The following is a 57671-nucleotide window of genomic DNA, read 5'->3' as shown; positions in this document are numbered from 1 at the left end:
ACGATATCTTAACTCGCATCGGGTTCCCATGTATTATTCGTCCTTCGTTCACGATGGGCGGCACCGGTGGTGGTGTTGCGTATAACATGGAAGAGTTTGACGAGATCTGTACTCGTGGTCTTGACCTGTCACCAACAAATGAGCTGCTTATCGATGAAAGCCTATTAGGCTGGAAAGAATATGAGATGGAAGTGGTTCGTGACAAAAACGACAACTGTATCATCGTATGTTCAATCGAAAACTTCGATCCAATGGGCGTACACACTGGTGATTCAATCACAGTTGCACCAGCACAAACGCTAACTGATAAAGAATATCAAATCATGCGTAACGCCTCGATGGCGGTACTTCGTGAAATTGGTGTTGAAACTGGTGGTTCAAACGTTCAGTTTGGTGTCAATCCTGTTGATGGCCGTATGGTTATCATCGAGATGAACCCGCGTGTATCGCGCTCTTCTGCGCTTGCGTCAAAAGCAACGGGCTTCCCGATCGCTAAAATCGCAGCCAAGCTTGCCGTAGGTTATACGCTTGATGAGCTTCAAAACGACATCACAGGTGGTGCAACTCCAGCATCATTTGAGCCGTCAATCGACTACGTAGTGACTAAGATCCCTCGTTTTAACTTCGAAAAATTCGCAGGTTCAAACGACCGTCTAACTACGCAAATGAAGTCGGTTGGTGAGGTAATGGCAATTGGTCGTAACCAACAAGAGTCATTACAAAAAGCACTTCGAGGCCTGGAAGTGGGTGCTACGGGTCTGAACCCAATCGTTGCACTTGACGCGCCAAACGCAAAAGAAACGATCATCCGTGAATTACGCGAGCCAGGTGCTGAGCGTATTTGGTATATTGCTGATGCGATGCGTCACGGTATGTCTGTTGAAGAGGTATTTGAGCTCACTAAAGTTGACCCTTGGTATCTAGTGCAAATCGAAGACATCTTAAAAGATGAAGCGACAATCGCTGAAGTGGGCATGGCAGGTCTAAACAAAGACTTCCTGCGCCGCTTGAAGCGTAAAGGTTTCTCAGATGCTCGCATTGCCGAAATCGCAGGCGTATCAGAAAAAGAAATTCGCAAGAAGCGTCACCAGCTTGAAATTCTGCCTGTTTACAAGCGCGTAGACACATGTGCTGCAGAGTTTAGCTCAGACACTGCTTACATGTACTCAACGTATGATGAAGAATGCGAAGCGAATCCTTCTGACAAAGACAAAATCATGGTTATCGGTGGTGGTCCTAACCGTATCGGTCAAGGTATCGAATTCGATTACTGCTGTGTACACGCTGCCCTTGCGATGCGTGAAGATGGCTATGAAACTATCATGGTTAACTGCAACCCAGAGACGGTTTCAACAGACTACGATACGTCTGATCGCTTATTCTTCGAGCCAATTACACTTGAAGACGTGCTAGAAATTGTCCGTGTTGAAAAGCCAAAAGGCGTAATTGTTCAGTACGGTGGTCAAACTCCACTTAAACTGGCACGAGATCTTGAAGCGAATGGTGTGCCAGTGATTGGTACTTCTCCTGACGCTATCGACCGCGCAGAAGACCGTGAGCGCTTCCAACAGCTTGTAGAGCGTCTAAACCTACTACAACCAGAAAATGCAACGGTAACCTCACTAGAAGAAGCAGTTGCTAAATCACAAGAAATTGGCTTCCCACTGGTTGTTCGTCCATCATACGTACTTGGTGGTCGTGCAATGGAAATCGTGTACGATGAAGACGACTTACGTCGCTACATGACAGAAGCGGTGTCTGTTTCTAATGAAGCACCAGTACTACTTGACCGTTTCTTAGACGATGCAATTGAAGTAGACGTAGATGCTATCTGTGACGGTGAGAATGTTATCATCGGCGGTATTATGGAGCACATCGAGCAAGCAGGTGTTCACTCGGGTGACTCGGCTTGTTCATTGCCTGCACACACGTTGCCACAAGATATTCAAGACGTGATGCGTAAGCAAGTCCGTGATATGGCGCTGGAGCTGGGTGTTGTTGGTCTGATGAATACCCAGTTCGCGGTGAAAGACGGCCAAGTTTACTTGATTGAAGTTAACCCACGTGCTGCTCGTACAGTACCATTTGTTTCAAAAGCAACAGGCGTTGCACTTGCAAAGGTTGCTGCACGTTGTATGGTTGGCCAGTCTCTTGAAAGCCAAGGTGTAACGAAGGAAGTTATCCCTCCATATTACAGTGTAAAGGAAGTGGTATTGCCATTCGCTAAGTTCCCAGGTGTTGACCCAATGCGTGGTCCAGAGATGCGCTCGACGGGTGAAGTGATGGGTGTTGGTGAAAACTTCGCCGAAGCATTCGCAAAAGCCCAATTAGGTGCATCAAACACTTTACCACGTGGCGGCCGCGCGCTACTATCTGTGCGCAATGGTGATAAGGCACGCGTAGTTGAACTAGCTAAGACAATGAAAGCAATTGGTTTTGAGTTAGATGCAACGAATGGTACGGCGAAAGCGCTTGAAGAAGCGGGTATTGAAGTACGTCGCGTAAACAAAGTATTCGAAGGCCGTCCTCATATTCTTGACCGTATCAAGAATGGTGAGTACAGCTATATCGTTAATACTACCGAAGGTCGCCAAGCTATTGAGGACTCGAAGGTGTTACGTCGTGGTGCACTTCAGCATAAGACTAACTACACCACTACGCTAAATGCAGCGTTTGCAAACTGTACAGCGAATGAAGCTGACGACAGAAGTTCTGTAAACTCTGTTCAAGAACTACACCAGCGTTTGAACTAAAAAGAACAAGGCCAGAGCGTCAGCTCTGGCAATGAGTGAGATACTTATGCAATCAATTCCGATGACAGTACGAGGCGAAGAATTGCTTCGTGATGAACTGAATCATTTAAAAAAAGTTGTTCGCCCGAAAATCGTTGCAGATATTGCAGAAGCACGTGAACACGGTGACTTGAAAGAAAATGCTGAATACCATGCTGCACGTGAGCAGCAAGGTTTTTGTGAAGGCCGAATTCAAGAAATTGAAGCTAAGCTTTCGACAGCACAAATCATCGACGTGACTAAAATGCAGAACAACGGCAAGGTTATTTTTGGTAGTACTGTGACTATTGTGAATGTAGATACAGACAAAGAAGTAACTTATCGTATCGTTGGTGACGACGAGGCCGATCTTAAGAACAACTTGATTTCTGTTAATTCACCGATTGCGCGTGGATTAATCGGAAAAGAACTAGATGATACGGTGAATATTCAAACGCCAAATGGTGCTGTTGAATATGAAATCATTGAAGTTGAATACAAGTAATCCTTTCTTTTAAAGCCCGCATCCGCGGGCTTTTTACTATAATAATCATTTCTACTTTTGCTGCTGTAATGCCGTGTAATTGCCATTTCTCTATATTCTTATAGCTTTGTTTGATGCCTATGTATTTTTGGAACAAACATTTTTAGGAGAAATGGATGTCATTTGAAGTCGATCAATTCAAAACACAAGGGTTTGAATTGTTTATGTCGAGTTGGAAATCTAGCTTGGCAGGTGCTGGCGCGCGGGATCTCTCCCAGAATCAACATTGTTTTTGGCGTACCATGCGTAGTCGATGTGCGATCGACCTTAGTAAGCAGAGTGAGCTTTTGCAAGGTGTGAGTTTAGCAAGATACGATACCTATCTTATTCTTACTGCTTTGTTGTATACCAATAGCTTGTATGCAAGCTCTGATTTAATCATCGGTTATAATCTACCAGATCACTTCTTTACCAATAATAGTTCAGAAGCGCGACAAAGCTTCTCTCGTGAGTTACTTGATTCGCTTAAGCTCACTCAGCCCTTATTCTTAGTTGATGAATATTTTGAAAATTTCGAGTTCAATACGATTGCTTATGACAAGCTCAATGAGGCTAATCCCGTTTGGCACGATATAAGCAGCGAATTAGGTACTTTACCCAGCTTAGTAAATACCACTCGCTCAGAGCATCAGCTTTCCTTGAATCTATTACACTTTGTACCGAAGCTATTCTCCGGTAAGCAACTTGCTGAGCAAATAAATTATTTAACCTGAGCTTCGAATAATTAATGCCTTTCTAGCAGCTAGTTTCAGCGCTAACTGCGTTGAATTCACTGCCAATAGCCTGCTATTGGTGCGTAAATTAGCCTGGTTATCCCTAAAACTCTCTGGCTAGATTAGGAAATAATTTGATGTAGTTAAAAAACAATGAGTTGGCTCATTCCTTATCCAAACCTCAGGTTATTTAGCTGAGATAGCGTAGGGGTCATACACATCTGACATAGTTTGAAACGAATTTGCTTTAGACTTTTAGTGCGAGCTTGTTACACTCGGATTGTTCCCAAAACCAATTAGGCACCGGTTCATAAGTGATATGTTAGTATGAATCGGTATCTTTATCAGGAGAATAACCATGAGTTTATTAAAAAGCGCATTGTTTAAGACGTTGAAAAATAAGTCTACTCAGCAAGTCGCTTCAGTGGTTTTGGATAAGGCACTGAAGCAGGGAAAAGAATACCTAGATTCAAGAAACACCAGCAGTGGTAACGATACAGATGAGTTGCTGTTAGGGCTACAGCATTTATTAGCACAAAAACCAAATGACGGTGTTTATTCAATCACGCTATCCGCTTATCGAGTGAGAGTAAAAATCACTTCTGGCGCCATTTCCCATATTGATAAGATCTAATTTATTCCACTCACTATAAATTTTTATTCCTTCTTTTCGTCAATTGGTTGGACTTTTAATCATAAAGATCAACCAATTGGGTGAATTTATAACCAACGACTTTCCCCCTATGGATACCCGCTTTTAAGATTATGGTGGCTTTTCCGTCGAGCCACTATTCCATAAAGTTATATAAAATATATTGTATACATTGTAATTTTAGTGTTAAAAATCTATAACCCAATCGGGTTTGGATACACAACAGGAAAGGTAAATGATGAAAATTACAAAACTCACTTTGGCGCTATCTGCGCTTACAGCTATAAATTCAGCCAACGCACATCAAGAATCACAGCGACTCTTTAAGCCGCTCGATGCATCGGTTCAAGTGGAAACGAACATTTCCCATGGCCATGAGCACAAAAATTTGCATGATAGAGCACCCGTTGCACATACACCAACAAGGAGTATGCCGCTATTATCTGCTAAACACACGCCATTATTGCAAGCGATGGACGTAAGCCAAAGTGAAGCGATTGCTGCGTGTGATCTAAACAGCTTAGCAAGTGCGGGCGGCAGCCAAATTGTTACTGAAATAAAGCAACAGGGCACGAGCTGTATCAATGCTTTGTTTTCCGCTGACAGCAGCATCCAAACACAAGTATTCACTTCAGATAAAATGTATGCTGCGGCGCAAAATGCCAAGTCGCTTTCGCAAAGCTATTCAGGCAACGGCAGTGCCGACCTAGAAGCGCTTTATCTATTTATTCGCGCTGGCTTTTACGTTGAGTTTTACAATGACCAGGTGACTTTTGCTACTTGGGTTAAACCTGCTGTTAAAGATGCGTTGGATGCTTTTGTTAGCAATAGCCATTTCTACGACGACAATGATGCTCATGGTAAAGTACTCGGTGAGGCTATTACTACAATGGACTCATCAGAACTACAGGGGCACTATCTGCCAGTTGTAAAAGCATGGCTATCTAAATGGAATGAAAGCTACGCTCAAAAGTGGAATATGCGCAGTGCGGTAAACGGCATTTTCACTATCTTATATCGAGGTCAGTGGAATGATAACTTTGTCGCTTTGGTTAAAAACGATCAACAATTGGTGAGTTTACTAGGGAGCTTCACTGCACAAACTTGGATGGTCAATTCAGACTCTGAATATCTAATCATCAATGCTGCGAGCGAATTGGCTCGACTTAAATTATACAATGGTGCAGCTATTCAAGAGTCAGTCGACACGCAATTAACCGCTTTATTCTCGCGTTATAACAGTTATGGCTTTGGCGATGGTGTCTGGTTAGCTGCGGCTGATGTCGCGACCTATTATGCTGATTGTAGCCAGTTTGGCATTTGTAATTTTGATAAAGAACTTGAGACCAAAGTACTTTCTCAACAACATAGTTGTAGCGATACAATAAAGATTAGAGCACAAGCGCTCACCGCTCAGCAATTGACTTCAGCGTGTCAAACCATGGAAGCGGAAGAAGGGCGATTCCACACCATGCTGGAAACTGGCCGCTTACCGGTTGCCGATGATAACAATGATTTTCTGCAAGTGAATATCTTTAATAGCAGTGCAGACTATAAAAAATATGCCAAAGCCATTTTTAAAATCAGCACCGACAACGGTGGTATGTATTTAGAGGGTGATCCTAGCGATGTGAATAACGTTGCTAATTTTGTTGCATACGAGGCCAGTTATGCAAAGCCGGATCATTACATCTGGAACTTAGAGCATGAATACGTACATTATCTTGATGGGCGTTTTGACCTGTATGGTGACTTTAATGCTCCGACTAAGCCTATCGTCTGGTGGAGCGAAGGGGTGGCTGAGTACATTGCAAACCTCAATGATAATCAAGCCGCAATAGATACAATCAAAGATGGCTCAGTATATACGCTAGCCGAAATCTTCAGCACGACGTATGACGGTTTTGATCAAGATAGAATTTACCGTTGGGGTTATTTAGGGGTGAGATTCCTGTATGAAAAACACTTTGATGAAGTGCTCGCAATGCGACAAGAAACGAGACAAGCAAATTGGAATGCGTACCAAGCCCGTATGGACCGCCTCGCATCACAGTATCAATCAGAGTTTGTTCAATGGTGCAACGAGCTTGCTGCTGGTGGTCAGAATAACGCACCCACTTCAGAGGTTAATGGGCCATACTCTGGTGATGTTAATCAAGCGATACTATTTTCAAGCCAAGGTAGTGTCGACCCTGATGGTGATGCACTCACTTATCTGTGGCGTTTTGGTGATGGTAGCCAAAGTAATGAAGCCAATCCCACGCACAGTTATGTGCAAGCTGGCGAGTATCAAATTAGCTTAACAGTGAGCGACTCTAGCGGTTTGAATCACACTAGTAATACAGTGGCTACTGTAAACGCAACGACTTCAAACAAACTACAGTCTGGCGTACCTGTCACGGTTGCGGGCGAGCAAGATGAACAAGTTGCATTTTCAATCGATGTTACTGCTGGCACTGATAAATTAGTCATCAGCATGTCTGGAGGTACAGGTGATGCCGATCTTTACGTTAAGTTGGGCTCGGCGCCAACGTTCAGCGAGTATGATTGCAGACCATACCAATCCGGTAACGAAGAGGTATGTGAAATCACTACACCTGCCGCTGGCACCTATTACATTATGCTGCATGGTTATAATCGCTTTGAAAATGTGCAGTTGTTAGGAGAAATCGTAACAACTTCAACAATAGAGGACGTATGTCAGTCGCAGGGTAGTGTCTCTAATGGTAGATTAGCAGCGGATGAAACAATTTGCCTTGGAAGCCAAGATCCGATGTGGTTTAGCCTTGAGAACGTCAGTGGTCAACAATCGGTGGTGATAAAAACTGCCCATGGTAGTGGTGACCTTGGTCTTGAATACAGCAATGCAGGATGGCCAAATGGCACTAATGTGGATGCAAGCTCATTCAATCAAGGTAACCAAGAGTGCATTGAGATAAGTGCGCAATCTGAATATTGGGGATACTTGAAAGTGTCAGGCTCACCAACGGGTGCAGCGCTGAAGGTGTCTTATAATAAAGATGGTTGTCAGTAATAGCGCGTTACTAAGGCAGAAATAATGAAAGTAATTAAACGGGTGATACAGATCACAGTTATTACTTGTTCATAATTTGTTTTTGTTATATTTTTGTAAAGTAAGGGGCCTTTGGTCCCTTTGTTCATTTAAAAACATGCAAAAGGAATTAACGGATGTGCCGAGAAGGAGCTAGGCTGTATTTTTAAACTGTATTAAAAGTTTAGGTTAGACACGAGGCACTCAGTGTTAAAAAAGTACTTTATTGCCATTTCCATTTGGTTAATGGTGGCCTTTTCAGTGACAGCCGCTGAAACCCAAATTCTTTACGTATATCATCATAAGCCGCCCTATATTATTGATCTAGAAGCGCAAAAAGGTCTTTATTTTGATTTAGCAAAACTGATTAATGCCGTGCAAAAAGAGCTGCAGGTCGAAGTACGTTTCGTACCACGTAAACGCTTAGATAAGCAGCTCGAACAGCAAACGCTCAAAGGTTTTATTTTAGGAGTAAACCCGGCTTGGTTTGATGACCGCAAAAAACAAAAGTATTTGTGGAGCGGCCCGTTAATGTATGACACGGACGAATTCGTCTCGCATGTAGAGCAACCGTTTGAGTATTATCACCCTAGCTCATTGTACGGTAATCAAGTTGGCGCCATTGCAGGGTACTACTATCGCCACTTGGACCAAGGAGTGGAGCAAGCCAATATCCAGCGAGTGAACGTAAATTCCGAAGAAGCACTATTGGAGATGATCCTCAAAAGGCGGGTGAGTATTGCCATTGTCAGTCGGTCTACGACAGAATATCTTGTTGCTAAAAATGGTTGGAAGCGAGTGTTTCACTTTTCTCAAAATCCCCATGAAACCTATTTTAGAGCAATATTGGCGCCTAAAAATTCAGCATCGGATTTTGAGGCGCTACAACAGGTGTTAGATTCCAAGCCTTTCAAAAAGCAATTGGTGAAATTGCTTAAAAGCTACCATCTTGCTTATTAAAGTAAGGGGAAAGGAGCAGTAGCTATTCTTATTTCAGGTTAGATACATCGCTCCGGTGCTTTAGTGATTATCAGCAATTATTACCAACTACCCGTGTTTTCCATTGACTGCCAAGGCTCGGCTGGAGGCAATGCATCACCTTGTTGGAGTAATTCGATCGAAATGCCATCTGGAGATTTAACAAATGCCATGTGACCACAGCGCGGTGGTCGGTTGATAGCCACACCGGCATCTTGCAGCTTTTGGCAAAGTGCATAAATGTTTTCTACGGCAAAGGCCAAGTGGCCAAAATTACGACCACCGCTATATTCTTCCGGATCCCAGTTATAGGTAAGTTCGATAGTAGGAGAAAAGCTTTGCTGAGCCTGCTCAACTTGATCAGGGGCGGCGAGATAAATTAAACTAAAGCGGCCTTGTTCACTGTCATAACGTTTCACTTCAACGAGACCTAAGAGGTCGCAATAAAACTTCATTGATTCGTCAAGATCACGTACACGTACCATGGTATGTAAGTATTTCATTATGTATTCCGTTTAGACTCTAGTCAGCAAAGTTTAAAGTGTTACACATCAGATTGAAAGGTCAACAGACCTCAGGCACCTAGATGACCGTATAAAAAAGTAATTGATTTCTGGTAATTTTTAGTACTGCTAGTTAAGCTTTTGTGAGATTGAGAATTAATGTTTCAAAAGGGCGCTCAATGATGGCAGAACTTCCTGAAGTAATAGATAGCATGACAGATATCGTTTCGTGCTTAAACACCAGCGAATCTTTGGAGCATTTCTTGTTGAATGTGCACTGTATTGTGCAAAAAATTACTTACGCGGACAATTTCTATGTGGTTTTGCAAAGACAAGATGGCGAGTTTGAATTTCCCTATTTCCATGATGTCAAAGACAGTATTTCGCTCGAGGAATTAAATAGTCTAACTAGCACAGAAATAGATAAAACGCTTACTAGTTATGCGCTGCGCTCTGACAGTGTAAAGAACTATTCTGAGCATGCTTTGATGGCATTGACCGAGAAAGGGGTTATTGAAATGTTAGGCAGTTTCCCCAAGCAATGGTTGTGCTTTCCGCTAATCAATCGCGACAAGCATTTAGGCGCGTTTGTGATCCAATCTTACCGTCGTAGCGATGAATATTCAGAAGCCATGGTGGATTTGTTGTATACCGTTAGTCATGTTATTGCCTCTGCGATGGATGCATTTGCAAACCAGCAAGCACTCATTGACGCGAATACAGCACTTAGAACCCATGAGCTTGAATTGGAAGCAATGGTAGAAAAACGCACCCGTGAACTTAGTGTGAGTTTAGAAGAGTTAAGAACAGAAGTCGAAAAGCGCAAATCACTTCAAGAAAAGCTAGAGTTTGATGCCTACCACGATAATCTTACGCAATTGGCGAATCGAAAATACCTTTTTAACGAGCTGAATAAAATGTCTGCTCGCTCGATGCGACAGCCGGTAAATGTATATTTAGGGTATCTAGATTTAGATAACTTCAAGCCGATTAATGATAATCATGGCCATCATAGTGGTGACGAGGTTTTGGTACACGTAGCAAGACGTCTACAAGAAGCGTTACGAGAGTATGATTTTGTTTGTCGTATTGGTGGAGATGAGTTTGTCTTTGTGATTAATGAAAAAATTGCCAGAGACTTGCTTGAAAGCTTAGCAAATCGCCTTTTGAGTGTGATAAATGAAGATATCTTGCTTACCAATGGTGAGTTGGTCAATGTCGGGTGTAGCATCGGCATGGCGGTTTCTGAGGGCATGGAATTCAGTGCGGAATCGTTATTAAAAGTAGCGGATCAAGCGCTTTATGAGTCGAAAGGAAAGGGCAAGAATCAGGTTTCATTTAGCTTCAAATAACACTGAATATAAGATTAATATTTTGTTATTTATCATGTTTTTATAAAATTTCATGATATTGCTCGTTGCCCTTTGCTTTAAGCAGATGATTGATTTAGGATCAGGCTTTATAGTCAGAAAAACATGGACATTATGATCATCAGGCTGATCCTTATTGCACTGTTTTGTTTTGCTATGACGGCAAAAGCAGTAGAAGTTCAAAATTTATATGAAGCCTCGCTGAGTGTTAGCGACAAATCTCGCGCAACGCGAGCGCAAGCGAGCCAACAGGCATTATTAAAAGTGTTGCAAAAGCTCACAGGTAAAGCCGATGATTTTTCTCACCCTTCTATCCAAGCGAGCCTTAAGCGCATCTCAGATTACATGCTGAGATATGAATATTATGATCGACAAGGCGTAACCAAAATAAAGGTGGAGTTTGAGCCTGGTAAGGTCGAAGATCTAGTCAGAGAAGCTGGTCTACCGCTTTGGGGTAACCGCCGTCCTATGGTCGCGATTTGGATGGTGATTGAAGATAATTTCCGCCGAGAGTTTGTTACGCAAGAAAGCTACCCTCAACTCGAACGTCTGATTTATGACACCGCAGACGAATGGGGCGTGCCAGTGGTTGTTCCTTTGATGGATCTTGAAGATCGCAGCAATGTGAGTATCGCAGAGGTATGGGGAAACTTTTCTAACGAAGTAGAGGAAGCGTCATTGCGTTATGAGGCGGAGCGCGTTATCACCGCACGCTTGTTCCAGCCTCCCCATACAAATTCTTGGCAGCTAGATTGGCGCTACACTGATGCCGAATATTTTGAGCCTGAGCAATATGTCGGTGACAAGCAGCAAGTTATTATTGATATGGTGAACCAGCTATCTAGCACCTTAGCTCAGAAATATGTTATCGATCCTAATCTCACTTTAGAAGCCCATCGAACTGAAATCGTTGTTGAGCAATTACAGTCATTTACGGATGTAGAAATGGCGAAGCGTCGTTTGCTATCTATGAGTACTGTAGTGGATGTCGATGTGATCTACCGTGCGAAAACAGCTGTGAAGTTTGCGATTGAACATACCTCAAGCGTATCAGATTTGCGTAAAACCATTGCATTGGAGCAAAGTTTTAAGGCGTACGAAGACCCGAGAGCCTATTATCAAATCGCAGACGAAGACAACCTTAAATATAATTGGGTGGGCAAATAGGATGGAATCGCCACGTCAAATGGCGTTGCCAGTGACACTGCCTGATGACGAAACCTTTGCCTCTTATTTTGGCGGTGAAGCGTCATTAGAGGTAAGCCACTTAAAAAATGGTCTTGCCCGTCGTTTAGCCGGATTTCAGTACACTTACCTGTGTGGATTGGCAGACTCTGGCAAGTCGCACTTGCTTTATGCCACGTGCATTGAAGCGCAAGAGCTTGGACTCTCGACTATTTTATTGTCGATGCGAGAAGTCTTGGATTTTGGCCCCTTGGTATTAGATGGGCTCGATGCATTGGATGTAGTTTGTATAGACGATGTACATTTGGTTGCAGGAGATGAAGCGTGGGAAAAAGCCTTATTTAACTTTTTCAATCGTTTTAATGAAAAAGGCAAATGCCTAGTGGTTACTGCCGATCTGTTGCCCAACATGCTGAATTTGTCACTACCAGACTTAGAATCGCGTCTAACCTGGGGAACGACTTTTCAGATCCGCTCGATGAGTGATGATGATAAAGCCGAAGCCTTAGTAAAAAGAGCACACATGCGTGGCCTTGAGCTCTCCGATGAATGTGCGCGATTTTTGCTCACGAGATTGAGTCGTGATATGCGCGCTTTACTTGATGTGTTGGATAAACTCGATCACGCATCCATGGCTGCGCAAAGAAAGTTAACAATTCCTTTTATAAAAGCCACTTTAAAGCTGTAACAGGGCTAGAATATCGCCTTGCAATTCAGTTATCATAAGAGATTAAATAACAGCAAATTACCTCAGCAAAGATCAGGTAGACAATGAATTTAGAAAATATTTTAGCGCAAGCCCTTGAAGCCGTTGAGCAGGCAAGCGAAATTGCGCACCTTGAGGAAGTTAGAGTTAACTACCTTGGTAAAAAAGGTGAGATCACAGGTCTTCTTAAAACGCTAGGCAAACTAGCACCAGAAGAGCGTAAAGATGCAGGTCAAGTGATTAACCAAGCTAAGACCCAAGTACAAGATGCGATTACGGTAAAACGTGAAGCGTTAGCCAATGCAGCACTTGAGCAGAAGCTAGCAGCTGAGACGATTGATGTGACGTTGCCGGGTCGTACAATGCCAGCTGGTGGCCTTCACCCAGTTACTCGCACCATTGAACGTATTGAGCAGTTTTTTGGTGAGCTAGGATTTGCTGTTAAATCTGGCCCTGAGGTTGAAGATGACTTTCATAACTTTGACGCGCTAAATATTCCAGAGCACCACCCAGCGCGTGCCGATCATGATACTTTCTATTTCAATCCTAAACTGGTACTACGTACACAAACCAGTGGCGTTCAGATCCGTACTATGGAAGCTGAGCAGCCGCCTTTGCGAATTATCTCGCCAGGTCGTGTATACCGTAACGATTACGATCAAACACATACGCCAATGTTCCACCAAGTTGAAGGCTTGATGGTCGACACTAACGTGAGCTTTACAGAACTTAAAGGAATTTTGCACGATTTCCTACGCAACTTCTTTGAAGAAGATATGGAAATTCGCTTCCGTCCTTCATACTTCCCGTTTACAGAACCTTCAGCTGAGGTAGACGTAAAAGGTAAAAATGGTAAATGGCTTGAAGTACTAGGCTGCGGCATGGTGCACCCGAACGTATTACGCTCGGTAGGCATTGACCCTGAAAAATACACTGGTTTCGCCTTTGGTATGGGGGTTGAGCGTTTGACGATGTTACGTTATGGCGTAACTGACTTAAGAGCTTTCTTCGAAAACGACTTAAAATTCCTAAACCAATTCAGATAAGAGCGACAAAAGTATGAAATTCAGTGAAAAGTGGTTACGCGAGTGGGTCAATCCAGCAATTGATACTGATACGCTATCTGAGCAATTATCAATGGCGGGTTTAGAAGTTGATGGTGTAGACCCAGTTGCCGGTGACTTCCAAGGTGTGGTTATCGGTGAAGTGGTTGAATGTGGTCAACACCCAGACGCTGACAAACTTAGAGTAACAAAAGTAAATGTAGGCGAAGACGAACTACTAGATATTGTCTGTGGTGCCGCTAACTGCCGTGCCGGTTTAAAAGTGGCTGTTGCTAAAGTGGGCGCAACGCTTCCAGGCGATTTCAAAATTAAGAAAGCTAAACTTCGCGGTCAGCCGTCTCACGGTATGCTATGTGCGTTTGAAGAGCTTGGTATGGCGGAAAGTTCAGACGGTATTTTAGAACTCCCTATGGATGCGCCAATCGGTCAAGATATTCGTGAATACTTCGGCTTGAACGATGTAACGATTGATGTCGATTTAACGGCTAATCGTAGCGACTGTTTGGGGATCAAAGGTCTGGCTCGTGAAGTTGGGGTACTAAACAGCATCGACGTAACAGAAGTTGCTATCACGCCCGTTACGCCAACGATTGATGATAAAATCTCTATTGAACTGGTAAACAGCGAAGCATGTCCACGCTACTTAGGTCGTGTGATCAAGGGCGTTAATGTTAAAGCAGAGACCCCGTTTTGGATGGTAGAGAAATTGCGCCGCTGCGGTGTACGCTCAATTGATCCAGTTGTTGATGTTACGAACTACGTATTGCTTGAGCTAGGTCACCCGATGCACGCGTTCGATTTAAGCCAAATCGAAGGTGGAATTAAAGTACGTAATGCCTTTGAGAATGAAGAGCTAGTATTGTTAGACGGCAACACGGCGAAGCTTAATCCATCAACACTACTGATTGCTGATGATAATAAAGCACTTGCGATGGCAGGTATCTTCGGTGGTGAACAGTCGGGTGTTAGTGACGAGACAAAAGACATCTTGTTAGAAAGCGCGTTCTTTGCACCGCTTGCGATTGCAGGTCAGGCACGTAGCTACGGTTTGCATACCGATGCATCGCACCGTTATGAGCGTGGTGTAGACCCAGTACTGCAGCGCGATGCGATGGAAAGAGCAACAGGCTTGCTACTTGAAATCGTTGGCGGTGAAGCCGGACCGATTGTTGAAGCTGTGTCAGAAGCGGATTTACCAAAAGAGCGTCAAGTGACTTTACGCCGTGAGCGTTTAGACCGCGTGATTGGTTATCATATCGAAGATGCTAAAGTATCAGACATCTTAACGCGCCTGGGCTTAGCGGTAACATTTGCTGGCGGCCAGTGGCAAGCTCAAGTGCCAAGCTATCGCTTCGACATTAGTATCGAAGAAGACTTAATTGAAGAAGTTGCTCGCGTATTTGGCTACAACAATATTCCAAATGTGGCACCAACCGCTGCGTTAAAGATGACAGATCATCAAGAAGCACGTTTGCCAGTAGCGCGTTTTAGAGATGAGTTAGTAAGCCGTGGTTATCAAGAAGCCATCACATATAGCTTCGTTGATCCAAAAGCACAACAGCAGCTACATCCAAAAGCCGATGCATTAATTCTTCCACACCCAATTTCGGTTGAAATGTCTGCAATGCGTGTAAGCCTGATGACAGGACTTATCAATGCGGTTTCTTATAACCAAAATCGTCAACAGTCACGTATTCGTTTATTCGAAACGGGCCTTAAGTTTATCAAAGACGACAACGCGGAGAACGGTGTACGTCAAACCGCTGTGATCGGTGGCATCGCGTATGGTAATACGCACAATGAACATTGGTCAGTGCCTTCACGTAAAGTGGATTTCTTTGATGTGAAAGGCGATGTAGAAGCATTACTTGCGCTTTGTAACGATAAAGCGCGCTTTAGCTTTAAAGCAGAAGCGAGCGATGGTTTGCACCCTGGTCAATCAGCTGCAATTTATGCAGACGGTAAAAAGGTTGGTTTCATCGGTGCAGTTCACCCTCAGCTATTAAAGCCGTTAGAGCTTAAAGATACACCATATGTATTTGAAATCGACATGGCTGCTTTAGAAAATCGCTTGCTTCCAGAAGCAGTTAGTATCTCGAAATTCCCATCAAATAGAAGAGATATTGCTATTTTAGTTGCAGATGACGTAAAAATAGGCGATATTTTAGAGTGCATTGAGAAAGTTGGCGGAAATCAATTAGTTGACCTAAACTTATTCGATGTGTACAAAGGGCAAGGGGTTGAACCTGATCATAAGAGTTTAGCCATTGCTCTAACATTACAAGCGGTTGATAGAACGCTCGAAGAGAAAGACATCAACGCGGTTGTAGAAAACGTGGTGGCCGAACTGGCCAAACAATTCAATGCATCGTTGAGGGACTAGATATGGCGCTTACTAAAGCCGACATAGCTGAACACCTATTTGAAAAACTGGGGATCAATAAGAAAGATGCCAAAGACTTAGTTGAAGCGTTTTTTGAAGAAATCCGCTCAGCGCTAGAAAACGGCGAGCAAGTAAAGCTCTCGGGGTTTGGTAACTTTGACCTTCGCGACAAGAAGGAACGCCCAGGTAGGAACCCAAAAACTGGGGAAGATATTCCTATCTCTGCGCGACGCGTGGTAACTTTTAGGCCTGGCCAAAAGTTAAAAACCCGTGTTGAGGTCGGCACAAGCAAAAACTTGTAATATAAGAAAGCCTTGGTGGTGATACCAAGGCTTTTTTTATATTGAAATAGTTTTGTCACATATTCAAGCTACACTCTGCGCCTGTTTGCGTTCCGTGGAGTGAGGAGCTTATGCGAGGAGCACACTCCTTAAGCAAGTTGTTTAAGAATATCTTTATTGCTTGGTTGTCTTGCACCTTTGTATTTTCAATTGTGGCCGCCTTCACTTATGTGCATCAAAAAGAGACCGCTAAATCTAACCTTGTCACCGTAGCGAGTCGAATTGTATCTGACATCAACAAAGAGTTTGTCGTTGTAGACGATACCTTAAAACACGCCATCCACCTTTCTCCACATTGCGACCCTGACGGTCTACACTACATGCGTAGATTGGTTTTTGAAAACCCAGGCATGAGCGAAATAGGGATCGTAGATAGTAACGGGAAATTGGTCTGCAATTCTTTTGGGCAACTCACTCCACCTGTGAATACCAGTGCCCCAATAAAAAAGCCTGGACTTAGATACTATGGCCCAATCATTACCGACTATTTAGAACTTCCAGCCTTTGTTTTAGCGCGCACGAGAGACGATGGTTATGAGGTAAATGTGTTGATGCCGGATCATTGGCTAAAGAGTATGCTTGATATCTCGGCTCATCATAATACCGATTTTGCTGCCTTGGTGGACAATAGCACGGGTGTGCCGGTTTTTTTAAATGGTAAATATGCTTTGCCAATCCGCCAAAAACTATTTCCGACTGCTAATAGCCGCGCAGTAGAAGGACTCTTTGATGATGCAAAGGTAAAGTTTGCGTACGTTGCAGCTATTCCGAGTTTGCCGCAGATGAGCTTAATCATTGCAAAAAATGATGAGCAACTAGTGAGTCTAGGGTGGCTGTGGCTAGTACTTTGGAGTGTGTTGTATTGCGCCTCTTGGGTTGGCCTCACGTTGTTATTGATCAGTTATGACAAGCGCCAGCTAAGCAGTAAAACACAAATATTAAGAGCATTGGCAAATGATGAGTTATTTAATGTGTATCAACCTCTCGTTAATGCACAGATACCATCGATAGTGGGCGTGGAAGTACTCATTCGTTGGCGTCACCCACTTGAAGGAGTGCTCGGCCCCGCTTACTTTGTGCCTGAAGCTGAGCGTGATGGTACTATTTTAGATATCTCGATAGCACAAGTCGAAAACGCTGTGCGTGATTTGACGGACATCTTAGTCGCTCAGCCAGACTTTAAGGTGTCTTTTAACGTTAATGGTTTACTTTTGGGCTCTAAACGCTATATCGATGCCTTACTTGCTGCAAAAAACCAAATATCTTCATTAACTATTGAATTAACTGAACGTGATGTGCTGACGCAGGCTCAAACGAAAACGGTACTAACCGAGCTCAAACGTGCTGGAATAGAAATCGCGATTGATGATTTTGGTACGGGGTATAGTGGCTTACAGTACTTGCAAAGTTTTCCGATCGACCTGTTGAAAATAGATCAGAGCTTTGTAGCATCAATTGGCCTAGATACTTTGCAATCCCCGGTTTTATCGGCAGTGATTGATATGGCGGAAAAGCTGGATAAGAAACTGATTGCTGAAGGGGTAGAGACTCAAGCTCAAGCTAGTTATCTCAAAAGTAGAGGGGTGAATATTCATCAAGGTTGGCTTTATTTCAAAGCACTAGAGCTGCCGCAACTACAGCGTGAGATAGATAAAGTGTTAGATAACAAAAGAGCGGCTTAACCGCTCTTATTTAATTACAAGGCCTAACTATTATAAAACCTCAGCGAAGTAGCAACCAAATGCATCAAGTATTAGTGCATTTGCGCTCGCCGTGCCGCTTAGGTGCTTCAGGTCGCACTGCGTTAATGCAACTTCAGGAAGTGTCACGCTTTGTTGAGTAGCTGCTAAGTTGAATGCGCACAGTAATGTTTGGGTTTGGGTTCTACGGTAAAAAGCTAATACTGGCTCTGGAGTGTCAATAAACTCAATGTCACCTGTTTTTAGTGCAGGTTGCGCATTTCGCCACTGTAAAAATGCTTGATAGTAGCTGAGCGTTGAATTGCTATCTACTGCTTGTTTGTCTACAGCTCGTAGGGCATGCGCTTCAGAAACTGGTAACCAAGGCTTAGACTCTGAGAAGCCAGCATTAGTTTTTGCCTGTGTCCACGGGATCGGCGTTCTACAGCCATCACGGCCTTTAAAGTTTGGCCAAAAGGTAATGCCATATGGGTCCTGCAGCTCTTCGAAGGCAACGGCGGCTTCGCCAAGCCCTAGTTCTTCGCCTTGGTACATACAGACGCTACCCCGCAATGAACCGAGAAGGGCGGTGAGCATTTTGACCTGTGCATCGTTTACCTTGCCATCTATACTCCAGCGACTTGCTACCCGTTCTACATCGTGATTTGCAAACGCCCAACATGGCCAACCTTCGGTCATGACTGACTCTAGGCGAGAAACCGTTTCTCTGATGTACTTTGCACTATAGTCGTTAGTAAGGAGCTCAAAGCTATAACCCATATGAAGTTTATTACCATCGGCTGTGTACTCTGCCATTGTTTGCAAAGAGTCTTCTGAACTGATCTCACCTAAGCTAACGGTACCTGGATATCTATTTAATAAGGCACGGATCTCTTCCATAAACGCTAAGTTTTCTGGTTGCGTATTATTATAATAATGGTATTGGAAAGCGTAAGGGTTGTCTTCGCTAAAGCCACGACCTTGACGAAGCTCAATAGGCTTAGCTGGATTATCCCTAAGCTGCTTATCGTGAAAACAGAAGTTAATGGCATCTAGTCTAAATCCATCAACGCCTTTTTTGAGCCAAAATTCGACGTTGTCTAGTACGGCTTTACGTACTTCAGGGTGATGAAAGTTCAGATCCGGCTGCTCAGTGAGAAAGTTATGCAGATAATATTGGCAACGTCTAGGCTCCCACTGCCAGGCAACACCGCCAAAAATGGATAGCCAATTGTTTGGTGGACTGCCGTCTGGATTGGCATCGGCCCATACATACCAATCTGCTTTATCATTTGTGTTGTCTTCACGACTTTCGACAAACCACGGGTGTTGATTTGAGGTATGACTAAGTACCTGATCAATAATGATCTTAATATCACGTTTATGTGCTTCACCAATAAGCGTATCAAAATCGTCGAGCGTACCAAACATAGGATCGATATCGCGATAGTCGCTAATATCATAGCCAAAGTCTTTCATTGGCGATTTAAAAAATGGTGAAATCCATACTGCATCAACACCAAGCGATTTAATGTAGTCTAGTCGCTGAATAATACCCTGTAAGTCGCCAATACCGTCTGCATTACTGTCTTGAAAGCTACGCGGATATATTTGATAGATAACCGCGCCTTTCCACCATTCATTATTTGCCATGCACTTTCTCCAGGCTATGTGCGTGTTTATTCTGTGGCAGTGCTGAGTATCAAGTAAATACTATGCTGGGCACTTTCACCACTAATTTTGCCAAAGAATACGTCATGCTCGGTGGGGTGTAAAAAACCTGCATACGTATGCAGGTTTTGTGAGGTGAATTTATGATAACTCATTCACATAATTTTATTTTATAAAATAAATTTACCAATATTGACCTTTAAAAGGGAATAACCAGACAAATAAAGCTTTGTAAGAGTGAATTTTTGGTAAGACCAATTTAACTTTAGTATAGCTATAGATTACATGTTGAGGATATTTTGGTGTTCAGTCGACAATAATAGCCCGTGAAAGTTAAGATTTAGTGAAATTAAAGCTGGTAAATAAATGTGGTCGGCCTTTTGACCTTACCCAATAAAACTATATATATATCATTGAGTTGAGTTTTATTCCTGTAAAAAACCTGTAAATTTCGTTGAAATGCACTAGCTTTGAATACGTATGCATAAAGTTGTTTACAAATTTAATCAGCCGCTAGTATTTGACTGACAACAACTGTGCTCGTTTGTTTTTTCATCAGTTTGCACGCCAGATGAACAAATCGCACAATATAATATGGTTAATTGGGATAAAACATTATGTCTAAGTTCAAACCGAGTATGCTAACGCTTGCGCTGATTGCTGCAGGTGTGAGCCATGCTGCTCCTGTTGAAGATAACACTGCTAATAATGAAGAAAAAAACGTTGAGGTGATCGAAGTTCGAGGTATCTCGCGCAGTATCATCGCCTCAATCGATAAAAAAAGATTTAGCGACACCATTGCAGAAGTAGTTGATGCTGGAGACTTAGCTTCCTTACCTGACGTGTCAATCGCTGACTCGTTGAGCCGTCTACCTGGGATCACCGCGGTAAGAGCAAGTGGGCAATCTTCGCAACTTAATATTCGCGGGATGAACGGCGACTTTATTCAAACCACATTAAACGGACGTGAGCAGGCGAGTACCAGTGGATATACTGCAGGTAGTCGCTGGATTTCATTCGACCAATATCCGTCAGAATTAATTAATCAAGCCGCAGTGTATAAATCACCAAAAGCGTCGCTGATTGAAGGCGGTGTTGCGGCTACGGTTGAACTTAAAACGGCAAACCCTCTCGATGCTGAAAAAGAACATAATTTTAATTCTTCGGTAAGATATTCCTACAATGATGCTGCATCAGATGTGGGCGCGGATTCAACAGGCGAACGTATTAGTTTTTCATACCGAGGTAAATTCCTAAATGAGACACTTGGTTTTGCTATTGGTGGGGCGTATCTAAACCAACCAAATAACGCAATTGATATCTCAGCGCATGCTCCTACACGCTCTCAAGATTTTGATGGTGATGGTACAGAAGAGCGCTCGGTCAATGGCTTTCAATATCGTTCAGCCAAAGGCAGCGATGAAAGACTTGGCCTGTTAAGCACTTTGGTGTATCAGCCAACAGACGCATTCAAAGTCCAATTTGATTATTTCCATTCTAAGTTTGAATCGGAAGATAAAAAGAGCGGCTTAAATATTGAAGGATTCTCAAAAGATATTAACTCGTTGTATTCGGTTGATAATGCAGTTGTTAAAGACGGTTTTCTAGTTGCTGGGGATGTGACTATTACTGATCCCAATGGCCCATGGGTTGAGATGCGCTCTGAAGACCAATCAACGGATTCAACCACCGACAGCTTTGGCTTAAACTTGCAATACACGACAGATTCGTGGGAATTAAAGTTCGACTGGGCTCATAGTGAAGGGGAAAAAACGCGTAGAGATATGATTGCTTCAATGCATGCATATGAATACGGTACTTCTACACTGGAAGATGGAACGTTAGTTAACACTTGGCAAGAATTAAGAAATCAAACCTTTTCGTTCGAACAAAGAGAGAAAGACTCACCACTGTTAACACTTGGCAATGGGTATACCGACCTATCTAATATGCGACTGGGTGATTGGGAACAATTTCCTCACAAGTACACAGACGAGTTAGATAGCGTTAAGGTTGATTTTAAGTATTTTATTGAGAACAGCTTTATTTCTTCGATTGAAGTTGGTGCGCGTTGGTCTGACCGTGAATTTACGGATCAACGCTCGACATTTAGATGGGGCGCACGCGAAGGCCAAAATGGTTACCAGTTACCGGATGGCACCATCGTCACGAACAAAGGCTGTGAATTTAATGATCAGAACCACCCGTGTATTCCTCACGATTTGACGGGATATGTTTCGGTTAGAGATACTCGAGGTTTCCAATACTTGGAACTAGACCTTGAAGGTATCGCTAACGAAGTATTTGGTCCGGGCAATTATGAGGCACAACAAACTTGGGGTCACAATTGGACGCTCATTGAAAGTGGCGCTGTTAGAGAAGAAGTATTAGCCGGTTATATTATGGCAAATATAGATACCGAAATTGCCGACATACCAGTGACGGGTAATTTTGGCGTTCGAGTAGTAAGAACTGATACGAAATCAATAGGCATTCAACAGATCCAAGGCGATGAAGTTGGTGACTCAATCATCGATGACAATGGCGTTGAAAGAACCGATTATCGCCATGTTAATTACGGCCCTGAGTATACGGACACATTGCCTTCACTAAACCTCAATTTCAGAGTGAGTGACACGGACCAAATTAGGTTTGCAGCTGCAGAAGTTATTGGCCGTCCACCTGTCTACCAGCTTAGAGGTGGTGCAGGGTCTTGGGCTGACACCGCAAATGATGGTACTAGTCCTCGTTATAATGTGTGGTCAAAAGGTAACCCAAATTTAGACCCGTTTAGAGCGACTCAAATTGATTTATCTTATGAGCGTTACTTTGAAGATGGTGGTGCTTTTGTTGCCGCGATATTCTGGAAAGATATTGAATCTTTGATTGAAAGTATTACTTATCAAGAAGGTGAGGTTGACTGGGCTGATATTGGCCTAGAGGTACCAGATGGGTTTGTTGCAGGTCAATACCAAACGACTCAGAACAATGATCAAGGTGGATACATAAGAGGTATTGAGCTGGCTTATACCACGATGTTTGATAATTTACCGGGTGTCTTTTCGGGCTTAGGTTTTAACGCTAACTATTCATATACCGAGAGCGAAACAACGGTAGATGGCGGTGGTAACTTCCCTGATCAGCAACTGCCACTCCCTGGTCTATCAAAAAATGTATGGAGTGCTACGGTATTTTGGAACATAGATTCGTTCACAACGCACCTGAATATCCGTTACCGTGATGAGTATGTATATGAAGGGGCTTCACCAGGAGGCTCTTCTCTAGCTTGGGCTGATGAATATACTGTTGTTGATTGGCAGGCATCGTACAACTTTGAGAATGGTTTGGAAGCCGTCTTACAGGTTAATAACCTAACTGATGAGCCAAATACCACTAATTATGGTACTGCACTTGCCACTGGTGAGTACAAAGAGTTTGGCCGCCAGTATTATTTAGGGTTCAACTATAGCTTCTAATTATTAGCAAGCATTCATGGCCACCAAAGTAACACCTGCTTTGGTGGCTTTTTTATAGTCGCTCACTGTGTAATGAGTGGTTATCATCAATTATCTAAATTGATATGTTTGTTTCACTTTCAATACGTGGTTTTTAATAGGTTTAAGGTGCGAAGGCGATGAAAAATCAGAAAATAGTGATTTTAGGTGGTGGAACTGCAGGTTGGATGGCCGCGAATATGATGGCAAAAAGCTGGGCAGATAAAGCGATAGAAATCACTGTGGTTGAATCTTCTAGCATCGGAACTATTGGTGTTGGTGAAGGGTCTACTCCGCAGTTCAAAGGATTTATGGACTATTTAGGTATCTCGGAAGCCGAGTGGATGCCGGCTTGTAATGCGACCTATAAAAATGGCATTCGGTTTATAGATTGGTCGACAAAACCTGGGTTTTCTAGCTATTTTCACCCATTTCCTGCACAACCTGATGACTACAGTGCACCGGCTTTTTTTCATAACAGCTTTGTTCGGCGTAAGGCGATTGACGTAGAGGGCCATCCAGACCACTTTTTTTTAGCAACTCACTTGGCTGATTTAAATAAATCCCCAATTGCTGCAGAAAGCTTCCCATTCGAAATTAATTATGGTTATCACTTTGACTCAGCTTTGCTTGGCCAGTTGTTGGCTCGCAAAGCGGCTGAGTTTAATGTAAAACACATTGATGCCACAATTACCGACGTTCGAAAACACGTTGATGGTGATATTGCGGCACTGATAAGGTCGGATGGTACGGAAATCGCTGGTGATATTTTTATTGACTGCTCGGGCTTCAAAAGTTTACTGCTACAACACACTTTAGGCGTGGGTTTCGAGTCATTCGAGTCCAATTTATTTAACGACGCTGCGGTCGTTATACCTACCAAGCAACTTGACACTATTCGCTCCGAAACACAATCTGTTGCGCGTCAATTTGGGTGGTCTTGGCACATTCCATTAACGAATCGTATCGGTAACGGTTATGTTTATAGTCAACGTTACTGTAATGCGGATCAAGCCGAAACCGAGCTAAGGGCTGCTTTGGGTTTGTTGGACTCAGAAGTAGAAGCTCGACATATAAAAATGAAAGTCGGGCAAGTTAAAGCGCACTGGAGTAAAAACTGTATAGCGATTGGTTTATCTCAAGGATTCATAGAGCCTTTAGAAGCAACCGCTTTGCATATAGTCCAAGAAACCGTTCAGAGCTTTATTGAATGCTACCAAGATGCGGGCTTTACCGATGGTAACAGAGATAAACACAACCGCGCTTTGAGCGAACGGTATCAGGCTATTCGAGACTATATCGTCGCTCATTATCGTGTGAATAGTCGTACTGACACCAACTACTGGCTTGATAATGCCAACAATAACCACTTATCGCGGTCACTCTATCAAATTTTACAGACTTGGGTTTCTGGTAACAACTTATCAGATGAATTAGTTCGCCAAAACGTTGATCAATATTACCCTTCAGTCAGCTGGCATTGTTTATTGGCAGGTTATGGTATCTACCCAGAACAAGCTCAGCTTAAGTCAGGCAATGCCCTAGCAAACCAACATAGCATCGAAAAAGTGAATGACTTCATTAGACGATGTGGATTGAATTTTAAAGATCATCGAATGGAGCTAGAAAGCTTTGTGGCAAATGTTCACAAGTAACTTGGTATTAATCGTTATAAATAAAATCTAATCAAGGGTCTTTCTGAATACATATGTAATGGGTTCAGTACGTTCGTTTACGCAAGTAGACTCTTTTAAAACAGCATTATGACAACACTATGAAAAATAAATCTCTACTATTGGCTGTGTCAGCGCTTTTGGGTGGTGCAGTAAGTTTAAGTGGCTGTGGCCCCAAGCCAGTTGATAAAAAAACCGAACAAATGACATTGCAATCGGAAGTGGCGCCAGTGAGCAAACCCGTTGTTTATCAAGTATTCACAAGGCTCTTTGGCAATACTAAAACAGAGAACAAACCTTGGGGAACGCTAGAGGAAAACGGCGTAGGCAAGTTTTCTGATTTTACTCCTACGGCATTACAACAAATCAAGGCGATGGGGGTGACCCATGTTTGGTATACCGGCGTGCTCCATCACGCAGTAGTGACGGATTATAGCAAGTATGGGATCAGCCAAGATGATCCTGATGTTGTAAAAGGCAGAGCGGGTTCACCTTATGCAATAAAAGATTACTACAACGTTAACCCTGATCTTGCGAATGATCCTTCTGCACGACTGGCTGAATTTGAAGCCTTAATCAAACGCACACATGACGCCGGCTTAAAAGTGATCATTGATATTGTGCCAAACCATGTCGCTCGTAACTATGAGTCACTCGGTGCGCCTAAAGGAACTGTTGATTTTGGCACGAATGACGACACGCAAGTTGCATATGCTCGGGACAATAATTTTTATTATGTGGTTGGTGAGGAGTTTACCGTACCAACGAGTGAAAGCTATCAGGTGTTAGGTGGTGGATCTCATCCATTGGCGGATGGCAAATTTGCAGAAAATCCAGCAAAGTGGACCGGTAACGGTGCTCGTGCGGCAAAGCCTGATATTAATGATTGGTATGAAACCGTCAAAGTGAATTACGGTGTTAAGCCTGACGGTAGCTACGATTTCGAACGCCTCCCTGACGATTATGCTCAGCAGGATTACCGTGCACATTTTGAATTTTGGCAACACAAGCAATTGCCAGATAGTTGGTACAAATTTCAAGCCATTACTCACTTTTGGTTAGAAAAGGGCGTAGACGGTTTCCGTTACGATATGGCGGAAATGGTGCCAGTAGAGTTTTGGAGCTTCTTAAACTCGTCGATTAAAACAAAAAATCCTGAAGCTTTCTTGCTTGCAGAAGTCTATAACCCCACTTTATATCGCCCGTATATCAAGCAAGGGAAGATGGATTACCTCTACGACAAAGTGGGTTTCTACGACACCTTGAAGGCGTTAATGCAAGGCAAAGGTAGTGCTCAAGCCGTGTTGGATAGTCATCAATCGGTAGCCGATATTGCCCCCCATATGTTGCACTTTTTAGAAAACCATGATGAGCAGCGTATCGCAAGCCCTGAATTTGTAGGCGATCCGCTAAAAGGTAAACCCGCTATGGTGGTTAGTCACCTGATAAGCACAGCACCATCAATGATCTATTTTGGACAAACATTAGGGGAAGACGGCTCTGAGCAGGCGGGGTTCGGCAGTCCAAGCAGAACCAGTATCTTTGACTATATTGGTGTACCCGAACATCAAAAATGGATGAATGACGGGAAATTTGATGGCGCGCTACTTTCAAATGAGCAAAATGCACTTCGTAATTACTACGTCAAATTACTCAACCTTGCAAAACAGCCGGCAATTGCGGCTGGTGAATACCAGCAAGTCGCCCTGATTGCTGAGATGCCAAGCAATGCTGAAACAGTCATGGCATTTGGCCGTAAATTAGGTCAACAAAAGCTGTTGGTCGTGAGCAACTTTAATGCAGAACAAGAACAAATAGTCACCGTAAATCTGCCTAAAGAGTGGGATGGTGTTTATAACGATATTTTAGAGTCACACCCGACTTTACAATTACAACCAACAACTGATGGCGAGCACGCCAACGCAACGATTACGCTAGCACCGCTTGCCAGCGTGGTTTATCAATTAGAGAAGTAACCTATGCAACAAGAACAACAAAAACCACAACTCAGTTTTTGGCAGATATGGAATATGTGCTTTGGGTTTCTTGGGATCCAATTTGGTTTTGCACTGCAAAACGGCAATGTGAGTCGTATTTTTCAAACCCTCGGTGCTAAGGTCGATGACATCCCTATTTTGTGGGTTGCAGCGCCCTTAACAGGTTTAATCGTGCAGCCAATTATCGGCTACTGGAGTGATAGGACATGGGGAAAACTTGGCCGTAGAAGACCATTTTTCTTGTGGGGAGCTATCCTTACCACGCTATCGCTTTTCATCATGCCCAATTCTCCAACACTATGGATTGCGGCGGGCATGCTGTGGATAATGGATGCGTCTATCAACGTCACGATGGAGCCGTTTAGAGCATTAGTAGGTGATAATCTGAATGAAAAGCAACGTGCTACAGGGTATGCGATGCAAAGCTTTTTCATTGGTGTTGGTGCCGTGGTCGCGTCTGCGCTGCCTTGGATGATGACCAATTGGTTTGAGGTGAGTAACACAGCTCCTGCAGGACAAATCCCTGACTCGGTAAAATACGCATTTTACTGGGGGGGAGCTATCTTGTTCATCTCCGTATTGTGGACGATTCTAAAAACGAAAGAATATAGCCCTGAGCAACTCGCAGCCTTTGAACAAGCGCAAACGAATACGCAAAGCGCAACACTGTCAGACTTACCTGTGAACTTTTTAAAAGGCAGTGCGGTGAGCGGTTTCATTGGCGTTATTGTGTTGCTTGCCGTTGCACTTCTTGGCCTTGAAAAAGAGCTTTATTTGCTCAGTGGGCTGCTTATCGCTTTTGCAATTGTATTTGTCATTGCGCATGTGATGCAGCAAAAACAGCGTGTAAGTAATGGTTTTTATCATGTTATTTTTGACTTGTTTACGATGCCAAAGACCATGCAGCAGCTTGCTGTGGTGCAGTTTTTTAGCTGGTTTTCGCTATTTTCCATGTGGATCTATACCACCTCAGCGGTGACGAGCTATCACTATGGCACGTCAGATGTAACGAGCAAGCTTTATAACGACGGTGCTGATTGGGTCGGGGTGTTATTTGCAGCCTACAATGGCTTTGCTGCTATTGCTGCGATGCTGATCCCATTCATGGTTAAGCGCATTGGTCTCAAAGGGGCACATGCAGCTAACTTGTTTTTTGGCGCCGTGTCTTTAATTAGCTTCAAATTTATCGCTGCTCCCACATTACTTTGGTTGCCCATGGTGGGCATTGGCTTTGCTTGGGCATCTATTTTGTCATTACCTTACGCGATGTTAAGTAACGCTTTGCCAAGCAACAAAATGGGTGTATTTATGGGGATCTTTAACTTTTTTATCGTGATCCCACAATTACTCGCCGCCAGTATTCTAGGTCTAATTCTGCGTCATGGTTTTGATAACCAACCGATATTCGCACTCGTCATCGGAGGCGTGTCATTTTTACTCGCTGCATTAGCTGTTTCAAGAGTCACGATAAAGGCTCAATAAGGAGAACGAGATGATTAAACTATCAACAATCGCACTTGCCTTGGTAAGTGTTGGCCTCATGGGTTGCGGATCACAGCAATCTGGCAATGAAACCCTGACGGCACCAGGTACACCTGGCGTTAAACCTTATTGGTCATATTCTGGAAAAACGGGGATTGGTACGTCATACGAAGCTTACGAAGATGGCAAGTACAGCGATTCTACGGCTACTAAAGCAGTTTCAAAGGTATGGTTTTCTGTTGCAAAAGGGATGATCACAGAGACCATGTTTGGACTTATTCACCAAGCGCAGATCAAAGACATGCAATTTATCATCGTGGGTGACGGCTTTGCAGTGAAAGAATCTGATACTGACGCTCTAGATGTCACGATTGACTATCTTTATAAAGATGCCAGTGGAAGACCGTTATCGCTTGCTTACAAAATTTTAAGCAAGGACAAACAAGGTCGCTTTACTCTTGAAAAGCATATTTTCACCGACCCTGATGGACAAACCTTGTTTGTAAGAGCAAAAGTAGATACTGATCTCAAAGATGTACAGGCTTTTGTGAACGTTAACCCATACGTGAATAACAATGGTTTAAACGATTTTGCAAAAGTGACAGAGCAAGGTTTGCTAGCATGGGAAGGTAAGAACTATCTCTCATTGCAGAGCAAAACCGCCTTTGTAGAGGCATCTGTCGGTTTTACTGGCACCAGCGATAATTTAGCGTCACTTGAGTCTACAGGACATATAGCCCAAGCTTATGCGTCTACAGGCAAAGAGAGTGGCAACGTTAACTGGTTGGCAAACCTAGGACACGTCAAGGGCAGCAGCACCTTTGACCTTACCTTGAGTTTTGGTCACTCTCAGCAGCAAAGCTTTGCTGAAGGGGAAGCCACATTAGCCAAAGGTTACGATAAGGTACTGGCTGACTATAATGGTCAAGGTGAAGCGACAGGCTGGCAAGATTATCTCGAAAGTTTAGCGCCACTAAAGTCCATGACGGCAAATACCGCAGACAACGGCAAGTTACTTTACACCAGTGCGCTTGTGCTTAAGGCGCAAGAAGATAAAACCCATGCCGGTGCGTTGATAGCATCGTTGTCAAATCCATGGGGTGACACAGTGCCAGCAGAGCAAGGCCATACTGGTTATAAAGCAGTATGGGTGCGTGATTTTTATCAAGTAGCGATGGCATTTTTGGCGATGGGAGATAAACAAACAGCACTTACTGCTTTTGAGTATCTAGAAAAAGTGCAAGTTACGAATAAAACACCGGGTAACCATGGTGATACTGGCTGGTTCTTACAAAAAACGCACGTAGATGGCGAGCTTGAGTGGGTTGGAGTACAGCTTGACCAAACAGCAATGCCGATTATGCTGGCATGGAAACTGTGGCAAGCGGGTGTGCTAAGCGATGATAGATTGGTTTATTGGTACAACAAGATGTTAAAGCCTGCAGCTAACTTCTTAGTTGAAGGGGGACTGGCTAAAATATTGTGGAATGACACGCAAATCACACCGCCTGCGACGCAACAAGAGCGTTGGGAAGAGCAAAATGGCTATTCACCATCGACTACCGCGGCAATCATTGCAGGCCTTGTGACGGCGAGCGACATTGCTAAATTGGCCGGTGATAAAGCGGGACAAGAGAAATTCCTCGCGACGGCGCAGCAGTACAATCGTGATGTTGAGTCATTCATGTTCACAACCAAAGGGAATCTGCAAAGCAAACATAGTGACGGTCAATATTTCTTCCGTATTGGACAAGACGAAAACCCTAATTCCAGTACGACCTTAAATGCCAATAATGGCCGCAGCGGAATGGATAAGAAGCAGATCATCGACGGTGGCTTCTTGGAACTTGTGCGTTATGGGGTTAGAGGGGCTGATGCCCCGAGCATCGTGGCTACTATACCTGAATACGATGATGAATCGATAGCTGAAAACTTAAGAGTAAAATATAGCTTTAAATTTGACGGCGATGTTAATAGTTATCCAGGGTACCGCCGTTACGGTAACGACGGTTATGGTGAAGATGAGAAGCGCGGTATCAACTATGCCGAAAATGGTCAGAATACCGATGGCCAACGCGGTCGAGTGTGGCCTTTCTTTACCGGAGAGCGTGGTCACTATGATATTGCGCTGGCGCTGCTTGATGGTGAGTTAAGTGCGGATGAACAGAGCAAAATACAAAATACTTATGTGAAGGGGATGGAGCACTTTGCTAATGAAGGCATGATGTTACCTGAGCAAGTATGGGATGGTGTGGGTAAAAATACCTTTGGCTATCAACTTGGCGAAGGAACGAACTCGGCGACGCCTTTGGCCTGGACACATGCTGAATACGTAAAGTTAGTACGTTCTCTTAATGAAAAACAAGTGTGGGATCACTACCCAATCGTAGAAAGTAAACTGAAATAACAAACAGTAAGTAAACACATAAAAAATGCCGAAGATAGGTTCGGCATTTTTTATTCGATTCCGCTGAAGATCTAGCTATCGCGAAGATTGTCTAATAATAAGTTTGGGCGGTAAGAGGGTAGAGGCTACCGCTTCACCTCGGATAAGCGTAAGTAAGTTATCGACCAGCATTTGTCCTGCCAATGTGGTGTTTTGCTGCACAGTAGTTAAAGAGGGAGAAACATAACCCGCTGCGGCAATGTTATCGAAGCCAACGACATGGACATCATGAGGGACGCGAACACCTGCTTCTTGAAGCGCCTTAATCGCGCCAATAGCAATGAGATCGCTAGCTGCGAAAAGCGCGTTAAATTTAACATTGTTGGCGATTAAGGAGCGAGTTGCATGATACCCAGAGTCTTCTGTGGAAATCGCATTTGCCATCTTACGGTCGCTCACCTCAATACCTTTTGCTTTAAGGGTGTCTCTAAAGCCTTTAAAGCGCGCAAAAAATTCTGGGCTGTGATCCGAAGCATCGCCAATAAACGCACAATCTGTTCTGACCATGTCGATTAAATGCTTTGCAGCCAATACACCACCACCGTAATTGTCGCAGCTCACAGTTAGGTCTGGACGGTTATCAACCGTTGCCCCCCAACAAACAAACTTTGTGTGGTTGTCGAGTAGAGTTTGTAACTTTGACTGGTAATCGATGTAATCACCATAGCCTAGTAAAATTAACCCGTCAGCACGGTGACTATCCTCATAATCGGCATGCCAATCACTGCTCGTCGATTGGAACGATACTAAAAGGTCATAGCCTTCTTTTGCACACGCTCGGGTAATACTGCCAAGCATACTTAAAAAGAAAGGATTAATTTGCGACTCATCTTCTGTGGGATCTTCAAATAACAGCAAAGCTAATGTACTGCTTTGCTGAGTGCGCAGATTACTCGCGTTTTTATCGACCTTATAGTTAAGCTTTTTAGCAATCTCATGAACGCGACGACGAGTTTCTTCGTTAACCAAAGGGCTATTTCTTAGGGCGCGCGACACCGTAGATTGCGAAACGCCAGCATAATGGGCGATATCAAATGAAGTTGCTTTACCTTTCATGTTCTTCTCAACGCTTAAGACAGTGACATTGTCAGCCATTCAATTTTTTTTTCAACCAATTTCACCGAATTTGCAAATTTTTATTGATACAGTCTGACACCGGTGTCATAATGTCGATGTTTTATCATTTTGTTGTCAAAACGTATTTGGCTGCCCTATGCCAAGGGCAGCATTTTTTTACCAAATTAACAGAATAACAGGTAAGAACAAAAGCCAAGGCGTGCAAATTTTGGCGAGTTGAGACAATAAATTGCAGGACGTGTGCTGGCAGCCCTGATGTTAGCCCAAGCATAATCGCAGTGATAAAGAGATAATAATATGAGCCAGACAACAAGCCATTCATCCGTGCCGTTTGAGCCGATTGTCGTTGCCGACATCGGGGGAACAAACGCCAGATTTGCAATCGTGTCAGATTTCGATACGCGAACTAACCATTTTGTAATTACGCATCAAGCCACTTTTCCTAGTGCTGAATTCCAGTCCTTTGAATCCGCTATCCAAAAATATTTAACTGAGCTACCTGTAGCGCAGCCAAGCCGAGCCTGTCTCGCGGTTGCCGGTCCTATCAAATCTCAGCAAGTTCATTTAACTAATTTAGGTTGGCATTTTAATTCCGAAGACATCAAAGCCCAGTTCGATTTTACCGAGCTTGCCGTGATCAACGACTTTGCTGCTTTTGCCTATGCGGCGCCCTACTTAGCACTAGAGAAAAACCTAGTGATTAAGCAAGGTCAGCCTGAGCTAGGCGCAAATATCGGTGTAATGGGTCCTGGTACTGGATTTGGTGCGGCTTGTCTTGCTAGAGATATTAATGGCAGCGCGGTGATGAGCTGTGAAGCAGGACATATCTCACTTGCGCCGGTTACCGCCTTAGACAAAGAGCTGTTAACGGTACTGCGCGCGAGTATTCAACATGTCTCAGTCGAGACGGTGTTTTCGGGCCCAGGTATTGCGAGACTCTACAAAGCCATGGCAGAAGTGCGTGGTGAGCAAGCAAAAGATCTTAATGCGGCGCAGATCAGTGCGCTTGCGAAAGAATGTAAAGTGTGCGATGCAACATTGAGTCACTTCTGTGACTGGATGGGTAGTGTGGCTGGCGATTTAGCACTGACTTTTGGTGCCTTAGGTGGTGTTTATATAGGTGGTGGGATCTTGCCGCGGATGAAAGAGCGATTACAAGCAAGTAGCTTTGTTGAACGCTTTACCGAAAAAGGCATGATGTCACAGTACACGAGCCAAATTCCAGTTACTTTGGTGGTACAAGATAATATCCCACTGATTGGCGCAGCAGCATGTATTCATGAGCGACGCCGGGCTTAAGGGAAAATCGATGAAAAAAGTAACTATTAATAGCGTTGCCGAATATGCCGGAGTGTCTAAAAAGACAGTATCTCGGGTATTAAATAACGAGCCAAATGTTAGTCCAGCAACGCGGGAAAAAGTCCTGAAGGTCTTTGAAGAGCTGAATTATAAGCCTAATCCTATCGCACGCGGTTTGGCACAAAATCGTAGCTTTATCATCGGTTGTTTATACGACAACCCATCAAAAAGCTATATCACGCGAGTGCAAAGTGGTGCGCTGGAAGCGTGTCAGAAACATAGTTACAATTTATTGATACATCCTTGTGAACTGCGCGGCCAAGACCTTATCGACAATGTCGATCAGCTGCTTACCACATCGAGACTTGACGGTATTGTGCTTACTCCGCCGTTTTCAGACTCCAACGAGCTTATTGTTTTTTTAAAGCAGCGTAATATTCCTTATGCACGCGTTGCTTCAGCCATTGAAGGCGATGACTCGATTTCAATTCGCAGTAATGACGAGCAGGGCGCTTTTGAGTTAACTGAGCATCTGATCAATTTAGGTCATACCGAAATTGCCTTTATTAAAGGTCACCCTGATCACAGCGCCACGGAAAATCGGTTCTCTGGTTACCAAAAAGCACTAGCAAAGCATGGTATTGAATATCGAGAGCGGTTAGTTGCAGAAGGTAACTTTAGTTATCACTCAGGTGCAGACAGTGCAAAAGCCATATTGGACTTAGAGCCAAGACCAACGGCTGTATTTGCATCAAACGACTACATGGCTGCGGCCGTGTTAAAACTTGCTACGCAGCGAGAGATCAAAGTACCCGAGCAGCTATCTATTGCTGGGTTTGATAACGCACCTATCGCAAGGCATATTTGGCCGGGTCTGACGACGATAGCACAGCCTGTGGAAGAAATGACTCGGATAGCGGTAGAAGAGCTGATTAAGCATATATCTCAGCCGCAAGAAGCACCGTTTCAGCAAGTTTTAGAAGCTAAACTCATCACTCGAGAGTCGACGAAAGCACGCTCGAATTCATAACTTTTTCAATTTTTATACTTGCCCCAAAGCTCAACGCTTAGCCGTTGGGCTTTTTATTTTCGCAGCTACTAGGGAAACGTTGCGGACTAGATAAATGCGCAGATCTATGTCGCGATAATCAGGCTCGCTGACCCAGCGATTAAAGGCCATGTTACCAAGTTAAGGCTCATTGATAACTTTGCTATCAAATAATGATTTCGCTCAATCATTAATATTATTCTTTTTGTCATAATAATTACTAATAAAATCAGTTAGGTAATGATTTTAATGCCGCAGATATCGGCAAAGTTTTAAGTGGTTATAATTTGGTCATTTTAAAAAGTTAGACTAAATTTATAAGAAGGGTTGACACCGGTGTCAGCTTTATGCGTAAATATAGTGACACCGGTGTCAGGTTGGGGTGAGAGACAACCTGATAGCGTACCTTTGAACGGGTAAATCAAAGCAGCTCTGTACAAGGATTACCACGAATGCTGGTAATCGTGCAGAGCCTTTTTCCTCTAACACTAGAGAGTCAGTAATATGTTGCATCCACGAATTCAGGAAGTCACCGAACGCGTCATTGAGCGAAGCAAAGCAACACGTCAAGCCTATTTAGCTCGAATCCAACAAGCAAAAAAACAAACGCGCGTACGAGCAGGACTGGGCTGTGGAAACCTAGCACACGTAATGGCTGCTTGCTCAAGCAGTGACAAAGCACGTCTGAAAGAAGACGAGCAACCGAACCTAGCAATTATCAATTCGTACAATGACATGTTGTCTGCGCACGAACCTTATAAAGAATATCCAGATTTAATTAAAGCAGTGGCAAACAAGTTTGACGCGACTGCGCAAGTAGCGGGTGGTGTACCTGCTATGTGTGACGGGGTTACCCAAGGCCGAGATGGCATGGAACTGTCTTTGTTCTCTCGTGATGTCATTGCCATGTCAACAGCAGTGGCGTTATCACACGATGTCTTTGATGGGGTTTTCTGTCTTGGTGTCTGTGACAAAATCGTCCCAGGACTATTAATCGGTGCTTTGTCTTTTGGCCATTTGCCGATTTTCTTTTTACCAGCAGGTCCAATGCAATCAGGGATCCCGAACAAAGAAAAAGCACGTATTCGTCAAAAGTTTGCACAGGGCTTAGTCAGCCGCGAAGAGTTACTGGAAGCTGAAAGTGCTTCATACCACAGTGCAGGTACTTGTACTTTCTACGGTACGGCGAACTCGAACCAGATGCTAATGGAGATCATGGGTCTTCACTTACCTGGTAGCTCGTTTATCAATCCATACACAGAATTAAGAGATGGCTTAACGGCGAGTGCGGTTGAGACCATGCTAACTCAGCTACTTGATGGTAAAAGCGGCAATGCACTTGCGGATATCGTGAGTGAAAAAACCGTGATCAATGGTTTGGTCGGTTTGTTGTCTACTGGTGGTTCTACCAATCATGCCATTCACTTAGTCGCAATGGCAAAAGCGGCTGGCGTGCAAATCACGTGGAAAGACATGGCGGATTTGTCTGAAGTAGTGCCGTTATTAACGCGTATTTATCCAAATGGTCATGCCGATGTAAACCACTTCCAAGCGGCTGGTGGCATGGGCTTCTTAATGCGTGAATTAAGAGATGGCGGCTTCTTACACAATGACGTAAAAACGATTGTGGGTGAAGGGCTTGATGCTTATACGATGGAACCATTACTGGATATCAACAGCAATGTGATCATCAGCGATAACCAAGGTCCTGCCAAAGTGAAGTGGGTACCAGTACCTGAGAATTCACTGGATGAAGAAGTACTTCGCCCAGTAGCAAATCCATTTAACAAGCAAGGCGGCTTGCAACTACTTAATGGTAATTTGGGTAAAGCGGTGATTAAAGTGTCTGCGGTACAAGAGCAGCATCAAACGGTGACTGCACCGGCGAAAGTATTCAGCTCTCAAAGCGAATTACAAGAAGCCTTTAGTGCTGGCAAGCTTAACCAAGACTTTATTGCCGTGATCAAAGAGCAAGGCCCTAAAGCGAAAGGTATGCCTGAGTTACATAAACTGACACCTGTCATGGCTACATTACAAGACCAAGGTTTTAAAGTGGCGATTGTGACAGATGGTCGTATGTCTGGCGCTTCGGGTAAAGTACCAGCGGCGATCCACCTTGCGCCTGAAGCGGTTGAAGGTGGTGCAATTGCAAAAGTACACGAAGGTGATTTGATCACCTTAAATGCACCAAAAGGCGAATTAGTGTTACACGTTTCTGATGAAGAAATGGCACAGCGCGAATTACAGCTTTCACCGCAATCGCAAACATTTGGTACGGGTCGAGAGCTATTCTCAGGATTTAGACACGTAGTGAGCAGTGCAGATCAAGGCGCATGCTCATTTGGCATCGAAGAATAATAACAGTGGGAATGAGGGTGAGCATGAGTATTAAAGAGATATTGTCAGCAGCACCAGTGGTTCCGGTTATCGTTATTGATAACCTAGAAGACGCGGTGCCGCTTGCCACGGCATTGTTTAATGGTGGCTTAAAAGCACTTGAAGTTACACTTCGTACTCCGGTGGCAGCGCAAGCGGTAAAAGACATTAAAGCGGCTTTACCTGACGCCTATGTTGGTACTGGTACGGTAGTGGATAAGGCAACCTTTAATGCCTCTGTAGAAGCCGGCGCTGACTTCATGGTAAGTCCAGGTGTCAATGATGAATTATTGGAACTGGCTAAGTCGTCAAGTATTCCATTTCTTCCTGGTGCTGCAACGCCAAGCGAAGTGATGAAGCTTGCAAGTCACGGCTTTGAATTCTTAAAGTTTTTCCCTGCAGAAGCCGCAGGTGGTGCACCAATGCTTAAATCCATTGGCGGACCAATTCCACAAGTAAAATTCTGTCCAACGGGTGGTATTTCGTTGGCAACTGCACCTAAGTATCTTGCACTCGACAATGTGGTATGTGTGGGCGGTACTTGGATGCTTGATAAAGCACTTATCGCAAACAAAGACTGGCAAGCCATTGAAGCGCTTGCGAAACAAGCAAGTGAAGTAAAATAGATTAGGGGACAGTTATCATGATTAATATCGCAATTAATGGCTATGGACGTATCGGTCGTAACGTACTTCGTGCACTGTACGAGTCAGGTCAGAATAAAGACATCAAAGTCGTTGCCATCAACGATCTCGCACCTGCAAACGTAAACGCACATTTGACTCAATTTGACTCTGTACATGGTCGCTTTCAAGAGCAGGTTGTTCTTAACGACAACACACTCGTTATCGGTGGTGACGAAATCACGCTAACGCAAGAGCGTGATCCTGCAAATCTTCCTTGGAAAGCGCTAAACGTTGATATCGTGCTTGAATGTACTGGGTTGTTCACTTCTCGTGAAGCTGCGGCTAAACACATTGAAGCCGGTGCGAAAAAAGTGATTGTATCTGCGCCGGGCACAGATATGGATGCAACGGTTGTTCATGGCGTTAACAGCGAAGTACTAAATGCTGAATCAACCATTATCTCTAACGCATCTTGTACCACAAACTGTCTTGCGCCTATTGCAAAAGTATTGAATGATACGATTGGTATTGAGCAAGGTAGCATGACAACCATTCATGCCTACACCAACGATCAGAATCTATCAGACGTTTACCACCCGGATTTATATCGTGCGCGTAGTGCTACTCAGTCAATGATCCCGACGAAAACGGGTGCGGCAAAGGCGGTTGGCTTAGTGCTTCCTGAACTTGCTGGCAAACTAGACGGTATGGCGGTTCGTGTGCCAACCATCAACGTATCACTGGTTGATTTAACGTTTGTTGCCAAGCGTGACACTTCAAAAGAAGAAGTGAATGCAGCAATCAAAGCGGCCGCTGAGGGCGCGATGAGTGCAATCCTTGAGTACAATGAATTACCTTTGGTTTCTATCGATTTCAACCACAATCCAGCTTCTTCAGTGTTTGACTCAACACAAACCAAAGTAGATGGAAAGCTGGTAAAAGTGATGGCTTGGTATGATAACGAATGGGGCTTCTCTTGCCGCATGCTAGACCAAGTTAAAGCACTAGGTGCATTTTTATAATCAGGATTAATTTCTAACCAAAAGCTCTGCAGATCGCGGAGCTTTTTTGTTTTTGACGGAAAAATTGCCATTCTTCCTTATCAATTAGTATAAGTTCCTTGAGGATCGGCAGCGTATATGGAAAAATTCACCACACAAATACCAATAACTCCAAACGAGGATTCAATTATGCGCATCATCTTGCTAGGCGCGCCGGGTGCAGGTAAAGGTACTCAAGCTCAATTTCTAATGGACAAATATGGGATCCCTCAGATCTCGACAGGCGACATGTTACGTGCTGCTATCAAAGAAGGGACTCCGCTGGGTCTTGAAGCGAAAAAAGTCATGGATGCAGGTCAACTAGTATCTGATGAAATCATTATCGGCTTGGTAAAAGAGCGCATCGCAAAAGAAGATTGTGCAAATGGCTTCTTGCTTGATGGCTTCCCACGCACAATTCCACAAGCAGACGCAATGAAAGAAAATGGCATCAAAGTTGACCATGTTATCGAATTTGATGTGGCAGATGAGATCATCGTTGAGCGTATGAGCGGTCGTCGTGTACACCCAGGTTCTGGTCGTGTTTACCATATCGTTTACAATCCGCCTAAAGTAGAAGGCAAAGATGACGTAACGGGTGAAGACCTAATCATTCGTGATGACGACACTGAAGAGACAGTCCGTAAACGTCTAGCGATTTACCATGAGCAAACTAAACCACTAGTAGACTACTACAGTGCAGAAGCGGATGCTGGTAACACGCAATATCACAAACTAGATGGTACACAAGCTGTTGATGCGGTGAGCAAGCAGTTAGGTGAACTATTGGGTTAATAATTAAGCGTTCGCTTGGTTAACATGTAGGAGTCCAAAGAGACTCCTACATTATTTCTAAACTAGCTAAATCGTTTTAATAAGTGCTGTAGTGGAAAGTAATACTTTCTTTTCGACTTGGCTCTGCATAATGGAAGTTGCCTGTGGCTTCTACTCTATGAACGATAGAGGCTGAAATACCCGCTTTAAATGCCTCACCATTAAACGTAGTTGTATTCCCTGAATCGTTAGGATTAATTTCAATACACTTGAAAGGTGTCGTGCTGTATGCACGACTGAAACAAAGCTCCACCGTTTCATTGCCAGGATCGGCGTAACCCGCTGAAGTATAGCTAACTCCAGTGATAGTACCCGTTTTACTTCCATATGGGATATCACTTAAATCGATGTTTAATACAGAAAACTCTGTTGTTGAAAGACCGCCTGCTGAGCTTAATACTAGCATCCGACTAGGTTGTTTTTCTTTCGTGATCATAAAGTTGTCAGCAATTGCTTGACCACTAAGCGCGAGTGAAGAAATGAAGAGGGCGGTAAGAGACATCTTTTTCATTAACAATTCCTTATTGTATAGTCTAATTCAAGCTACGCAGTGCAACTGCATATTGGCGTGATTGTAATGAACGAAGAATGTTTGGGTCAACCTTAGAATTGTAAGTTAATGCAACTAAATCAGTGGGTTATGGTTTTGTTTTGATGAGTCTTATGAGTAAGGGGCTGATGCCCCTTACCAGTTTTACGCTTTTGCGATAAATATAGCACGGAGTGGAGCGGGGTAGCCTTCAATGGTTTTGCTAGTGTCATTTGGATCTAAGAAATCAGCAAGCGACTCTGTTTCCATCCAAGGGGTTTGGCGCTGCTCGTCTAACGATGTGACGTCTTTGTTTACCACTTTGATATCTTTAAAGCCCACACGCTCAAGCCATAATGTTAATGCGTCGCAGCTTGGAATAAACCATACATTGCGCATCTTGGCGTAGCGGTCGGTCGGCACCAATACTGTATTTACATTGCCCTCAATCACGAGTGTTTCTAGCACCAGTTCGCCACCTTTTCTTAGCTGAGACTTTAGCTGCGCTAAAAAGTCGATTGGTGAACGACGGTGATATAGCACGCCCATTGAAAACACAGTATCAAATGCTTTTAACTCAGGCAGTTGCTCTACACCTAGTGGTAGTAAATGCACGTTTGGATCGGGGTTAAAGTGTTTAATCGTTTGGAATTGACACAAAAACAGATCGGAGGGATCAATGCCAACAACAAGTTCTGCGCCTTCACCGCGCATACGCCACAAGTGATAACCTGAGCCACAGCCGATATCCAAAACATTACGGCCGTGAAGGTCGCTAATATGGGGGAGCAGTCGGTCCCATTTCCAGTCGCTGCGCCACTCAGTATCAATATGGACGCCATGTAAATGAAATGGTCCCTTACGCCAAGGCATCATGCGTTTTAGTAAATGCGTTAACTGCTTTTGATGACCTTCATTAACGTCTTCGCCAGTACCTATCTCAACCTTGGTTTTTATATCAACATGCGTGGTTGAGATCTCAGGTAGATTTTTAATGATTTTTTCCCATTTCGGCCAGTCACCATGTTGGGCTTCTTTTTGCCAATGGCTAAGCTGCGCAGGCAACGTTTCTAGCCAATGGCTCAAAGGGGTTTTCGCAATGGTTGCATAAAAGTCGGTAAACCAATGATTCATAATTGCCTCTATTTTATTGCTACCATTGAGCAGAAGTTAAAGCACTGATACCACACTTGAGTTTGATTAAAGCCAATATCCTCTAATCTTGTCATATGGGTACTTAACGAGTCCGTGCGCATCACATTTTCAATCGCGGTGCGTTTTTGGCTGATCTCTAATTCTGAGTAGCCATTGTGGCGTTTAAAGTCGTGGTGAAGGTCGATAAGTAAGTTGTCTTTAGTACCGTTTTCACCGCGGATTTTTTCACTTAATAGCAGTACGCCACCAGGTTTTAAACCCTGATATATTTTTTCGAGAACCGCTTTGCGGTTTTCTGGTGGGATAAACTGTAGGGTGAAGTTCATCGCAACGACAGATGCATTGCTAATCTCTATTTCATTGATATCACCCAAAGTGACCGAGACTGGGACGTCAGATTTAAAGCCTTTTAAATGCAGTTGGCAACGCTCTACCATAGGCTGTGAATTATCCACGGCAATGATATGACAGTTTTCTTTATCTATATTTCTACGCATGCTTAGCGTGACCGCGCCTAAAGAGCAGCCTAAGTCATATAAGTTTGAGTTACTTTGCGCGTAAGTACCCGCAAGTTTGCCCATTGTGCTTACTATTGTCGCGTAGCCCGGCACTGAGCGCTGGATCATATCTGGAAATACTTCGACGACATTGGCGTCGAAAGTGAAATCTTTTACTGCTTGCTCAGTGGCATAAATACTGTCTTTGCCCGTCACATTGAATCTCTCTTTGAAAATAATCTCGCTATTTTAGCATTTTATGCTGGATAGTCAGTGATAAATTCAGTAGCTTGGCTACTATTAATAATAAGAAGTAAATATGAGACCAAAAATGGCGAAAAGCAAAGTGATTAGCACAGAAGATATCCTCTCAACGCTATGCCACTCAGTAACAGAAGTTCTGTCGTCGGCAAGCGGCAACCAAATTAACTATTCCGCGATGGTACAAAAGATCACTCGTACCTGTATGAGGCCTGACATCGGCTGTTTCGTATTGTTTGATGGCGGCTTTACCGGTTTAGTCGTAACTAATTTTACCGCGCAAGCAGCAATGGAGGTGTATACCGATTACATGCGCAACATGGGCATGCCTGAAGAAGAAATTGCGCATAGTCATTTATCCGATGACGTTGCCAATGTATTGGGTGAGTTGATGAACCAGATTGTTGGTGATTTCACCAACAAAGTACGTGAGCAGCTACATACCTCTATCACGCAAAACCAACCGAAGATGATGGCTATCAACAAACAGGTGCAGATCTCGGTAGACACAACAATGGATCGCCCGCAGGCAAGACGCGTTACCTTTACCACTCAAGGCCAGAATATTTTCTATCTTGAATTGGCAATGGATAAAACTGAATTTATTAAGCTACATGACTTTGATATTGCAGAGTCGGTAGACCCAGATGACATTATTGCAAGTCAGGCTGAGAAGAAAAAGCCAGCGAAGCCGCAGGAAGAAGATGTTGTAGATGACGACTTTATGGATCAGTTAGGACTGTAAAACCGTATTTAGAGCACCTAACAGAAAGGCCACATCTGTGGCCTTTCTGTTAGGTAAAAATCTTCATTTCGCCCTCGGATAAAATATATAGTAATGGCACTAATGCAGTGCGCCTTTTCCTGCATTAAGCTCAGGTGCTTCTTCTACATGCTTAATGGATGTTAGCATCATAAAGGCTTCATTGAACTCAAAGCGGGCGATGGCAGTTTTTAATTTCTGCAGTTCTGGTTCCGTCAAATAGCTACTTACTGAAATTGAGTCTACTAGCTCTGTGGCTTGAGTATCATAATCTCTTAACGCACACGCAAGCTGGATGAGTTCCTCTAATTGACTATTGCCACCTTTTTCTTCGTTGTTTTTCGTTACATTTTTTACCTGCTGAGACGCTTCTTTTTTACGGCGCTTTTGGCATTGTTCTAATGCATATTTAACGTATTTAATCAGCTCGTCAATTTCGCTTGCATTAGGTGGGCGGACATTAAGAGAAGCCTCAATGTGCTTAAACTCTTCAGTCAGCCTAACAATCGAAAGGTTAGCGCTAGCGCCTTTTAATGCATGTAACATGCTATGTGCAAGTTCAAAATTCTCAATGGCTAACGCCTGTTTTAAATTGATCAGCTCTTCAATCTGCTGGGATAGGAACTTTTCTAAGATATCGAAGTAAACTTTTTGGTTGCCCGCGGCTCGAGCAATACCCTCGGCAATATCAATGCCTTCAAATTCAATGACCTCATCAACTTCCTCTACCTCTGCTGTGACTTCTGTTGGGTTTGCTACTGGCGTTGCTAAAAGGTTACTGGTCTCAGCGCTTGCATATTTCAAAATGCTTTTAACGAGTTGCTCTACGTCGATGGGTTTTGTGACATGGTCATTCATACCAGCATCGATGCAAGTCTGGATGTCTTCTTCCATGGCATTGGCGGTCATCGCGAGAATAGGAAGTGTATTTTTATCGAACTCTATACGAAGGTTTTGCGTCGCGGTAATGCCATCCATCACTGGCATTTGCATATCCATTAAAACAATATCTATATGTTTGCTATGAACTTGCTCAATGGCTTCTTGCCCATTATCAGCGACCGCCACTTGCGCTCCGAAGCTAGATAAGATCTCAACAGCGATTTCCTGGTTAACAGGTTGATCCTCCGCAACCAAAATCGATATGCCATTTAGTGCTTGTTTACTAATCGTTTGTTCTTTTTTGGTGATAGTGGTTCTTACCTCTGGTGAGTCAAATACGGCATTTTGAATAACGTCCACAAGGTTTGACGGATTAATCGGCTTTAAAAGTACACCATCGACTAAACTGGCTTGGCTGTCGCTCAGGTTTAACTCCCGACCATAAGCTGTGACTAAAATAAACTTACTTTGTGACACATCGACTTGCGATTGCAGCTTAGTGATCATCTCGATGCCATCTAATTTTGGCATATGCCAATCGACGAAAATAAGATCGGGTAAATCTTGTGTTAGGACGAATTGATTTAATGCTTTATGAGGGTCCAAATAAGAACAAACTTGCATACCAAAATTTGTTAGCATACCACTTAACACGTCCAATGCATGTTGGTTATCGTCAATAATTGTTGCTGATAGCTCTGATAAGTGGGTTGACGCCATTTTCGCCTGACTCAGCTCGTCACTGACTTCCATTTCTAATGTGAAATAAAACTCCGAACCGACGTTTTCCTCACTCTCAACATATATTTCTCCCCCCATAAGCTTGACCAGTTGTTGCGAAATCGTGAGGCCAAGCCCAGTACCGCCATATTTTCGGGTGATCGAATTGTCTGCTTGAGAAAAAGATTGAAATAGGTTTTTTTGCTGGCGTTTATTCATGCCAATACCAGAGTCTTTGACGCTAAACTTAATTTTCGCTAACCCTTTTTCGACATTGACGAGGGCAACACGAATAACAACCTCACCGGTTTCTGTGAATTTAACCGCGTTACCCGCTAAATTGATGAGTACTTGGCTTATTCTAAATTGATCGCCAATCACGCAGTAGGGCACTTGTGAGTCAATATCAAAGACTAACTCTAGTTGTTTTTCTTGGGCTTTTACACTGACGATGGTGGCGACATTGTCGAGTAGTTTTTCTGTTGAAAAGGCCTGATATTCTAACTCGATTTTGCCAGCTTCGATTTTTGAAAAATCGAGTATATCGTTGATCAATCTAAGTAATTGCTTTGCCGCAGTATCTATTTTTGATACGTAGTCGTGCTGTTTTGCATTTAATTCGGTCGCGAGTGCGAGATGAGACATACCAATAATGGCGTTCATTGGGGTTCTAATTTCATGGCTCATGTTGGCGAGGAATTCGCTTTTCGCTTTTGCCGAGTTTTGGGCCAAGTCTTTCGCTTCTATGAGCTCGCGTTGTAGTTGGTTCCTCTCCGACACGTCAAGGTACATACCAACAATCCCAGCTACAGCGCCATTTTCATTAAAAAATGGCGCTTCGTATACAATAAGTTCCCGAGCTTGCTCTTGGCCATCGAGTAATAGTACTTCGTAGGTTTGCTCTTGGGTTGTGGTGATAATTTCGTGGGCTTTGGACTCAAATAGACTGGCTATTCCTAAATCAAAAATCTCTTCTAGTTTGGCGCCAATCACGTCTACTTCAAATTGATCTAACAGTGCCAAGAAGGACTTGTTTACCCCCATAAATACCCCGTCAGTAGATCGATAGTATGTAGGATTTGGGATAGCATTGATAATGTGGTGGGTAAGTTCAAGTTGTTCGCTTAAGGCCGACTCTGTCTTTTGTTGTTTTTCGATATTCTCATTAATAGCAAGCGCGAGACTTAAGTCCTTACACAAGTACTCAAGCGCTTCAAATTGGCTGTCTATCAACGCCTGTGCACTACCGACTAGTAGCACATAAACTACATGATTACCGATGGCTAGTGGAAAGCAATAACGGCTTTGTAACTTCACTTCAACTTCTTGTTCTTTGAGCCACAACGGTTCTTGTTGTACTTGTGGTTCATTATTTGTTGCGCAAAGCGCTATCGTGGACGCAATAATTGATTGGCTTGGTGTCACTCCATGGCTTTTCACTAACGACAATGTGTCGTCTTCTGAATTGGCATAGAGGCACACACTCGGTGCATTGAACTCATTGGCAATAAACTCTAATGCGTGGCGCACGATAGGCTCGGAACCCGTGATGGATTTTAGTTCGCGATTATAGTTTTCGATAATTGCGGCTGACGCCAACTTTTGGCTTTGAGAGGTGGTGGCAGCATGGATAGCTTGTGTGAGGCGTTTTACATCTGCGTCACTGTTTGTGGGGGCTACTGAAAGAGGGGCGCCGTTTAACGCTTGTTCACGTAACGTATTGACGATGCGATAGAGTGGGGAGAAATGTTTAGTGCGCATAAACCAAACATAAAAGCTTAAAAATAGTGTTAACACCGCGAAAGCAAGGCCATTAATCAACAGAATTTTAAGTTGTTGATTAGTGTGTGTTTCGAGTTCAGCGTTTGCGATGAGAGGTAGTTGTGAGATGGCGTTTTGATAACTTTGAGGTAAATAGACCTGTTCAACCGTGTTTGCTAAAAATTGAGATTTTAATCTTGCTTGGGTTTCATAAATTTGTTGTAGCGGTAGTGGTAATGAGTGACTTGGTGCAGGTTTGATATCATTGAGCCATTGGGCGTTTTTATCTTTGCTATATATCTCAAGTGAGAGGTGGTTGTGATAAGCGGTATTAACGTCGGTCGCGAGTGTGCTATGAGTGGTTGTTGAGTAGTAGATAAGCGTTGCGCTTCCTAAGGCTGCCATCAAGGCGAAAAGTGCGATCCAACTTAGTAATGCTTTTGAGGACATAAGTTATTATTTACGCGTGAATTTATATATAAACATAGTCGCGATATACAATTTCTCAAGCTATGCTGTAAAAAGTGTCTACCTTAAGGACTTGAGTAACGTTACATGTCAGACATTTTAATTGTTGACGATATGCCGGAAAACCTCCAAGTATTGCAGCTCATACTAAGAAAGGAAGGATATAAAGTATTGGCAGCACGAGGCGGGGACATTGCATTAGGTATCGTTAAAAAGCATCAGCCTGAATTAATTATTACTGATATAAAAATGCCAAACATGTCGGGGATTGAACTATGTAAAGTGCTTAAGTCCGACAACTCGACTGCGGCCATTCCCGTTATTTTTGTGAGTGCTTATGAAGACAGCGAGAGCTTGGTACAAGCATTCGAGGTTGGTGGTGTTGATTACATTACCAAACCCTATAAACCCGCTGAAATCATAGCCAGAGTAAACACCCAATTTAAGTTAATTGAAGCGCAAAAGTTAGCGGTAAAACAGCAGCTATCTAAAGCCATAAACCAAATGGTGATGGGGATTGCACACGAAATCAATACCCCGCTTGGTACCAGTATTACATCAAACACCTTTTTAGAAGGCGTCATGCAAGAGCTTCAAAGTGCACTTACCGCAGGTACGCTTACGCAGGATGGGCTGGTTACGGGGTTTGAACAGATCAAAGACAGCAGTGCGCTGTGCAGCCGTAATCTAGAAAAAGTGGCTAAGTTTGTCAGCTTATTGAAATCGGTCTCTCAGTCTGAGCGAGATAGCAGCTGTGCTGACGTTAAATTACAAGAAATAGAAACAAGACTGAAAAAAGATTTTTCAAAGCAAGACGTACAAATTCAGTTTGTTGGTAACACAACAACAGAGATTTATGTGGATGGACAAGCTCTGGTTGAGGTATTGAGCAACTTAGTTGAAAATTCCATTGCGCATGCTTGGATTGACCATGATCATCTTGCCACTATCACCTTTACGCACTCGGGTAACAATTTACATGTGAATTATACTGACAATGGAATAGGGCTTAGAGGAATTAGTACACAAGAGTTATTAAAACCATTTGTTACAACAAAAAGAGGTAATGCAGGTCATGTTGGGCTGAGCGCAAATTTAACTGCCAACTTGGTTTCAGGGGCACTCAATGGAGAGTTTAGTGTGAAAAATACACCGCAAGGATTGGAGTGGGATATTCAAATACCGATAGATGCACCCGATAATGCTTGATCTGCATCAAAAGTCTCAGGTCCTATACATAAAAGCGGACATAAGTCCTTATATCATTTGTCCTAATTCAATAAGCTCGCTCGCTGTTAAAACGTAATCTTTAAAAAGTACTCTGCTAACCATGTAATTAGCTACACTTTTTTAAGAATTATCGACAACACGATCGTATAAGGGCTTTTTAGCCTTTGCTGTTGCTGTTTTGAGCGAGTCTTGTCAAATACAAGTTTACTGCTTAAAAACAACCCCCTAGGTTAACAGACCCGATAACATACGCCTTACCTTCTACTAGGTACGCAGTGTTGAGATGACACGGGAAGTGCGTTATTTACTCCAATGTGCAATTGAGTAAATAACCATGAATTACTAATAATTTTGGTGGAACCATTATGCAACAGTTACCTACCGTAGACTATCAATCGCCAAATGCTGCGAAAGAATTTGTAGAATCTTTAAGAAACACGGGTTTTGGTGTACTAAAAAATCACCCAATCCCACAAGAGTTGGTTGAATCAATCTACAAACATTGGCAAGAATTTTTTAATTCAGAAGAAAAACACGAATTCCTTTTCAATAAAGAAACCCAAGATGGTTACTTCCCACCAGAAGTCTCTGAAGTTGCGAAAGGTTTTACAGTAAAAGACATTAAAGAGTACTTTCACGTTTATCCAAAAGGTCGCGTACCGGCCCAATTAGAAGCAGAAATTCGTGAATATTACCGTTTAGCGAGCGAGTTTGCTCAAGAATTGCTAAGCTGGGTACAAGCTGAAGCGCCTGCAGATGTGAGAGCGAGATTTTCCATTGATCTTAAAGATATGATCAAAGAATCAGAGCAGACATTACTGCGTATTCTTCATTACCCACCAATGACAGGCGATGAAGAACCGGGTGCAATTCGCGCCGCAGCTCATGGTGATATCAATCTACTTACTGTATTGCCTGCGGCAAATGAGCCTGGCCTACAAGTGCAAAGACAAGATGGCAGCTGGTTAGACGTACCATGCGACTTTGGTTCGCTAATTATTAACATTGGTGACATGCTGCAAGAGGCGTCGGGTGATTACTTCCCATCGACAATTCACCGTGTGATTAATCCTACAGGCAAAGCGTCGACGAAATCTCGCATTTCATTGCCGCTATTCTTACATCCAAGACCGGATGTTGTGTTGTCAGAGCGTTACACTGCAGATAGCTATTTGCAAGAGCGTTTAAGAGAACTTGGGGTTAAGTAATCTGCGAATAACCTGAACGATAAGGTTAAATCGATAAAGCGACTTGATGTAATATTGAGTCGCTTTTTATTATGTGTCTAACAATCCCTAATCTCTGTTAGTCCTTGTAATTTGACGATTATTGCAATTTTTCACTGACAATCCTCATAATCTGTGCAATATTAGTTTTTTTCAAAATGAAGAAATTTCTTGAAAAATTTAATGACAACGCTGTCATTTGTTGTGTAACATCAATTCAACATGAATGAAAAACCGTGTCTAACGAAAATAATAACGCGGTCTAATCCAGAACAAGGTAGGGGTCTTTACATGATGGCTAAACAGGTTAACCAAGACCAACTATACATCGGCGTCGATGGTGGTGGAACAAAATGCCGCGCTACAATTTATTCTCTTCAACATGGCGTTTTGGGTACGGGTCTAGGCGGTCCTGCGAATCCCTTACATGGTTTAGAGCGTACGCTTGAATCCATCATGGTATCGACACAAATGGCGTTACAAGACGCGGGTCTTCGTGTTGAACAAGTACATGAGCTAAATGCTGGTCTTGGCCTTGCAGGTGTTAACTTACCCGCGCTCTATGACAAAATCATGCAATGGGAGCATCCCTTTAAACAAATGTTCCTTACCACAGACTTACACACCGCGTGTATTGGTGCTCATGAAGGTAGCGATGGTGCCGTGATTATTACGGGCACCGGCTCCTGTGGTTTTGCCTTGGTTGATGGTAAAACAGTGAACTATGGTGGTCATGGCTTTGCTCAAGGCGATATGGGCAGTGGCGCATGGATGGGATTAGAGGCGGTAAAAGCTGCATTGCTCGATCTCGATGGCCTTGGCGAAAAAACGTCATTGAGCCAAGTATTACTAGAGCACTTCAGTGCGAAAGGGGCAATGGGTATTGCAGAGCAAATGGCGGGACAACCGTCTAGTGGTTATGCAAAGCTGGCTCGTTATGTATTAGAGCAAGCCAAGCTAAATGATGAAATTGCCCTTTCTATCGTAAAGTCTGGTGCGGAATATATTAGTCGTTTAGCAAAGCGTTTACTTGAACTAAACCCGCCTAGACTCTCTATGATTGGCGGATTATCAGAGCCGCTACAACCTTGGCTCGACCCAGAAGTTGCAAAGCAAGTCCAATTACCGAAACAACCTCCTGAAATGGGGGCAATTTACTTTGCAATTCAAAGTGCAGGTCAAGAATTAAAAAAGGCGAACTAATGACGACTCAATGTTATTTTGCTCCAGAATATTTTGATGGTGAAAGTTTTAGAAAAGACGTTTACTTCGAAATAAACAACGGCCAAATTGGTTATATCAATGAGTCGCAAGCGACCAATGTATCTAAGTTATCGGGACTAGTTGCACCAGGTTTTATTGACGTACAAGTTAATGGTGGTGGCGGTGCATTTTTTAACGCCGAGCAATCGACGGCATGCTTGGCGACTATGGTTAATGCACATGGCCAATTTGGTTCCACGGGATTAATGCCAACCCTTATCACTGACAAAATTGAAGTAATGCAACAAGCGGCAGATGCAACAGCAGAAGCGATTGCTACTAATCAGCCCGGAGTGCTTGGGATCCATTTTGAGGGCCCACACTTATCTCATCCTAAAAAGGGTACGCATAGCGAAAAGTTCATCAGGCCAATCTCAGAGCAAGAGTTTGCGGTATACGCGCGTCAAGATTTAGGCATCAAAATGGTGACTTTAGCACCTGAAACTGTGCCGCTTAGCGATATAGAGCGTTTGATTTCATTGGGTGTTAAAGTGTGTATCGGTCATTCAAACGCGGACTATGACACCGCCAGCGCCGCACTAAACGTTGGCGTGGATGGCTTTACGCACCTATTTAATGCAATGTCTGCGTTTACTTCCCGTGAGCCGGGCGTTGTCGGCGCGGCGCTTTGGAATGACAATAGTTGGTGTGGTTTGATTGTTGATGGCCACCACGTTCATCCATTGTCGGCGCAGCTTGCGATTCGTACTAAGCAGCGCGGCAAAATGATGCTAGTGACGGATGCCATGCCTCCGGTTGGGACTGATGATACGGAGTTTGACTTTTTTGATGGCAGAAAAGTTATTCGTACCGGTGATCGGTTAAATTCAACGACTGGTGAGCTTGCTGGCAGTGTATTGGATATGGCAAGTGCGGTGCGGAACACCGTTAATACGCTTAACGTGAGTCTAGCGGAGAGTTTACGCATGGCTTCTTTGTACCCAGCGCAATATCTTGGCCTGTCTCAAAAGGGGCATCTAAGATCGGGGGCTGATGCTGATTTCGTGGTGCTCGATAGCGATTTGATTGTGAAGCAAACCTATATTGGTGGTCAGTTGTTATAACTGATTTGCAATTGAATAGTGGACGGAAACGGCCGCTTAAGTTTCCCTGATAAAACCCCGCAGCAGTACCGCGGGGCTTTGTTTTTTAAGCTTAGTTAGGGCCTGTTGACCTTTGCTGTTTGATTTTTGTTCTTCTGAGTGTGTTTTGGTCGCGACGCTCGACTTGCCGCCTAGTAATCTAGGCAAAAGTTGAGCAACAATGAACAAAGCGCACTCAGGTGAACCCGAAGGGCTGCGCTTGATTGGCATTTCTACTGTGTTGCCCCACAAGGATGTGGGGTAAGGTGACTTTGCAGGAGCACAAAGTCTTTATCGCCTGACTTACATAGAATAACTATGCTACGCAGGCTCTGCCTAGTATAAATGGCAATCAAACTGCTGCAAAAACAAACTTGAAAGGTCAACAGGTCCTAGTATTTGGTTAAGCATGGGTGGATCGAGAACTCAGGAAGTTAATGTCGTGTGCGTAATGATAGAGTCATGATTGCAACGCGCATCAAAACTAACCTTGAGGCAAATGGATTTGCTTGATTGAGCGATCCATAGTTAATGTTTTCACGCGGATAAATAACAATGACAACGAATAATAAGCCAAAGCGACTTGCGTCTTTAGATGCCTTACGCGGCATGGATATGTTCTGGATCTTAGGTGGCCAGTCTATTTTTGCGGCACTGTTTGTATTGACCGGATGGCAAGGGTGGAAGGCGTTCGAAGCGCACACGCTACACAGCCCTTGGCATGGCTTCACTTTTTATGATCTTATCTTTCCACTGTTTATCTTTTTATCGGGTGTGGCGATGGGCTTGTCACCTAAACGTATCGACCATCTGCCCTTTAATGAACGTAAACCGTTTTATCTCAAAGCACTGAAGCGCCTTTTGTTACTGTGTGCTTTTGGCGTGTTATACAACCATGGTTGGGGAACTGGGATCCCAATGGATCCTGACGGTGTTCGCTACGCCAGTGTATTAGGTCGCATTGCGTTTGCTTGGTTCTTTTGTGCTTTATTGGTTTGGCATACGAGCTTGCGAACCTTGGCTTATGTGGGTGTAGGCATATTGATATTTTATTGGTTACTGCTTTGCTTTATCCCGGTTCCTGGTGGGCAAGCGGGGGACTTAAGTGCAAATGGTGTTGGTAGTTGGAATGCGTTCATTGATACGTATTTACTACCAGGGATCAGTTATCAAAATCGTCCGGTTGACCCTGAAGGTGTGCTGTCAAGCTTACCTGCCATTGTAAATGCTATCGCAGGTGTATTTGCTGGTCGTGCTATTGCTAATGCACAAACGCAGGGAGAATGGAAAACCGTTGGTATTTTGGCAGGCTCAGGTGTACTCGTCTTAGCACTAGGTTGGCTTTGGGACATGCAATTTCCAGTTAATAAAGAATTGTGGACAAGCTCATTTGTGCTAGTAACCGTCGGCTGGAGTGCAATTCTACTTGCAGTATTTTACGCGATAGTAGATGTACTGAGTTTTCAACGTTGGGCGTATCCTTTTGTTATTATTGGGGCTAATTCCATTATTATTTATTTAGCGTCGAGCTTAGTGAATTGGACCTTTATTAGTAAAAGCGTATTCGGTGGCGTGATCGCCTCCGTGCCAATTGCGTGGCAACCATTAATTGCTGTTTTTGCGCTACTGGCGGTACAGCTTTTAGTGCTGCATTGGATGTATAAACGCCGTATTTTTGTAAGTGTATAATAATTACAAGCCTTCTTTCAAAAAGCCCACCGTTGTGGGCTTTTTAACATCTTTCGATTGCATAGAGTAAAAAATATCCATATTTTTTTTCACTTTTGCTTTACAAGCGAATTATTTCTGATAATAATGACAGCGTTGTCATAATGGTAATAACCTAATGTTGTGTATCCCAATTAGGTTCGATCTGACCTTGCTTTGATTGCACGCGAGGCAAGGCTCAGATCCCATTTTATTCTAATCATCTCAACATTTGGTTAATCGTATGCAAGTAGTCATTTTAAAAGACGCTGCCGAAGTGGCAGCATATGGTGCAGACATTTTTACAACGCAATTAAAGCGTAAAGCTAACTCTGTGTTGGGATTAGCGACGGGTTCAACACCGGTCGCTTTGTATCAAGAATTAATTAAGCGTAACCAAGCGAACGAAATCAGTTTTGCTGAAGTTACCAGCTTTAACCTAGATGAATATTTAGGCTTAGATGGCTCGCACCCACAAAGTTATCGTTACTTTATGCAGCAGCAGCTGTTTGACCATGTCAACATTGATAAAAGTAACACGCACGTACCGCCGGGGGATGCAAAAAATCCAATTACGGCGTGCGGCGAATATGAAGCGCGTATTAAATCGGCTGGTGGTATTGATGTACAACTGTTAGGTATTGGCAGAAATGGCCATATTGGCTTTAACGAGCCATCTTCTGGCTTAACGTCACGCACTCGGGTTAAAACCCTAACGAAAGCGACGATTGATGATAATGCTCGTTTTTTTAAGGCTGATGAGTACCAACCTCACTTGTCAATCACAATGGGTATTGGCACGATTTTAGACGCTAAAAAAGTCGTGTTATTAGCGACGGGTGAAAATAAAGCCGATGCTGTTGTTGCTATGGTGGAAGGCCCGTTAACTGCGGCGTGTCCTGCTTCGGCACTACAAATGCATCGTGATGCTGTGATCGTCATCGATGAAGCTGCGGCATCTAAGCTAAAAGATATTGAATTCTATAAGCATATTGAAAACGAAAATCAAAAGTTGCTGGACTATCTTGCCTCTCTGTAGTGTGAAATCACACTGTAGTTTTCAAAAGCCCATTTATGGGCTTTTTTTTTGCCTGTACCTTTGTGCTATGGTAGTTTTAAGGTCTCGCCGAGGTGGATAAAATGTTCCAGAACACGAAGGAATAGGGGCTTGCTGTATTACACTCAAATGACGTTAGACAGAGCGTCTAACGAAAGAAAAGATCAAAACTGGTTATTATCTCAAATGGGTGACAATAGTCGCTGGTTATTAATTCAAGACGACGCTAATTTAGTGCGTGCCCGAGATAATGAATTACATTATCTTTCTCGAACAGAAGTCGCTGATTTAGCACTCCAAGACGCGATATTCTTAGGTCGTGACGAAGCGCACAGCTATTTTGCGCTTGACGTCTCTAAACAACGAGACAAGCTTTCTTTTATTGACACCGAGTCAGAATTCATCGACATGCGCCAAGTGGGTCGTAACTTACCAAAGCAACAAGGCTCAATTGGCGTGCTTGCACGAGGCTTATGTTACTGGCATAAAACCCATTGTTTTTGTGGACGTTGTGGGCAACCCAATAAAATGGTTGAAGCAGGTCACGCAAGACGTTGTGTTAACCCTGAATGCCGCCATATGACGTTTCCACGTACAGATCCCGCCGTTATCATGCTTGTCACTCATGTTTTCCCTGATGGCGTTGAACGCTGTTTGTTGGGCCGTCAGGCTGTTTGGCCAGAAGGTGTATTTTCGACGCTGGCTGGATTTGTTGACCCCGGTGAGACGTTAGAGCAAGCCGTGATAAGGGAAGTGATGGAAGAGGCGGGTGTTGAAGCATACGACGCCACTTATATTGCCTCACAGCCTTGGCCGTTTCCGTCTTCACTTATGCTTGGGTTTATCGCGAAGGCGAAAACCACAGAGATTTTTGTCGAGCAAGATGAGCTTGAGCAGGCTAAATGGTTTTCACGGGCGGAGCTTAATACATTTTCAGAGTGGGGCGATACAAAGCCCGGCTATAAACTCACCAGAGAAGACTCTATCTCCAGATATTTAGTTGAATACTGGCGTGCACAATCAGAAGAGTAATTATGAAAAAGCATACTAAAATCGTTGCTGCTGGAAGAAAAGCAGAATATACCAAAGGGGTAGTAAACCCAGTTGTTCAGCGCGCCTCTACTGTAGTTTTTGAGAGCGTTGCCGAAATGCAAGAAGCGATAAAAGGCCGTGGACATCGCACACTGTTTTACGGCCGCCGTGGTACCAATACCCATTTCGCCTTGCAAGATGCCATTACTGAGCTTGAAAATGGTGCAGGTTGCGCTTTGTATCCGTCTGGTGCTGCTGCTATCGCACAGTCACTACTGTCATTTTTAAAAGCAGGCGATCACTTGCTGATGGTGGATACTGCGTATGAGCCAACCAGAGATTTGTGCGATAAGCTGTTAAAAGGCTATGGTATCGAAACCACTTATTATGACCCTATGGTTGGCGCTGGTATTGACGCGTTAATTCAAGACAATACCAAAGTGTTGTTCTTAGAGTCTCCAGGTTCAATTACCATGGAAGTTCAAGATGTGCCTGCAATGGTTGAAGTTGCAAAGCGCCGTGGCGTTATCACTATGCTTGATAATACGTGGGGCAATGGCTGGCAATTTCGTCCGCTCGATCATGGTGTTGATATCAGCATTCAAGCGGCAACCAAGTATATTGTTGGGCATTCGGATGTCATGATGGGGGTTGCCGTTGCAAATGAGCGTTATTGGCCTGAGCTTAGAGAGCACTCGTATTTACTTGGTCAATGTACCTCTGCAGATGATGCTTATTTAGCACTACGTGGGTTACGTACTATGCCTGCGAGGTTAAAACAGCACGAGCAGTCGGCAATGACGGTGGCGAAATGGCTCGAAGCGCATCCGCTCGTGGACCACGTTAGACATCCCGCTTTTGAGACTTGCCCAGGCCATGAATTCTTCAAGCGAGACTTTGATGGCAGTAATGGTTTGTTTTCAATCGTAATGAAAGAAGGTAGCCAAAAGGCGATTAACCGTTTCTTAGATGCCTTATCCCATTTTAAAATGGGTTTCTCATGGGGCGGCTATGAAAGTTTAGTTACAGCCAATAAAACCATGGAGCATTTGCGATCAACCACAGGTTGGGCATTGGGCCCGGTGATCCGCCTTCACATCGGTCTTGAAGACGTAGAAGACTTGATCGAAGATTTAGAACACGCACTTAAGGTCTACGAACAAAACCTCGGTAAATCTTAAAACCTCGGCTCAACTTATCGGTATGGGGTGCTTCGTTTTAAATGAGGTACCTCGGACTTGTTTATACCATTATGAAGGTCGCATGTTTTTCATCACCTTGACCCAAGTAGTGCCATTAACTAATACTTCCATTTCATAATTCTCCAAAATCTGTAGACACAGATCATATAAAGCTAGTTTTATGGCGTTGAAAGGAGTAACTTTATTTACGTATTTTTGCCAGCTTCACATAAAATAATACATAGGAAGTTTCAAGGAGAATTATATGATGGAAGTAATGTGAAGTAGTATCAGCGTCATAAGTGCGCTTGTTTACATCGGTTTTATTTTTTTGTGTATACCAATTCCCCTCTTTATTTACCTTATTTCAAAACGAGTCAAAGAAATGAGAGATTTAGCGGTGGAATCAAGAATGGAAATTAAAGAGATCAATGCCAGTTTGAAGTACTTTAAACGTAAGTACAGGGAATCTATTGAGGAAGGTAATATTTAAGACTTACGTCACAAGAATATTACAACCCAAATTCAAGGAAAAGTGATGAAATTAAGTTTATTGATTATGTTACCGATAGTCTCACTCAGCGCTTGTGTGGTAATGCCCGTTAAGGATACTGCCCACATCAACAAGTGTGAGATTTCATCGGATAGAAAAACCCTAAAAATAGTCGATGTTGCAGACGAAACCAATACGTATTATTCCGTGAGTGGAATTATATTAACGCCGATACTCGTTCCTACTACTGCTATTATTTCGGGAACTTATGTGTTGGCAAATAATGCCTATCGTCTTGGGGAAGAGACGATAAAATGCGAAAACAAATCTTAAAACCAACTACAAACTTGTTTAATTGTTGCGTCGTGCTCTGTATTTGAGCACCTAGCTTATTACGTAGAAGACCACAATAATCTAGAGTAAGGCAAATCGCTGACACCCACCACTAATTTGCACCTTCCTAAGATACCGCCTACGCTTTGATTGTGCACTCAAAGGATTGAGGAAAATAAATTATGGCAACTGCCCGTAAAAAACAACAAATCGCTGACACCCACCACTAATTTGCACCCACCACTAATTTGCACCTTCCTAAGATACCGCCTAAGCTTTAATTCTGCACTCAAAGGATTGAGGAAACCAAACTATGGCAACTGCCCGTAAAAGACAAATCAGTCTAACCGACACCAAATACTACCACTGTATCTCCCGCTGCGTAAGGCGCGCTTTTCTGTGCGGTGAAGATAAATTTACTGGCAAATCATACGAACACCGGCGGGATTGGGTTGAAGAAAAGCTATTGATGTTGGGATCTGTGTTTTGTATTGATGTTTGTGCTTACGCCGTGATGAGTAATCACACTCACATTGTTTTATATGTTGATGATAGAAAGGCTAAGCGTCTGTCGGATAAAGCGACTGTGATACGATGGCACAAGTTATTTAAAGGTAATTGGATAAGCCAAAAGTTTATTGAAGATGAGCCACTGAATGATTCGGAGCAATTGATACTCGATGAGCTGGTTGATAAGTACAGAGAAAGACTCGCAGATATTAGCTGGTTTATGCGAGTGCTTAACGAAGACATCGCCCGTAGAGCAAATAAAGAAGATAATTGTACAGGCCGGTTTTGGGAAGGACGATTCAAATCCCAAGCATTACTGGATGAAGCAGCACTGGCTGCTTGTCTCGCTTACGTAGACTTGAATCCCATTAGAGCCAAAATTGCCACAACGCCTGAAACCTCAGACTACACCAGCATCAAAAAGCGAATTGACCATGCAAAGCTGGGAAAACAACCAAAAAGCCTACTACGCTTTGCTGGCAGCCCACGAAAACATATGCCAAAAGGTCTGCCTTTT

Annotated in this window: 42 protein-coding genes (2 of these 42 running past the window's edge); 35 read left to right on the top strand and 7 right to left on the bottom strand. The window is 43.5% G+C overall.

The window, feature by feature from the left end:
- The 6 genes from carB to NO992_RS07110 all read left to right on the top strand — a co-directional run.
- A protein-coding gene (gene carB / locus NO992_RS07135) for a carbamoyl-phosphate synthase large subunit (RefSeq protein ID WP_039495519.1) crosses the window boundary here: on the top strand, positions 1-2753 show its 3' portion. 466 nt of this gene lie to the left of the window's left edge; 2753 of the gene's 3219 nt are visible here — the last part of the coding sequence; the start codon falls outside the window, past its left edge; the stop codon is at positions 2751-2753.
- Between the two features lie 46 nt (positions 2754-2799).
- Positions 2800-3276: a transcription elongation factor GreA gene (greA, locus tag NO992_RS07130; protein WP_010377973.1), complete on the top strand. Its 477-nt coding sequence runs from the start codon at positions 2800-2802 to the stop codon at positions 3274-3276.
- A gap of 155 nt (positions 3277-3431) precedes the next feature.
- On the top strand, positions 3432-4028 hold the full coding sequence (locus NO992_RS07125) for a hypothetical protein (RefSeq protein ID WP_371375561.1): 597 nt from the start codon (positions 3432-3434) through the stop codon (positions 4026-4028).
- Positions 4029-4386: 358 nt separating this feature from the next.
- Positions 4387-4662 carry a hypothetical protein gene (locus NO992_RS07120; protein WP_371375558.1) on the top strand — a complete coding sequence of 92 codons (276 nt, stop codon included), beginning with the start codon at positions 4387-4389 and terminating at the stop codon, positions 4660-4662.
- A 253-nt stretch (positions 4663-4915) separates the two neighbouring features.
- Entirely contained in the window at positions 4916-7714 is a 2799-nt protein-coding gene (locus NO992_RS07115) for a collagenase (RefSeq protein ID WP_371375554.1), read from the top strand.
- A 225-nt stretch (positions 7715-7939) separates the two neighbouring features.
- Positions 7940-8692, top strand: coding sequence for a substrate-binding periplasmic protein (locus tag NO992_RS07110; RefSeq protein WP_371375551.1), 753 nt, complete (start codon positions 7940-7942; stop codon positions 8690-8692).
- An 80-nt stretch (positions 8693-8772) separates the two neighbouring features.
- Here the strand turns inward: NO992_RS07110 and NO992_RS07105 are convergent, their stop codons facing one another.
- On the bottom strand, positions 8773-9213 hold the full coding sequence (locus NO992_RS07105) for a VOC family protein (protein WP_253104510.1): 441 nt from the start codon (positions 9211-9213) through the stop codon (positions 8773-8775).
- A 179-nt stretch (positions 9214-9392) separates the two neighbouring features.
- Between NO992_RS07105 and NO992_RS07100 the strand changes: the two genes are divergently transcribed.
- The 7 genes from NO992_RS07100 to NO992_RS07070 all read left to right on the top strand — a co-directional run bounded on the left by NO992_RS07100 (position 9393) and on the right by NO992_RS07070 (position 17944).
- Positions 9393-10565, top strand: coding sequence for a sensor domain-containing diguanylate cyclase (locus NO992_RS07100; RefSeq protein WP_017219234.1), 1173 nt, complete (start codon positions 9393-9395; stop codon positions 10563-10565).
- 123 nt (positions 10566-10688) lie between these two features.
- Positions 10689-11750, top strand: coding sequence for a DUF2066 domain-containing protein (locus NO992_RS07095; RefSeq protein WP_253104513.1), 1062 nt, complete (start codon positions 10689-10691; stop codon positions 11748-11750).
- Position 11751: 1 nt separating this feature from the next.
- The gene (gene hda, locus NO992_RS07090; protein WP_138527255.1) at positions 11752-12456 is read left to right on the top strand and encodes a DnaA inactivator Hda; all 705 of its coding nucleotides are present in this window, start codon (positions 11752-11754) and stop codon (positions 12454-12456) included.
- Between the two features lie 83 nt (positions 12457-12539).
- Positions 12540-13520 (top strand): phenylalanine--tRNA ligase subunit alpha, encoded by a 981-nt coding sequence (gene pheS / locus NO992_RS07085; protein WP_010604038.1) that lies wholly within the window; start codon positions 12540-12542, stop codon positions 13518-13520.
- Between the two features lie 13 nt (positions 13521-13533).
- Positions 13534-15921, top strand: coding sequence for a phenylalanine--tRNA ligase subunit beta (gene pheT, locus NO992_RS07080; protein WP_371375545.1), 2388 nt, complete (start codon positions 13534-13536; stop codon positions 15919-15921).
- Positions 15922-15923: 2 nt separating this feature from the next.
- Positions 15924-16223 (top strand): integration host factor subunit alpha, encoded by a 300-nt coding sequence (gene ihfA, locus NO992_RS07075; protein WP_010377997.1) that lies wholly within the window; start codon positions 15924-15926, stop codon positions 16221-16223.
- Between the two features lie 110 nt (positions 16224-16333).
- Positions 16334-17944 (top strand): EAL domain-containing protein, encoded by a 1611-nt coding sequence (locus NO992_RS07070; protein ID WP_371375542.1) that lies wholly within the window; start codon positions 16334-16336, stop codon positions 17942-17944.
- Positions 17945-17974: 30 nt separating this feature from the next.
- Here the strand turns inward: NO992_RS07070 and NO992_RS07065 are convergent, their stop codons facing one another.
- Positions 17975-19594, bottom strand: coding sequence for an alpha-glucosidase family protein (locus tag NO992_RS07065; RefSeq protein ID WP_371375539.1), 1620 nt, complete (start codon positions 19592-19594; stop codon positions 17975-17977).
- A gap of 635 nt (positions 19595-20229) precedes the next feature.
- Here NO992_RS07065 and NO992_RS07060 point away from each other — a divergent pair.
- The 5 genes from NO992_RS07060 to NO992_RS07040 all read left to right on the top strand — a co-directional run bounded on the left by NO992_RS07060 (position 20230) and on the right by NO992_RS07040 (position 30665).
- Positions 20230-23088, top strand: coding sequence for a TonB-dependent receptor (locus NO992_RS07060; protein ID WP_206472703.1), 2859 nt, complete (start codon positions 20230-20232; stop codon positions 23086-23088).
- 158 nt (positions 23089-23246) lie between these two features.
- On the top strand, positions 23247-24761 hold the full coding sequence (locus NO992_RS07055) for a tryptophan halogenase family protein (protein ID WP_371375536.1): 1515 nt from the start codon (positions 23247-23249) through the stop codon (positions 24759-24761).
- A gap of 119 nt (positions 24762-24880) precedes the next feature.
- Positions 24881-26755, top strand: coding sequence for an alpha-amylase family glycosyl hydrolase (locus NO992_RS07050; RefSeq protein ID WP_371375533.1), 1875 nt, complete (start codon positions 24881-24883; stop codon positions 26753-26755).
- A 3-nt stretch (positions 26756-26758) separates the two neighbouring features.
- The gene (locus NO992_RS07045; RefSeq protein WP_371375530.1) at positions 26759-28258 is read left to right on the top strand and encodes an MFS transporter; all 1500 of its coding nucleotides are present in this window, start codon (positions 26759-26761) and stop codon (positions 28256-28258) included.
- Positions 28259-28268: 10 nt separating this feature from the next.
- The gene (locus tag NO992_RS07040) at positions 28269-30665 is read left to right on the top strand and encodes a glycoside hydrolase family 15 protein (RefSeq protein ID WP_371375527.1); all 2397 of its coding nucleotides are present in this window, start codon (positions 28269-28271) and stop codon (positions 30663-30665) included.
- Positions 30666-30740: 75 nt separating this feature from the next.
- Here the strand turns inward: NO992_RS07040 and NO992_RS07035 are convergent, their stop codons facing one another.
- Complete coding sequence (locus NO992_RS07035; RefSeq protein WP_010378014.1) at positions 30741-31760, bottom strand: LacI family DNA-binding transcriptional regulator; 1020 nt, start codon at positions 31758-31760, stop codon at positions 30741-30743.
- A gap of 318 nt (positions 31761-32078) precedes the next feature.
- Here NO992_RS07035 and glk point away from each other — a divergent pair, with 318 nt between their 5' ends.
- The 6 genes from glk to adk all read left to right on the top strand — a co-directional run bounded on the left by glk (position 32079) and on the right by adk (position 38965).
- Entirely contained in the window at positions 32079-33080 is a 1002-nt protein-coding gene (gene glk / locus NO992_RS07030) for a glucokinase (protein ID WP_010378016.1), read from the top strand.
- Between the two features lie 10 nt (positions 33081-33090).
- Entirely contained in the window at positions 33091-34110 is a 1020-nt protein-coding gene (locus tag NO992_RS07025) for a LacI family DNA-binding transcriptional regulator (RefSeq protein WP_371375524.1), read from the top strand.
- Positions 34111-34632: 522 nt separating this feature from the next.
- Entirely contained in the window at positions 34633-36486 is a 1854-nt protein-coding gene (gene edd, locus NO992_RS07020) for a phosphogluconate dehydratase (protein WP_039495544.1), read from the top strand.
- 23 nt (positions 36487-36509) lie between these two features.
- Entirely contained in the window at positions 36510-37130 is a 621-nt protein-coding gene (locus NO992_RS07015) for a bifunctional 4-hydroxy-2-oxoglutarate aldolase/2-dehydro-3-deoxy-phosphogluconate aldolase (RefSeq protein WP_010378022.1), read from the top strand.
- A 17-nt stretch (positions 37131-37147) separates the two neighbouring features.
- A complete protein-coding gene (gap, locus tag NO992_RS07010; RefSeq protein WP_010604051.1) occupies positions 37148-38152 on the top strand; it encodes a type I glyceraldehyde-3-phosphate dehydrogenase in 1005 nt (334 codons plus the stop codon).
- 168 nt (positions 38153-38320) lie between these two features.
- On the top strand, positions 38321-38965 hold the full coding sequence (gene adk, locus NO992_RS07005) for an adenylate kinase (RefSeq protein ID WP_010378026.1): 645 nt from the start codon (positions 38321-38323) through the stop codon (positions 38963-38965).
- Between the two features lie 76 nt (positions 38966-39041).
- Here the strand turns inward: adk and NO992_RS07000 are convergent, their stop codons facing one another.
- From NO992_RS07000 to cmoA, 3 genes are all read right to left on the bottom strand, one after another.
- Positions 39042-39515 carry a hypothetical protein gene (locus NO992_RS07000; protein ID WP_010378028.1) on the bottom strand — a complete coding sequence of 158 codons (474 nt, stop codon included), beginning with the start codon at positions 39513-39515 and terminating at the stop codon, positions 39042-39044.
- Positions 39516-39698: 183 nt separating this feature from the next.
- Entirely contained in the window at positions 39699-40667 is a 969-nt protein-coding gene (cmoB, locus tag NO992_RS06995) for a tRNA 5-methoxyuridine(34)/uridine 5-oxyacetic acid(34) synthase CmoB (protein WP_371375518.1), read from the bottom strand.
- An 8-nt stretch (positions 40668-40675) separates the two neighbouring features.
- Positions 40676-41401, bottom strand: a complete 726-nt coding sequence (cmoA, locus tag NO992_RS06990; protein ID WP_010378032.1) for a carboxy-S-adenosyl-L-methionine synthase CmoA — start codon at positions 41399-41401, stop codon at positions 40676-40678.
- Between the two features lie 115 nt (positions 41402-41516).
- Here cmoA and NO992_RS06985 point away from each other — a divergent pair, with 115 nt between their 5' ends.
- A complete protein-coding gene (locus NO992_RS06985) occupies positions 41517-42191 on the top strand; it encodes a DUF3334 family protein (protein WP_010378035.1) in 675 nt (224 codons plus the stop codon).
- A gap of 99 nt (positions 42192-42290) precedes the next feature.
- Here NO992_RS06985 and NO992_RS06980 read toward each other — a convergent pair whose 3' ends face one another.
- Positions 42291-46022, bottom strand: a complete 3732-nt coding sequence (locus tag NO992_RS06980; protein ID WP_371375515.1) for a response regulator — start codon at positions 46020-46022, stop codon at positions 42291-42293.
- A gap of 105 nt (positions 46023-46127) precedes the next feature.
- Between NO992_RS06980 and NO992_RS06975 the strand changes: the two genes are divergently transcribed.
- From NO992_RS06975 to NO992_RS06930, 10 genes are all read left to right on the top strand, one after another.
- Positions 46128-47249 carry a hybrid sensor histidine kinase/response regulator gene (locus tag NO992_RS06975; RefSeq protein ID WP_010378038.1) on the top strand — a complete coding sequence of 374 codons (1122 nt, stop codon included), beginning with the start codon at positions 46128-46130 and terminating at the stop codon, positions 47247-47249.
- A 386-nt stretch (positions 47250-47635) separates the two neighbouring features.
- Positions 47636-48478, top strand: a complete 843-nt coding sequence (locus NO992_RS06970) for an isopenicillin N synthase family oxygenase (RefSeq protein WP_017219251.1) — start codon at positions 47636-47638, stop codon at positions 48476-48478.
- A gap of 309 nt (positions 48479-48787) precedes the next feature.
- The gene (gene nagK, locus NO992_RS06965) at positions 48788-49699 is read left to right on the top strand and encodes an N-acetylglucosamine kinase (protein ID WP_010378041.1); all 912 of its coding nucleotides are present in this window, start codon (positions 48788-48790) and stop codon (positions 49697-49699) included.
- Positions 49699-50823: an N-acetylglucosamine-6-phosphate deacetylase gene (gene nagA, locus NO992_RS06960; protein ID WP_371375510.1), complete on the top strand. Its 1125-nt coding sequence runs from the start codon at positions 49699-49701 to the stop codon at positions 50821-50823. Before nagK ends, nagA begins: the two co-directional genes overlap by 1 nt.
- A 573-nt stretch (positions 50824-51396) precedes the next feature.
- On the top strand, positions 51397-52530 hold the full coding sequence (gene nagX / locus NO992_RS06955) for a transmembrane glucosamine N-acetyltransferase NagX (protein WP_371375506.1): 1134 nt from the start codon (positions 51397-51399) through the stop codon (positions 52528-52530).
- Between the two features lie 262 nt (positions 52531-52792).
- Positions 52793-53587, top strand: a complete 795-nt coding sequence (nagB, locus tag NO992_RS06950) for a glucosamine-6-phosphate deaminase (RefSeq protein WP_371375503.1) — start codon at positions 52793-52795, stop codon at positions 53585-53587.
- A gap of 147 nt (positions 53588-53734) precedes the next feature.
- A complete protein-coding gene (gene nudC / locus NO992_RS06945; protein WP_371375591.1) occupies positions 53735-54637 on the top strand; it encodes an NAD(+) diphosphatase in 903 nt (300 codons plus the stop codon).
- A 2-nt stretch (positions 54638-54639) separates the two neighbouring features.
- Positions 54640-55818 (top strand): cystathionine beta-lyase, encoded by a 1179-nt coding sequence (locus NO992_RS06940; protein ID WP_130164351.1) that lies wholly within the window; start codon positions 54640-54642, stop codon positions 55816-55818.
- 538 nt (positions 55819-56356) lie between these two features.
- Positions 56357-56644, top strand: coding sequence for a hypothetical protein (locus tag NO992_RS06935; protein WP_010378050.1), 288 nt, complete (start codon positions 56357-56359; stop codon positions 56642-56644).
- 313 nt (positions 56645-56957) lie between these two features.
- Positions 56958-57671: the 5' portion of a transposase gene (locus NO992_RS06930; RefSeq protein WP_371375499.1), read on the top strand. The gene runs 258 nt beyond the window's last position; the window shows 714 of its 972 coding nt (coding positions 1-714); it begins with the start codon at positions 56958-56960; its stop codon lies beyond the right edge, outside the window.

Source organism: Pseudoalteromonas sp. DY56-GL79 (genome assembly GCF_041414765.1).
GTDB lineage: Bacteria > Pseudomonadota > Gammaproteobacteria > Enterobacterales > Alteromonadaceae > Pseudoalteromonas > Pseudoalteromonas piscicida.
This window is presented reverse-complemented; position numbering and strand designations above follow the sequence as displayed.

Coding starts and splice junctions, on each gene's coding strand:
- NO992_RS06975 (WP_010378038.1), top strand. CDS start 46,128: ATGTCAGACATTTTAATTGTTGACGATATGCCGGAAAACCTCCAAGTA.
- NO992_RS07025 (WP_371375524.1), top strand. CDS start 33,091: ATGAAAAAAGTAACTATTAATAGCGTTGCCGAATATGCCGGAGTGTCT.
- nagX (WP_371375506.1), top strand. CDS start 51,397: ATGACAACGAATAATAAGCCAAAGCGACTTGCGTCTTTAGATGCCTTA.
- nagA (WP_371375510.1), top strand. CDS start 49,699: ATGACGACTCAATGTTATTTTGCTCCAGAATATTTTGATGGTGAAAGT.
- NO992_RS07095 (WP_253104513.1), top strand. CDS start 10,689: ATGGACATTATGATCATCAGGCTGATCCTTATTGCACTGTTTTGTTTT.
- NO992_RS07000 (WP_010378028.1), bottom strand. CDS start 39,515: ATGAAAAAGATGTCTCTTACCGCCCTCTTCATTTCTTCACTCGCGCTT.
- NO992_RS06985 (WP_010378035.1), top strand. CDS start 41,517: ATGGCGAAAAGCAAAGTGATTAGCACAGAAGATATCCTCTCAACGCTA.
- adk (WP_010378026.1), top strand. CDS start 38,321: ATGCGCATCATCTTGCTAGGCGCGCCGGGTGCAGGTAAAGGTACTCAA.
- NO992_RS06980 (WP_371375515.1), bottom strand. CDS start 46,022: ATGTCCTCAAAAGCATTACTAAGTTGGATCGCACTTTTCGCCTTGATG.
- nudC (WP_371375591.1), top strand. CDS start 53,735: ATGACGTTAGACAGAGCGTCTAACGAAAGAAAAGATCAAAACTGGTTA.
- greA (WP_010377973.1), top strand. CDS start 2,800: ATGCAATCAATTCCGATGACAGTACGAGGCGAAGAATTGCTTCGTGAT.
- NO992_RS07125 (WP_371375561.1), top strand. CDS start 3,432: ATGTCATTTGAAGTCGATCAATTCAAAACACAAGGGTTTGAATTGTTT.
- NO992_RS07100 (WP_017219234.1), top strand. CDS start 9,393: ATGATGGCAGAACTTCCTGAAGTAATAGATAGCATGACAGATATCGTT.
- NO992_RS07065 (WP_371375539.1), bottom strand. CDS start 19,594: ATGGCAAATAATGAATGGTGGAAAGGCGCGGTTATCTATCAAATATAT.
- NO992_RS07035 (WP_010378014.1), bottom strand. CDS start 31,760: ATGAAAGGTAAAGCAACTTCATTTGATATCGCCCATTATGCTGGCGTT.
- NO992_RS06970 (WP_017219251.1), top strand. CDS start 47,636: ATGCAACAGTTACCTACCGTAGACTATCAATCGCCAAATGCTGCGAAA.
- NO992_RS07055 (WP_371375536.1), top strand. CDS start 23,247: ATGAAAAATCAGAAAATAGTGATTTTAGGTGGTGGAACTGCAGGTTGG.
- gap (WP_010604051.1), top strand. CDS start 37,148: ATGATTAATATCGCAATTAATGGCTATGGACGTATCGGTCGTAACGTA.
- pheT (WP_371375545.1), top strand. CDS start 13,534: ATGAAATTCAGTGAAAAGTGGTTACGCGAGTGGGTCAATCCAGCAATT.
- NO992_RS07050 (WP_371375533.1), top strand. CDS start 24,881: ATGAAAAATAAATCTCTACTATTGGCTGTGTCAGCGCTTTTGGGTGGT.
- NO992_RS07105 (WP_253104510.1), bottom strand. CDS start 9,213: ATGAAATACTTACATACCATGGTACGTGTACGTGATCTTGACGAATCA.
- ihfA (WP_010377997.1), top strand. CDS start 15,924: ATGGCGCTTACTAAAGCCGACATAGCTGAACACCTATTTGAAAAACTG.
- nagB (WP_371375503.1), top strand. CDS start 52,793: ATGCAAGTAGTCATTTTAAAAGACGCTGCCGAAGTGGCAGCATATGGT.
- NO992_RS07070 (WP_371375542.1), top strand. CDS start 16,334: ATGCGAGGAGCACACTCCTTAAGCAAGTTGTTTAAGAATATCTTTATT.
- NO992_RS06935 (WP_010378050.1), top strand. CDS start 56,357: ATGAAATTAAGTTTATTGATTATGTTACCGATAGTCTCACTCAGCGCT.
- NO992_RS07060 (WP_206472703.1), top strand. CDS start 20,230: ATGTCTAAGTTCAAACCGAGTATGCTAACGCTTGCGCTGATTGCTGCA.
- NO992_RS06940 (WP_130164351.1), top strand. CDS start 54,640: ATGAAAAAGCATACTAAAATCGTTGCTGCTGGAAGAAAAGCAGAATAT.
- cmoB (WP_371375518.1), bottom strand. CDS start 40,667: ATGAATCATTGGTTTACCGACTTTTATGCAACCATTGCGAAAACCCCT.
- pheS (WP_010604038.1), top strand. CDS start 12,540: ATGAATTTAGAAAATATTTTAGCGCAAGCCCTTGAAGCCGTTGAGCAG.
- glk (WP_010378016.1), top strand. CDS start 32,079: ATGAGCCAGACAACAAGCCATTCATCCGTGCCGTTTGAGCCGATTGTC.
- NO992_RS07120 (WP_371375558.1), top strand. CDS start 4,387: ATGAGTTTATTAAAAAGCGCATTGTTTAAGACGTTGAAAAATAAGTCT.
- edd (WP_039495544.1), top strand. CDS start 34,633: ATGTTGCATCCACGAATTCAGGAAGTCACCGAACGCGTCATTGAGCGA.
- NO992_RS07015 (WP_010378022.1), top strand. CDS start 36,510: ATGAGTATTAAAGAGATATTGTCAGCAGCACCAGTGGTTCCGGTTATC.
- hda (WP_138527255.1), top strand. CDS start 11,752: ATGGAATCGCCACGTCAAATGGCGTTGCCAGTGACACTGCCTGATGAC.
- NO992_RS07040 (WP_371375527.1), top strand. CDS start 28,269: ATGATTAAACTATCAACAATCGCACTTGCCTTGGTAAGTGTTGGCCTC.
- NO992_RS07115 (WP_371375554.1), top strand. CDS start 4,916: ATGATGAAAATTACAAAACTCACTTTGGCGCTATCTGCGCTTACAGCT.
- nagK (WP_010378041.1), top strand. CDS start 48,788: ATGATGGCTAAACAGGTTAACCAAGACCAACTATACATCGGCGTCGAT.
- NO992_RS07045 (WP_371375530.1), top strand. CDS start 26,759: ATGCAACAAGAACAACAAAAACCACAACTCAGTTTTTGGCAGATATGG.